Raw genomic sequence first — 57,671 nt, 5'->3', positions numbered from 1 at the left:
CTCGGTGAACTGGCGCAGCTGCTCGCAGGCCCGGGAGATGTCGCAGGTGTCCATCTCGTGGGTCAGGTCGTCGCGCAGCTCGGCGAGCTTGGCCAGGATGTAGCGGTCCAGCAGCTGCGTCGAATCGGTGCGCCAGGTACCGACTTTGGGCGCGTAGAGGGCCAGGAAGCTGTAGGCGTTCCAGAACGGCAGCAGCACCTGGCGCACGCCCTCGCGGATGCCCTGCTCGGTCACGATGAGGTTGCCGCCGCGCAGGATCGGCGAGGCCATCAGGAACCAGCGCATGGCGTCGGAGCCGTCGCGGTCGAACACCTCGGACACGTCGGGATAGTTGCGCAGCGACTTGCTCATCTTCTGGCCGTCCGAGCCCAGCACGATGCCATGTGCCACACAGGTTTTGAAGGCCGGCCGGTCGAACAGCGCGGTGGCCAGCACGTGCAGCGTGTAGAACCAGCCGCGGGTCTGCCCGATGTACTCGACGATGAAGTCACCGGGATAGTGGCCGTCGAACCATTCATCGTTCTCGAACGGGAAGTGCACCTGCGCATAGGGCATCGAACCGGAGTCGAACCACACGTCGAGCACGTCGGGGATGCGCCGCATCGTGCTGGCCCCGGTGGGGTCGTTGGGGTTGGGCCGGGTCAGCTCGTCGATGAACGGTCGGTGCAGGTTGGTGGGGCGCACCCCGAAGTCGCGTTCGAGTTCGTCGAGGCTGCCGTAGACGTCGATGCGCGGGTAGGCGGGGTCGTCGGACTTCCACACCGGAATCGGGGTGCCCCAGTAGCGGTTTCGTGAGATCGACCAGTCGCGCGCGCCCTGCAGCCACTTGCCGAACTGGCCGTCCTTGACGTGCTCGGGATACCAGGTGATCTGTTGGTTGAGTTCGACCATGCGGTCCCGGAATTCGGTGACCGCGACGAACCACGACGACACCGCCCGGTAGATCAGCGGATTGCGGCAACGCCAGCAGTGCGGGTAGGGGTGCTCGTAGGTTTCGTGGCGCAGCAACACTGCGCCGTTGGCCGCGGCCGGTCCGCTGCCGTTCTTCAGGTCGCGGATGATGTGCGGGTTGGCGTCAAAGACGTGCTGTCCCTGATAATCCGGCACCGTGGCGTCGAAGCGGCCTTTGGAGTCGACCGGCGTGACCGGGACGATGCCGACCTTGTCGGTGGTCGCCATGTCGTCCTCGCCGTAGGCCGGTGCCATGTGCACGATGCCGGTGCCGTCCTCGGTGGTGACGAACTCGCCGGGCAGCACCTGAAATGCCTTGTCAGTGTCCATGAAGTACGGGAACGGGGGCAGGTACCTCGTGCCGAGCAGGTCCGCCCCGCGATGGGTGGACAGGATCTCGGGTTCGTCGCCCAACTCGCGCGCATAGGCGGCCAGCCGTGGCTGCGCGAGCACGAAACGCCCGTTCTCGGAACGGACTTCGACGTAGGTGACCTCGGGGTTGACGGCGACGGCGAGGTTGGACGGCAGGGTCCACGGTGTCGTCGTCCAGACCAGCAGGTGGGCCCCGTCCAGCGGGCCGCCGACCACCTTGAATCCCACCGTCAGGGCGGGGTCCTGGCGGCTCTGGTACACGTCGTCGTCCATCCGCAATTCGTGGTTGGACAGCGGGGTTTCGTCACGCCAGCAGTACGGCAACACCCGGTAGCCCTCGTAGGCCAGGCCCTTGTCCCACAGTTGCTTGAACGCCCAGATGACCGACTCCATGTAGGGCAGATCCAGCGTCTTGTAGTCGTTGTCGAAGTCGACCCAGCGCGCCTGGCGGGTGACGTAGGCCTGCCACTCGTCGGTGTAGCGCAGCACCGAGGCGCGGCAGGCGTCGTTGAACGCGGCGATGCCCATGTCGTCGATCTGCGACTTGTCGGTGATGCCGAGCTGGCGCTCCACCTCGAGTTCGGCCGGCAGCCCGTGGGTGTCCCAGCCGAAGCGGCGCTCCACCTTGTAGCCGCGCATGGTGCGGTACCGCGGGACGATGTCCTTGACGTAGCCGGTGAGCAGGTGACCGTAGTGCGGCAGCCCGTTGGCGAACGGCGGCCCGTCGTAGAACACGTATTCCGGTGCGCCGTCGCGGCGGGCGATGCTGGCGCGGAAGGTGTCGTCGCGGGCCCAGTAGTCGAGCACCTCGAGCTCGAGCGCCGGGAAGTCGGGCGCTCCGCCGGCCGGCTTGGGGTAGGCCTGGACGGAGTCCACCTGCGAAGCGTCGAGGTCAGCGTTATCGGTCACGGTGCGCGTTGTCTCCTGTGCCACGGTGCAAACCGGGGACGACGACGCGCTGGCTGCGCGAGCGCCGCGGTACCACCCCGCTTGCCGCGCTTTCGCGTGGCCGCTCGATGACGGCTGTGACGGGCCTACCCGTTCGGTTCTACTGAGCCAGGACGGCCGTTCTTCCGAAGGCTCCCCGGTGATGGCCGGATCGGCGCCAGTACAACGATTCTACGAAGACCCGCAAATCGGGGTGCACTCCAAGGGGTCGCCGGGGCGCAGAGCTACCTCTGCGACCAAGCGACCCCTTGGAGCTCGAGTTGCTCGACGTCCATCGAAGTTCGGCGTTCAGGCCCGGACTTCGAGGACACCGGCGCGCCACAGCGCGGCGTACACGTGGCGCAGCGGCACGCTCAGCAGGCGGGCGGCGCCGTCCACCAGCGGGTCGCCACCGGCGCCGAACGGCGGGGTGTCGGTGCGGCGGGGGGCCTTGGCCACCGGGGCCTGCGGCAGGGCCGGGATCGCGTCGGTGTCGCGCACCACGGTCAGCGTGCGGGCGGGCGCTCCGGTTACCACTTCGTCGTAGAAAGCTGCGGTCATCATCGCCTCCTAGAGGGGAGATCCAAACGGGGATTGATTGGACTGACGTGTCCCGTCCCGTGTCGGTTCCGATCTCGAGAACGCTTGGCCGGCAGGCACTTCGCGTTGCGAAGACTCAGCCGAGAAGGTCGCGCCGGAGACCGGAGGGGGACGAAACACGGTTCGGACTTCGATCCGGACTATCGCTGGAACGCATGTGCCCCTCACCTCCTCGCGGTCACGACGCATGCGCGGGTCGCATGCGATCTATGCGCAGCAGAGGAGCAGAACCCGACGACCGTCGGAAATCCGCACCCCTCTCGTCAGAGCTTCGGCACTACACGACGTGTCCTGGCCCGGAAACCGATCCGAGCGGAAGCCACCTGGGCTCAACCCTTAAGCCGGGAGGAGCTGTCCTGACCCGGGGCGTCTTTCGACGTTCGGGGTCAGTGGCCTGTATTCGTGTAGACGCCTCACCTAACGAGGTGCATACCCGACCGATAATGCACGACGGGTATGGCGGGGTCAAATCCCCGGATAGCGTGTCGGTGATTCTCTACGGATTCATGCGGGAGGCGTACAGCATTCGGTCAGGTTCGGGGCCCTGACCTGGGCGTACGACCCCCGGGGTCACTTCTCGACGAGGCCCTCGAGCCGGCCGATCGTGTCGATGAACTCCTCGACCATGTCGAGCACCACCGAGCGCGTCGGGCGGACCCGGTCGAGCGAGCCCACCACCTGCCCGACGAAGTAGGTGGCCAGCTCGCGTGCCTTGGCGCCCTGGTGGGCGGCGGCGGAGTTGATGCGCACTTGCGGCTCGGTGATCAGCGCGGTCTGCAGCGGCATGCCCAGCGGGTCGGGGTTTTCCGGCCGCTCCCACTCGTCGGTCCATGCGGTGCGCAGCATCCGCGCGGGCTTGCCCGTCATCGACCGCGACCGCACGGTGTCCGAGGAGCTGGCGGCCAGGAACTTCTCCTTGACCACGGGCACGGTCTCGGCCTCTTCGGTGGTCAGCCACACCGAGCCGCACCACACGCCCTCGGCGCCCAGGGCCAGCGCCGCCGCGATCTGGCGACCGCGGGCGATCCCGCCGGCGGCCAGGACGGGCACCGGCGCCACGGCATCGACGACCTCGGGGACCAGGACCATGGTCGCCACCTCGCCGGTGTGGCCGCCGGCCTCGGTGCCTTGGGCGACGATCAGGTCGACGCCCGCGGCGGCGTGCCGTTGCGCGTGCCGGGTGGTCCCGGCCAGCGCCGCCACCAGCACGTCCCGGTCGTGCGCGCGCTCGACGAGATCCGCCGGGGGCGGGCCGAGCGCGCTGGCGATCAGCCGGATGTTGTGGGAGAAGGCGACGTCGAGCAGCGGCTCGTAGGTCTTGGGCGAAATGTTCAGGCCACCCAGGGAGCCCCGCGGCTCGGCGGCGGCCGCGGTGACCCCGTAGCGGGCCAGCAGGTCGTCGACGAACGCGCGGTGCTCGTCGGGCAGCAGGGTGCGCGCCTGGCTCGTGTCGATGCCGCCCTGTTCGGCACCGACGTACTTGGGCGGCAACAGCAGGTCGACCCCGTACGGCTTGCCGCCGGTCTGCTCCTCGATCCAGGCCAGCTCGCTCTGCAGGCGCTGGGGGCTGTGCGCGGTGGCGCCCAGGACCCCGAAGCCTCCGGCGTTGGTCACCGCGGCCACCACGTCGCGGCAGTGGCTGAAGGCGCAGATCGGGAATTCGACTCCGAGCATCTCGGCGACCCTGGTTCTCATCGCCCGACGCTAAAAGTTATCGATTCCGAAGTCAATCGACCACGGGGCGTGGGCAACTCAGGTGCGCATGCCGGCGCGCCGCCCGATGGGGGCGACCCGCTTCACCCGATGGGGGCGACCCGCTAAGCCCGGGGCGACCGGCCGTCCGGGGGCCAGCTCGCCACGCCCTCCTCGAGCGGCACCTCCAGGCTCTGCAGGATCGAGGCCACCATCCGCCAGGCCCCGATGACCGTGACAAGCTCGACGAGAACCGTTGTGTCACCCTGGAATTCGCGCTCACATGCGGCCCAGTTCGCGGCGCTCACCGCGCCGTCGCGCACCACGTCGTCGGTGGCCGCGAGCACGGCCCGCTCGGTGACGCCGAAGCCGGCGTGGTTGTGCCAATCCCGCACGCCGAGCAGATCTTCGGCCGGCACTCCGAGCCGGGATGCGACGCGCCAGTGCTGGGTCCATTCGTAATCGCAGCCGGTGAGCCAGCCGATCCGCATGATCACCAGCTCGCGCAGCCGCGAGTCGAGGGCGCCGTGCCAGAGCATGGTGGCGAGCAAGTCGTTGATGCCGCGCGCCAGCGGCGGGTGGTTGAGCAGCACCTGGAAGATGCTGAGCTCGGCCATGTAGTTGGGGACGGCCGCCTCGTCGGCGGCGGCCTTGGCTTCGTCGAGCGGCAATCGGGGCAGGCGCGCTGTTGTCATCGGATGGGCACTCCTCCGTGCGGGCGGGACCGTCGCGTTCTCCCGTCATGGTAGTCAGCCGGGGGCGCGGCGACGACGGGTTTGCGTCCGACAGCCAAACACGGTGCGGGCCACAGCGTTTCAGAGCAGACCGAGCAGCTCCAGGTCGGTCACGTATTTCACGATCACCGACACGTTGATCTGCGGGATGTCGTTGTCGGGACCGATTTTGGCTTCCTGCACCGCGGCCCGGAACCGGTCGGTCGGCCCCAGGCATCCGCGAGCGGGGTCCGCCGGCGGGACGTGCTGTGCGTTGCGCAACTGCAGCAGTTGCAGCACCGACTGGTGGCGCTGCCGCTCCGGCAGGGCGTGCAGGGCGGTCTCCATCCGCTGCAGCCACTCGCCGAAGTCGTCGACCCGCTCGATCGGGTAGCCCGCTTCGATCAGCCAGTCGACGTACTCGTCGAGGCCGATGCCGTCGTCGTGCGGGTTCATCACGTGGTACGTCTCGAACCCGTCCATCACCTGGGCGCCCAGCGTGGTGATCGCCTCCGCGACGAACTCGACCGGCAGCGCGTCGAAGTGCGCGCGCTGCCGGTTGCCGTGCGCGTCGAGCTGATAGAACGAGCGCGGCGCGACGCCGCCGGCCACCACGCTGTGCACCATCCGGGTGAACATGTCCGACAGGTTCAGCTGGCCGCGATAGGTGGTGTCGGCCAGGAGCATGTCGCAGCGGAACACCGAAACCGGCAGCCCGCACAGGTCGTGGGCCTCGCGCAGCAGCACCTCGCCCGCCCACTTGCTGTTGCCGTAGCCGTTGCCGTAGCCGCCGTCGATGGTGCGGATCGGGCCGGCCGTGCGGACGTCGGCCTCCTCGGTGAACGCCGACGGCTCGATCTGGTCGCCGACGTTGGCCGTCGACACGAAGGTGTACGGCTTGAGCCTGGCGGTGAGCGCCAGCCGGATCAGCTCGGCGGTGCCCGCGACGTTGGGGGCGAACAGCTCGCTGTAGGGCAGCACGCCGTTGACCACGGCCGCGCAGTCCACGATCAGGTCCACGGTGTCGGCCAGCCGCTGCCAGGTCTGCTCGTCCACACCGAGGTTCGCGCGCCCCTTGTCGCCGGCGATCACCTCCAGATGGTCGTCGGCGAGTTCGTGGAAATACCGCAACAGCGCCGGATCGCCGCTGTCGAAGGTCTTTTCGAGGCGGCGGCGCGCTTCCTCGTCGGAGGTGGCCCGCACCAGGCAGATCAGCTTGCCGTCGGCCAGCTCCAGGCGTTCCAGCCACTGCAGCACCAGGTAACGACCGAGGAAGCCGGTGGCCCCGGTCAGCAGGACCGTGCGCACGTCGCCGCGCGGGCCGGGCAGCCCCGGCGCGGTCGACAGCGTCGCGGCGTCGATGAACTTGTCCAGCGTGAGATCGCTGGCGTACACCTCGCTCGCGTCGCGGCCGTGCACGGACGCGAAGTCGGCCCGAAGTCCTTCTGCGGCATCCTGATCGCCATTCAGCTGCTGGCTCAGGGCGCGCACCGACGGCGCCTCGAAGACGGCGCGCACCGGCAGGTGGATGTCGAGGGCGTTGTAGATCGCGGCGACGAGGCGCATGGCCGACAGCGAATCGCCGCCCAGGTCGAAAAACGATTCCTGGACGCCGACCCGCTCCAGGCCGAGCACCTGGGCGTACAGCCAGGCCAAGATCTCCTCGACGGCGGTGGCCGGAGCCAGATAGTCGTCGGTGCCCTGATAGTCCGGCGCCGGCAGCGACTGGGTGTCGAGCTTGCCGCTGGGTGTCAACGGCAGGGCCGGCAACACGACCACCGCGGCGGGCACCATGTAGGCGGGCAGGCGTTCGGCCAGCAGCGTGCGCAGTTCGGCCGGGTTGGCCTCTCCGGTGATGTAGCCGACCAGCCGCTTGTCGCCGGGGCGGTCCTCGCGGGCGATCACCAGCGCCCGCTCCACGCCGTCCAGCCCGGCCAGGGCCGCCTGGATCTCGCCGAGTTCGATGCGGTAGCCGCGGATCTTGACCTGCTCGTCGGCGCGCCCGACGTAGCGCAGCTGACCGTCCGGGCCCCACCAGGCCAGGTCCCCGGTGCGGTACATGCGCGTCCCGGCCCCGCCGAACGGGCAGGCCACGAACCGCGACGCGGTCAGGCCGGCCCGGCGCAGGTAGCCGGTCGACACGCCGGCGCCGGCCACATACAACTCACCGACCACACCCGCGGGCACCGGCTGCAGGCACCCGTCGAGCACGAACAACGCGGCGCCCGCCACCGGCGAACCGATCGGAGGCGCCTCGGGCCCCGGGGTGAGCGGCGCGCTGACGGCCGCGACGATCGTGATCTCGGTGGGCCCGTAGACGTTGACCATCACGCGCCCGGCGGCCCAGCGGTCCACCACATCGAGGGGGCAGGCCTCCCCCGCGACGGCCAGCACCGTCCGTTCCAGCCCCTCGGTGGAAAGCATCCCCACCTCGGACGGTGTTTGGGTCAGCATGTCGACGCGTTCGGCAACGAGCAAGGCGTGCAGGTCTTTCGGCGAGCGCACCACCTCGTCGGGCACGACCAGCACCCGGCCGCCGTGCAGCAGCGCACCGAAGATCTCCCACACCGAGAAGTCGAAGGCCAGCGAATGGCACTGGCTCCACACCTTCGCGGGCGCCGCGGGCAGGCCGGCCGCGCCCAGCGAGGCGAACAGTTGGGTGGCGTTGTGGTGGGTCACGGCCACGCCCTTGGGGATCCCCGTGGTGCCCGACGTGTAGATCGTGTAGGCGACGCCCTGCGGCGCCGGTGCCGGCAGCGGCGTCGTCGGCTGGATCTCGATGGCCGGGTCGTCGATCTCGATGACGATCGGGACGAGAATGCTTGAACGCGAACGTAACTCGGCTACGGTGAGCACCGCCGTCGGCGCGGCATCGTCGAGCATGAAATCGATTCGGCCCGCCGGCAGGGCCGGGTCGATCGGGACGTATGCGGCGCCGGTCTTGAGCACCGCCAGGATCGCGGCGACGGCGCGGGCGGAGCGTTCCACGAGCAGTGCCACGCACTGGCCCGGCCCCACACCGTGACGAACGAGCAAGTGCGCCAACCGGTTCGCGGCCTCATCGAGTTCACGGTACGTCCATGAACACGCTCCGTCGGTGACGGCCACCGCCTCCGGGGTGCGCGCGACGTGCTCGGCGAATACCCCGGGGATCGACGCGGGTGTGTGCCCCTTGCGCGTCAGCGCCGCCCGGTTACCGATCGCGTCGAGGCGCGCATGCTCACCGGCACCCAGTACATCGATCGACGACAACCGCGCGGCCGGGTCGGCGGTGATGGCCGTCAGCACCCGGTGCAACCGGGCGACCAGCGCTTCGATGGTCGCGGTGTCGAACACGTCGGTGCGGAACTCCACCGCGCCGCCGATCCCCGCGGGCTGGCCGTCATCGGTCCAGCGTTCCGCCAACGACCACGCGAGATCCATTCGGGCGGTGCGGGTGTCGACCGGTACGGGCGTGACCCGCACGTCGCCGAGGCTCAGCTCGGCGGAATCGGTGTTCTGCCAGGCCAGCATCACCTGCACCAGCGGATGGTGCGCCAGGCTGCGGGTGGGGTTGAGCCGCTCCACGAGTACCTCGAAGGGCACATCCTGATGTTCGTAGGCGGCCAGGCTGCACGCACGCACGTGCGCCAGCACCTCGGCGACGGTGGGATCACCGGCCAGGTCGACCCGCAGCACCAGGGTGTTGACGAAGAACCCGACCACGTCGTCCAGCGCCGGGTCGCGCCGCCCGGCGATCGGGAAGCCCACCGCCACATCGGAACTCGCGGTGATCTTGGCCAGCAGCACCGCCAGGGCGGCCTGCACCACCATGAAGCTCGTGGCGTTGTGCGCAGTGGCCACCGCGCGCACCCGCTGCTGCAACTCCGCCGGCAAGTTCACCGCAATGCTGGCCCCGCCGAAGTCGGCCACCAACGGATAGGGCCGGTCGGTCGGCAGTTCCAGACGCTCGGGCATTCCGGCCAGGGTGTGTTCCCAATACCGCAACTGCCCGGCGATCAGGCTGTGCGGGTCCTGCAATTCGCCGAATTGCGCGCGCTGCCACAGCGTGTAGTCGACATACTGCACGGGCAACGGTGCCCAGTCCGGGGCCTCGCCGGCCGCGCGGCTGGCATAGGCCTCGCCCAGATCGCGCACCAGCGGCGTCAGCGACCACCCGTCGGCGGCGATGTGATGCAGCACGGCCACCAGCAGGTACTCGTTGTCGTTCAGCCGAAACAGCAACGCCCGCAACGGGAGTTCGGTGGCCAGGTCGAAGCGGTGGCCGACCACGGTGTCGATGGCGTCGCCCAGCCGGCCGGCGGGCCAGCCGCGCGCATCGCTGATCTGCCACCCGAAGTCGGCCTCGTCCGCCTCGACGACCAGCTGCTGCGGTATGCCCTCGCGCGCCGGGAACAGGGTCCGCAGGCTTTCGTGGCGGGCGACGACGTCGGCCAGCGCGGCGCCGAACGCCTCGCCGTCGAGGCGCCCGTGTAGTTGCAAGGCGATGGCCATGTTGTGCACCGGCGACGGCCCATGCAATTGGCTGATGAACCATAACCGCGACTGGGCGAACGACAGCGGCACCACCGCCGGCCGGGCAGCGGCGACCAACGGCAGGCGCCCCGCCCCGTCGGCGCCAAGGCGGCCCGCCAATCGGCGGATGGTGGGCGCCTCGAAGAGGGCCCGGACGCCGAGGTGGACATCGAGACCGGCGTTGATCTCGGCCACCAGCCGCATGGCCGACAGCGAGTCGCCACCGAGGTCGAAGAAGGAGTCATCGATTCCGACGCGGTCGACACCCAGGACGTGGGCGTAGATGTCGGCCATGGTCTGCTCGACGGCGGTGGTCGGGGCGCTGTACTGATCGCGGCTGTGATAGTCGGGTGCGGGCAGGGCGCGGGTGTCGAGTTTGCCGTTGGGCGTCAACGGCAGTGCCTCGACGGCCATCACCGCGGCGGGCACCATGTAGGCCGGCAACCGCTCGGCCAGCCGGGCGCGGGCCTCGGCCGGATCGGCGGTGCCGGTGAGATAGCCGACGAGCCGCTTGTCCCCCGGCCGGTCCTCGCGGGCGATCACCGCCGCCTGCGTTACCCCATCCAATTGGGCCAGGGCGCTGTGTATTTCACCGAGCTCGACGCGATGACCGCGGATCTTGACCTGCTCGTCGGCGCGCCCGACGTAGCGCAGCTGACCGTCCGCGCCCCAGCGCACCAGGTCCCCGGTGCGATACATGCGCGCCCCGGTCCCGCCGAACGGGCAGGCCACGAACCGCGATGCCGTCAAACCGGCCCGGCCCAGATAGCCGACGGCCACCCCGGCACCGGCCACGTACAGCTCGCCCAGCACACCGGCGGGCACCGGCCGCAGCCACGCGTCGAGCACGAAGAAGCCGAGATGCGCCAACGGCTTTCCGATGGGGCTGACGTGGGCGTCGATGTCGGCGTCGCAGATCTCCCGGAAGGAGGCGTGCACCGTCGTCTCGGTGATGCCGTACATGTTGATCAGCTGCGGGCGGCGCGGGTGGTTGTGCATCCATGTGCCCAGCCGCTGGGGAAGCAGCGCTTCGCCGCCGAAGACCACGGTCCGCGGGTCGAACTGGTCCGCCCGACGCGGCACGTCGGCGCTCTGCAGCGCAAAGAAGGCGGACGGGGTCTGGCTGAGCACGCTGACGTCTTCGGCAATCAGCAAGGCGCGCAGCTCTTCCGGTGAGCGCACCACGTCGTCGGGAACGATCAGCAGCCGTCCGCCCGAAAGCAGCGCGCCGAAGATCTCCCACACCGAGAAGTCGAAGGCCAGCGAATGGCATTGGCTCCACACGCCGGTCGGTGACGTCAGCCGGCCGGTCAGGGAGGCCAGCAGCTCGGTGACGTTGCGGTGGGTGACCGCGACGCCCTTGGGGGTTCCGGTCGTGCCGGAGGTGTAGATGATGTAGGCGAGGTGGGCGGGTTCGGGCGAGGGCAAGGCGCTGACGGGTCGGCTGTCTGCGGCGGGCTCGTCGACGTCGATGACCGCGACGCCGCAGCCGTCGAGCCGCGGCCGCAGGGCCGCGGTGGTGATGGCGGCGATGGGAGCGGCGTCGGTGAGCGTGAATCCGATCCGCTGCTGGGGCACCGCGGGGTCGATCGGCAGGTACGCCGCGCCGGTCTTGAGGACCGCCAGGATGGCGACGACGGCCCGCGCCGAGCGTTCCATCAGCAGCGCCACGCATTCACCGGGACCGGCGCCTTCGTCGATCAGCCGGTGCGCCAACCGGTTCGCGGACTCGTCGAGCTCGCGATAGGTCATCGACAGGTCGCCGGACGTCAGCGCCACCGCCAGCGGGTCGCGTGCCACCTGGTGGGCGAACAGCGCCGGAATCGAGGACGACCCGATGGCCGGTCGTGACAGCGCCGCGCGGTTACCGACGGCGTCGAGGCGCGCGTGCTCGTCGCCGTCGAGCAGATCGATCGACGACAGTCGCCGGGCGGGGTCGGCCGTCATCGCCGCCAGTACCCGCTGCAGGCGTTCGATCAGCGTCTCGACGGTGGCGGTGTCGAACACGTCGGTGCGGAATTCCACCGCGCCGGCGATCCCGGCGGGCTGGCCGTCATCGGTCCAGCGTTCGGCCAACGACCACGCCAAATCGGTTCGGGCGGTGCGGGTGTCGACGGGCAGCGGGATGACGCGCAGGTCGCCGAGGCTCAGGTCCGTCGGCTCGTGGTTTTGCCAGGCCAGCATGACCTGGACCAAGGGATGGTGTGCCAGGCTGCGGGTGGGGTTGAGCCGCTCGACCAGCGCCTCGAAGGGCACATCCTGGTGCTCGTAGGCGGCCAGGCTGCGCCGGCGAACCTGTGCGAGCAGTTCGGCGACGGTGGGGTCCGAACCGACGTCGACCCGCAGCACTAGGGTGTTGACGAAGAACCCGACCACGTCGTCGAGGGCGGGGTCGCGCCGGCCGGCGATCGGGAAGCCCACCGCCACATCGCAACTCGCGCTGACTTTGGCCAGCAGCACCGCCAGGGCGGCCTGCACCACCATGAAGCTCGTCGCGTTGTGCGCCATGGCCGTCGCGCGCACCCGCTGCTGCAGCTCGGCCGGCCACTGCACGGCCACGCTGGCCCCGCGGTAGTCGGCGACCACCGGATACGGCCGGTCGGTGGGCAACTCGAGGCGTTCGGGCAGCCCGGCCAGCGCCTGCTCCCAGTACGCCAGCTGCTTCGCGATCGGGCTGTCCGGATCTTCCAGATCGCCGAATTGGGCGCGCTGCCATAGCGTGTAGTCGGCGTATTGCACCGGCAACGGCGTCCAGTCCGGGGCGTTACCGGCCGCACGGCTGGCATAGGCCAGCGCCAAATCGCTCACCAGCGGGGCCAGCGAGCCCCCGTCCGCGGCGATGTGGTGCACCACGGCCACCAGGACGTGCCGCTCGTCGTCGAGGCGGAAAAGCCGGGCGCGCAAGGGGATTTCGGTGGCCAGGTCGAACGTGTGCCGCGCCGTGTCGCGGATGGCGTCGTCCAGGCGTGCCGGTGACCAGCCCGTGGCGTCGACCGCCTGCCATGGGACATCGGCGCGCTCCGGGGGCAGCACGACCTGGCGCGGGATGCCCTCGGCGGCGGGGAACACCGTGCGCAGGCTCTCGTGGCGCGCCACTACGTCTCGCAGTGCCGCCGCGAGCGCGCCGGCATCGAGGTGCCCGCTGAGCCGCAGGGCCGCCGCCATGTTGTACACCGGTGACGGGCCATGCAACTGGTCGATGAACCAGAGCCGCGATTGCGCGAACGACAGCGGCAGCACCGGCGGCCGCTGATGGGCCACCACGCCGTCGAGCCTGCCCCCGCCCACGTGCACGCGCGCGGCCAACCGGCCAACGGTGGGCGTCTCGAACAACATTCGCACCCCGATGCCGGCGTCGAGGGTGGTGTTGATCGTGGCGATCACCCGCATCGCCGACAGCGAGTCGCCGCCTAGATCGAAGAACGACTCGTCCACCCCGACCCGCTCGAGCCCCAAGACCCGGGCGTAGATGCCGGCCAGGATTTCCTCGACCGCGGTGGACGGGGCCCGGTATTCACCGGCCGTGTATTCGGGCGCCGGGAGCGCGCGGGTGTCGAGCTTGCCGTTGGGCGTCAGCGGCAGTGCCTCGACGGCCATCACCGCGGCGGGCACCATGTAGGCCGGCAACCGCTCGGCCAGCCGGGCGCGGACCCCGGCCGGATCGGCGGTGCCGGTGAGATAGCCGACGAGCCGCCTTTCACCGGGCCGGTCCTCGCGGGCGATCACCGCCGCCTGCGTTACCCCATCCAATTGAGCCAGGGCGCTGTGTATTTCACCGAGCTCGACGCGATGGCCGCGGATCTTGACCTGCTCGTCGGCACGCCCCACATAGCGCAGCTGACCGTCCGCGTCCCAGCGCACCAGGTCCCCGGTGCGATACATGCGCGCCCCGGACCCGCCGAACGGGCAGGCCACGAACCGCGATGCCGTCAAACCGGCCCGGCGGGCATAGCCGACGGCCACCCCGGCACCGGCCACGTACAGCTCGCCGACCACGCCGGCGGGCACCGGCCGCAGCCACGCGTCGAGCACGAACAGGGCGGCCCCGGCCACCGGTGCGCCGAGCGGCGGGCGGCCCGCGCCCGCGGCCAGCGGCGCACTGAGGGTCACGTCCACGGTGGTTTCGGTGGGACCGTAGGCGTTGATCATCACGCGTCCCGGGGCCCACCGGTCGGCGAGTGCGGCCGGGCAGGGTTCGCCGCCGATGATCAGCGCGGTGTTCAGTCCGTGCGGTGACAGCGCCGCCAGCGCCGACGGGGTTTGGCTGAGCACCGTGACGTTTTCGGCGATCAGCAAGGCGTGCAGCTCGTCCGGCGAGCGCGTCACCGGCTCGGGCACGATCACCAGTCGGCCCCCGCCGGCCAGCGCGCCCCAGATTTCCTGGATCGAGACGTCGAAGCCGTAGGAATGGCATTGCGACCACGTGCCGGCCTCGGGCAGTGCGGCGTGCAGTGACTCCAGCAGCCGCGCGACGTTGCGATGCGTGACGGCAACGCCTTTGGGAACGCCGGTGGTGCCCGAGGTGTAGATGATGTAGGCGACGTTCTCGGGCGCCGGCGCCGGTAACGCGGTGCTGGGGTGGTCTTGCGCGGCGGTGCCGTCGACGTCGATGACCGGCAGGCCGAACCCGGCAAGGCGCGAACGCAGGACGGTCGTGCTGAGCGCGATGGTCGGTGCGGCGTCGTCGATCATGAAGTGGATCCGGGATTCCGGGAGCGCCGGGTCGATGGGCAGGTACGCGGCGCCCGCTTTCAGGGTCGCCAGGATGGCCACGATCGCCTCGGCCGACCGGGGAAACAGCAGCGCGACACAGTGGCCCGGGCCGATGCCGTGGCCGACAAGCAGGTGCGCCAAGCGGTTCGACGCCTCGTCGAGCGCGCGATAGGTCATCGCGCGGCCCTCGAAGGTCACCGCGATCGTGTCAGGAGCGCGGATCACCTGTGCGGCGAACAGCGCAGGGAGCGACGCCGGTGCGTCCGCGCCCCCGGTCAACGCCGCCCGATTCCCCCACCGGGCAAGTCGCGCATGTTCCCGGCCGTCGAGGGCGTCCACCGACAGCACCGGCCGCGCCGGATCGACGGCCATAGCGACCAGCAGCCGGTGCAACCGCGCGGTCAGGCTGTCGATTTCGGCCGGGGCGAACACGTCGGTGTCGAATTCGACGCGCAGGCGCAGTTCTTCCCCGGGCGCGGCCTGCAACGACAGCGGGTAATGGTTGTATTCGTGGCTGGTGAATTCGGTAACGGTCAGGTCGTGCGTCGCCTTCAACGTCGTGGCGTCGACCGGATAGTTCTCGTACACCAGCAAGGTGTCGAACAGCTGGTCGTGCCCGGTGATGCGATGAATCTCGTTGAGCGCCAGGTGCTGGTGCTCCAGGGTGTCGTTGTGGGCCCGTTGCAGCTGACCCAGCAAGTCGGCGACGGTGGTCGCCGCCGTGACGCGGGCGCGCGCCGGCACGGTGTTGATCAGCAGACCCACCATGGATTCCGCGCCGGGCAGATCGGCCGGACGGCCCGAGACGGCGGCGCCGAAGGCGACGTCGCGTTGACCGGTCTGCCACATCAGCAGCTGCGCCCATGCGGCCTGCAGCACGGTGTTGACGGTGGTACGGCAGGAGCGGGCGAGTTCGCCTAGCGCATGGGTGGTTTCGGCCGTCAACCGCAGTGTGGCCACGGCGCGCGGCCCGAGCTCGACGCGACCCGCCGGGGCCACCAGGGTCGGGGTGTCGAAACCGTCGAGCGCATCGCGCCACGCCAGGCGCGCGGCGGCGACGTCCCGATCGGCCAGCCAGCTGACGAACCCGCGATACGGCAGCACCGTCGGCAAGCGAGAGCCGTAGTAGCAGGCGAAGATCTCTTGCAGCAGGATCGGCAGCGACCAGCCGTCCATCACGATGTGGTGGACGGTGAGGACGAACCGGTGTTCGGGGTCCGCGGTGCGGATCAGCGCGGCCCGCAACGGCGGTTCGTCACCGACGGTGCGCGCCGCGACGCGCTCGGCGGCGCACAGCCGTTGCACCTTCTCCTCGATGTCGCCGGCGCGGATCTCGACATACTGACAGGCGAGGTCCGGGGCGGCGGGGATGATCTGCACCGGATCGTCGAAGTCGGAGCAGAATCGGGCGGCCAGGTTGGGGTGGCGGCGGACGACGGCATGCAGGGCCCGATGCAGTCGGTGCGGATCGAGGGCACCGCGCAGCGTGATGGTCAGCTGGACCGCGTACACGTCGGCGTCGCCTCGGCCCGCGGTCGCATGGAACAGCAGCCCCTGCTGCAGCGGGGTCAGCGGCAGGATGTCGGCGACGTCGTATTCCCGTTCCAGTTGGTCGATCTGGGGCTGGCTGAGCCGGGCCGGGATGATGTCGGACGGGGTCAAGCCGCCGCCGCCGCGCCGCACCAGGGCGCAGATCCCCGACAGCGCCTCAAACCACAACCGGCTCAAGCGGGTTGCCTCGCCGTGGGTCAGCGCCGAGGGTGCCCACGTCCAGTTCGCCTGCAGATGGGGTCCGTCGTTGGAGTCCATGGTGCCCGCATTGAGCTCCAGCGTGTGCGGCAACGGCAGCGCCGGCGCCGCGGCCGCCGCGCTCAGCGACGGACCGTTCGGGCTCAGTCGCCACAAGTCGCCGGACAACTCCGCGGTTCCGCCGCCGAGCCGGCCCAGATAGTTGAACCCGATCACCGGATCCGGACCTTCCAGTCCCGCTTCGGGATTCAGATAGCGCAGCAGCCCGTAGGTCAGTCCGTCCGGGTGCGCGCGCAGTTGCTCCTTGGCGTCCTTGATCAGCCCGCTCAGCGCGGCGTCACCGGCCACCACACGGCCCCAGTCCAGACCGGGAACGTTCAGGGCGACCGGGTGTTTGGCGGTGAACCACCCCACGGTGCGCGACAGATCCACGGAGGGGCCCAGCTCTTCACTGCGCCCATGGCCCTCGACGTCGATCCCGAGGGGCCCCGCCGCACCCAAGAACTCGGTGATCGCCATCCCGAAGGCGATCAGCAGGATGTCTTGCACCCCAGCGTGAAACGCCGCGGGCACCTCGCCGAGCAGCAGCCGGGTCGTCTCGACGTCCAGCGACGCCGATAGCTGCCCCGCCGTCGCGAAGGTGTCCTCCGGCCGCACCGCCGGCAGCACGGCCGGCGTCTCTTCGATGCGCCGCCAGGCCCCAGCCTGGTCGAGCACCGCCGCGCTGCGGGCGTGGTCGGACAGCAGCGACGACCAGCGGGCGAACGAGGTCCCGCCCGCGGGCAGTTCGATGGGCTGGCCGCGGTGATGCTGCGCCCAGGCGATGTTGAGGTCCTCGATCAGGGTCCGCCAGGACACGGCATCGACGGCCAGATGGTGAACGATCAACGCCAATTCGTTTGTCGCGCAGGCCCATACCGCGCTAAGCAGCACACCGGCGCCGGGGTTCAGTCGGGACCGGGCCTGGCTCAGCGCGGCCTCGGAGAGCACGTCGACGGTCCGCAAACAGGCGCGGGCGTCCACCGCACCCACCTCGGGCACCTGCATGGACCAACCGCCCGCGCCGTCGTCGTCGACGCAGAGCCGCAGCATCGGATGCCGGTCCAGCAATGCCTGCAGGACCACCGCTACGTCGGCGTGGCCCACGCCCGCCGGCGCCGCCAGCACCATGGTCTGGTTGAACTGCTCGACGGGACCGTCCATATTCTGCAGCCACCGCATGATCGGGGTGGCCACCATCGGCCCGGTCCCGGCGTCGGCCGCGTCGTCCTCGGCGGAGACGAGCGTGACGACCCGGGCCAGCCGCGCCACGGTCTGTTCGACGAAAATGTCACGCGGCCGGCACATTACGCCGGCGGCGCGGGCCCGGGCAACCACCTGCATCGACAAGATGCTGTCACCGCCCAGATCGAAGAACGAATCGTCCACCCCGACCCGTTCGACCCCGAGGGCCTGGGCGTAGATGCCGGCGAGGATCTCCTCGATCGCGTCGGCCGGGGCGCGGTAGGCGTTCGAGCCGTAATCCGGGGCGGGCAGGGCGCGGGTATCGAGTTTGCCATTGACGGTCAGCGGCAGCGCGTCGAGCGTCACGACCGCGGCCGGCACCATGTAGGCCGGCAGCCGCTCGGCGAGGCGCGACCGCACTTCGGCCGGGTCCGCCGTTCCGGTGACGTATCCGACCAGCTGCACGGTCGCGGGGTGGTCTTCGCGGGCGATCACCGCCGCTTGCTCGATGCCGTCCAATTCGGTGAGCGCGGAATGTATTTCGCCGAGTTCAATGCGGTAGCCGCGGATCTTGACCTGCTCGTCGGCGCGCCCGAGGTATTCGAGTTGCTCGTCGGCGCCCCAGCGCACCAGGTCGCCGGTGCGATACATGCGCGCGCCGAACCCGCCGAACGGGCAGGCGACGAACCGCGATGACGTCAATCCGGACCGGCCCAGATAGCCTGCGGTGACCCCGCGGCCGGCGATGTACAACTCCCCCACCACCCCGGACGGCACGGGCCGCAACCAGTGATCCAGCACGAACAGCGCGGCGCCGGGCACCGGCGAACCGATCGGCACCACGTCGAGATTGGCCGTCAGCGGCGCGGTCATCGCCGCATACATCGTGGTCTCCGTCGGGCCGTATTGGTTGATCATCACCCGACCGGGCGCCCACCGATCCATCACCTCGACCGGGCACGGTTCGCCGCCGACGATCAGCGCCACCGATTCCAGCCCATCGGACGCCAGCGCCGCCACCGCCGAAGGGGTCTGGCTCAACACCTGTACACCTTCGGCAATCAGCAAGGCGCGCAGGTCTTCTGGAGACCGGACCACCGGATCGGGGACGACGACGAGGCGCCCGCCTCGCAGCAGCGACCCGAAGAGTTCCCAGACGGAGAAGTCGAAGGCCAGGGAATGGCAGTGGCTCCACACGTGGCCCAGACCGAGCTGGGCATCCAGCGACAGCAACAGTTGGGTGACGTTGTGGTGGGTGACCGCGACACCCTTGGGGGCGCCCGTGGTCCCCGAGGTGTAGATGATGTACGCGATGTTGTCCGCCGCCGGCGCCGGCAGCCCGGTGGTGGGCTGGACGCGCACGGCGGGATCGTCGATGTCGATGACCGGTACGGACCGGGGCAGGTGGGCTCGGACCTCGGCCGTGCTGATCATCGCGATCGGCGCGGCATCGGTGAGCATGAATTCGATGCGGGCCGACGGTAGCGCGGGGTCGATCGGTACGTACGCCGCGCCGGTCTTCAGCACGGCCATGATCGCCACGATCGCCTCGGCCGACCGCGGGATCGCCACCGCCACCCGCTGGCCGGGGCCCGCGCCGCGGCCAATGAGCAAGCGCGCCAATTGGTTCGCCGAGGCGTCGATCTCGTGGTAGGTGAACGACCGCTGGCCGCAGGTGATCGCTACCGCCCCGGGCGCGCGGGACACCTGTTCGTCGAAGAGCGCGGGGATGGACACCGGGCCGGTCTCCGGCTGGGTCAGCACGGCGCGGTTCCCGATCGCATCGAGGCGGGCGTGCTCCGACTCGGCGAGCAGGTCGATCGTTGACAGCGCCCGGGCGGGATCGGTGGTCATGGCCGAAAGCACCTGCCGCAGTCGCGCGATAAGTGTCTCGATGCTCGACGCGTCGTAGACGTCGGTGCGGAATTCCACCGTTCCGCCGATGCCGGCGGCCCGGCCGTCCTCGTCCCAGCTTTCGGCGAGCGAGAAGACCAGATCCATCCGGGCCACCTGGGTCTCCAGCGGCACGGGCGTGACCTGCACGTCGCCCAGGCTCAGGTCGACGGGTTCGTTGTTCTGCCAGGCCAACATCACCTGGACCAGCGGGTGGTGGGCCAGGCTGCGGGTGGGGTTGAGCCTTTCGACGAGCACTTCGAAGGGGACGTCTTGGTGTTCGTAGGCCGCCAGGCTGCGTTGCCGCACCCGGGCCAGCAGTTCGGCGACGCTGGGATCGCCGCCGAGATCGATGCGCAACACCAGGGTGTTGACGAAGAACCCGACGACGTCGTCCAGAGCCGGGTCGCGCCGGCCGGCGATCGGGAAGCCCACGGCGACATCGGAACTGGCGCTCAGGGTGGACAGCAGCACAGCCAGGGCGGCCTGCACGACCATGAAACTGGTGGCGTTGTGGGCCCGGGCTAGGTCGGCGATGTGCTGCTGAAGTTCGGCAGGCCATTGCACGGCCACACTGGCCCCGCGGTGATCGGCCACCAAGGGATACGGCCGGTCCGTGGGCAGCTCGAGATGTTCCGGTAACCCGGCAAGGCTTCGTTCCCAGTAGGCGAGCTGCGCGGCGATGGGGCTGTGCGGGTCTTCGAGGTCGCCGAATTGGGCGCGCTGCCATAGCGTGTAGTCGACGTATTGCACGGGCAGGGGTGCCCACTGGGGGGCTCGGCCGGACGACCTGCTGGCGTAGGCCGTTCCGAGATCGCGCACCAGCGGGGTCAGGGACCACCCGTCGGCGGCGATGTGATGCACCACCGCCACCAGGACGTGCTCACGGTCGCTGGTGCGGAAAAGCCATGCCCGCAAGGGTAATTCGTTGGTAAGGTCAAACGTGTAACGCGCGGCCTCGTGGGTGGCCTCGGCCAGCCAGGAGGCGGGCCACCGGCTGGCATCGATGACCTGCCAGCCGGCCTCGCTGCGTTCGGGCGGCAGGACCACCTGTTGGGGTGTGCCTTCGGGCGCGACGAACAGTGTGCGCAGGCTTTCGTGGCGGGTCACCACGTCGTCCAGGGCGGCGCCCATCGCCTCGGCATCCACCGGCCCGCTCAGCTTCAGCGCGACCGCCATGTTGTACACCGGCGACGGACCCTGGAATTGGTCGATGAACCACAGGCGGGATTGGGCGAACGACAAGGGCACCAGGGCCGGCCGTTCGGCGGCTACCAATCGGTCGGTGCGACCGACGCCGGCCTCCACGTGGGGCGCCAGTTGTGTGATGGTGGGTGCTTCGAATAGGGATCGGACGTTGAGGTCGGCGTCGAGTTCGGCGTTGAGGGCGGAGACGAGCCGCATGGCCGAGAGCGAGTCACCGCCGAGGTCGAAGAAGGAGTCCTCGACGCCGACGCGCTCGATACCCAGGATCTGGGCATAGACGCCGGCCAGGATTTCTTCGAGAGCGGTCTGCGGCGCCCGATACCCCTGACCCTGATAGTCCGGGGCGGGCAGGGCGCGGGTGTCGAGCTTGCCGTTAAGCGTCAACGGCAACGCCTCAAGGACCACCACCGCGGCGGGCACCATGTATGGAGGGAGCCGCTGACCCAACCGGGCCCGAATGTCGGCGGGGTCAGCGGCTCCAGTCACATAGCCGACGAGACGCCGCTCGCCGACACGATCTTCACGCACGACGACCGCGGCCTGCGCCACGCCGTCCAATGCAGTTAACGCGGTGCGGATTTCGCCCAACTCGATGCGATACCCACGCACCTTGACCTGCTCATCAGCACGCCCCACATACCGCAGCTGCCCATCAGCCCCCCACCGCACCAGATCCCCAGTCCGATACATCCGGGCACCCGCGACCCACGGGCAGGCCACAAACCGCGACGCCGATAACCCCGGGCGACCCCAATACCCGACGCCGACGCCGTCACCGGCAACATAGAGCTCCCCCACCACGCCGACCGGCACCGGGCGCAACCACCCATCCAGCACGAAAAACGCCGCATGGGTGACCGGTGCACCGATCGGCGGCGCACCCGGCCCGGGCGACAGTGGCACGCTCTTGCTCGCCCACATGGTGGTTTCGGTGGGCCCGTAGACGTTGACCATCACCCGCCCCGGCGCCCAACGCTCCACCAACTCCGGCGGACACGGCTCGGCCCCCACCACCAACGCCGCGCAATCCAAACCCTCGGTCGGTAGCAACCCCGCCGCTGACGGGGTCTGGGTCAACACCGTGACACCCTCACGCACCAACAGGGCGTGAAACTCCTGCGGCGAGCGGGCCACCACCTCGGGCACCACCACCAACCGCCCCCCATGCAGCAGCGCACCCCAGATCTCCCACACCGAAAAGTCAAACGCATACGAATGACACTGCGTCCACACCTGCTCAGCCGACAGGACAAAACCCAGATCCAGGCCATCGAACAGCTGCGTGACGTTACGATGCGTCACCGCAACACCTTTGGGCACACCCGTGGTCCCCGACGTATAAATCACATGCGCCACATCACCCGCCAACGGCCCCGGCGGCGCCGTGCTCGACTGCACAGCCACCACCGGATCGGCCACATCGACCACGGTCAGATCCAAGCCGTCGAGCCGCTCGACCAGATCAGCCGTGGTGACCGCGACCCGCGCCGCGGCGTCGGACAGCATGAATTCCACCCGCCCACCCGGCAACCCCGGATCGATCGGCAGATACGCCGCCCCGGACTTGAGCACCGCCAAGATCGCCACGATCGCCTCGACCGAGCGCGACAACAACACCGCGACAACCCCACCCCGACCAACACCACACCCAACCAACAAGTGCGCCAACCGATTAGCCGCCTCGTCAAGCTCCCGATACGTCAGCGACCGACCCCCACACACCACCGCCACCGCATCCGGGGTACGCCCCACCTGCGCGGCGAACAACCCCACCACCGACACCGGCACCACCGAACGACCCAACCCCGACACATTGCCCCACACACCAAGCCGCACACACTCAACCTCATCCACCACATCCAGCGCCCTCAGCCGCCGGGTGGGGTCGGCCGTCATCGCGATCAGGAGCCGCTGCAGCAGTTCCGCAAGGTCGGGGGCGTCGAGGCCGGACCAGGGTGCCCACCTGCCCGCCGTGCTGAGGAAGAGCTCGTCGCCGTCGCTGGTGAAGATGAGGCCGAAGCCGTCCGCCTGACCGGAATTCGTGTAGGACGCCGAGGCGGTGACCCCACCGAAGGGCAACGTGAACGCCGACGGGATGAAGTTGACGCTGACCCGCTCCGGCGACTTCGTCAGGCCGCGGACCTTGCGCTCGAGAGCGTGCACCGGGAATCGCTGGTGCACTACCGCCTCGTCGATGCGCGCCTCGACGTGTTTGCAGAAATCGGCGACCGTCGATTCCGGTGCGGTCGTGAACACCAGCGGCACGACGCCGGCGACCATCCCGGGCAGCGTCTTGAGTTCCGGGCGCACGCGCCGGCTGACCGGGAAATCGAGGACCACGTCGGGGCCGTCGGGGCACCACCCACGGACCAACAGGGCACAGGCCGCGGTGATGACCGATGTCTGGGATACGCCCCACACGTCGGAGAACCGGTGCACCCGGCGCATTACCGCGGCGTCCAGCGCCACCGGAGCCGACGGCCACGGGTCACGCTCCCCCGCGCCGACGGGCACGGGCTGGCCGTCGCGGTCCGGGGGCAGGTTCGCCAGCCAGTACGCCTCGTCATCCCGGTAATCGGCGGAGGCCTCGTAGTGGGATTCGCAGTCGACCAGGTCGCGCAATGAACCGAAGACGGCCGTCGGGATCGGTCCGGCGGACACGATCGCGGAGTAGATGGAGGCGATGCGATGGCCGACCAGCCCGACGCCGGTCCCGTCGATGACGATGTGATGGCAGCAGGCGAACAGGAAGTATTCGTCGCGCCGGGTCTGAAACAGGACGAACTTGAACAGCGGACCGGTCAGCGGCATGGGCGTTCGCTGGATGGTCAGCGCTCTGCGCCGGGCCTCTTCGACCGGCTCGGGCGAGTCGATGAGATTGTCGAACGTCAGCTCGACGTTCGGGTCGTCGATCGTGCGCTGGAAGACCGCGCCGTCGACCTCGAAGAAGGCGACCCTGGTCGGTTCCGCTTCTTGGACGGCTTGCCGGATCGCCCACTGCAGGGCGTCGCGCTGGACCGGGCCGTTGATCCGCACGAACAACCCCAGCTGCCACTCCGTGTTGGAGTGACCCGTCTGCTGCGCAAGCCAGAGGTCTAGCTGTCCGCGAGTGAGCGGAAGCGCCCGGCCGTCAAGCTCCATCCATCTCCCCAACCACAGGGTGTTCCTTTCAACCCCCCGGTTGAGTGGAGCCGCTCGCGCAGGCATTCGGGCCGGAAACCGGTCCGCTGCTGCTCGAGGTAGCCCCGCCTTCGGCGCGGTCAGCTTCGCGGCGCCACACCCGGCGATCGGGCGCAGCGTCGGCAAAGACCGACCGCAACCTTCGTTGCCGCTCGTCGTTGGCCGGAGCGACAGGGCTGGGCGGTGCCGACGGTGGAACGGTCGACGCTCACCCACTCCGAAGACGCCGTAGTCAACATGAGTGCAACAGTTCGAAAATTTAGTAGAGGACTACCCCGTTAGTCCAGGGTTATACAAACTTAATGTCCTGTGAATTGCCAAAATAATAGATTCCACTCAAGGCAAGGGTCTTGATACATACCTCCAGTACTGGTTAAGATGGTCGCAGCAACGTACGGTATGGCATGTTTCGGGGGGTTTCGGCGTTGGTCGCCACGCATTGCGGCATGGATCGTTATCGCCGCGTTATCCGCGGCCGGACCCCCGCCGCCTGTGCCCGACCATCACAACGAATTGCGCATCACACAAAAGCGGCGTGGCCCCGGTGGACCACGCCGCTTTCGAGCTCCCCGAAGGGATTACAGCAAACCGAGCAGTTGCAGGTCGGTGACGTACTTGACGATCACCGGCGCGCTGACATGCGGGATGTCGTTGTCGGAACCGACCTTCGCTTCTTGCACGGCGGCCCGGAAGCGGTCCGTCGACGCGAAGGCGCCCCGGGCCGGCTCGGCGGGCTGCAGGTTCTTCGGGTCGCGCAGCAGCAACATCAGCATCTGCAGCACCGAGTTCTGCCGCTGCCGTTCCGGCAGGCCGCGCAGGCCGGTCTCGAAGCGCTGCAGCCACTCGCCGAAGTCGTTGACGCGTTCGATGGGGTAGCCCGCTTCGATCAGCCAGTCGACGTACTCGTCGAGGCCGATGCCGTCGTCGTGCGGGTTCATCACGTGGTACGTCTCGAACCCGTCCATCACCTGGGCGCCCAGTTTGGCGATCGCCTCGGCGACGAACTCGACGGGCAGGCCGTCGAAGTGCGCGCTCTGCCGGTTGCCGTCGGCATCGAGCTGATAGAACGACTTGGGCGCGGTGCCGGTGGCCACGACGCTCAGGATCATCCGGGTGAAGATGTCCGCGACGTTGAGCTGACCGGCGTAGCTGGTGTCGGCCAGGATCATGTCGGAGCGGAACACCGAGACCGGCAGGCCGCACAGGTCGTGGGCCTCGCGCAGCAGGACCTCGCCCGCCCACTTGCTGTTGCCGTACCCGTTGGCGTAGCCGCCGTCGATGACGCGGGTGGCGCTGATGACCCGGATGTCGGCATCCTCGGTGAACGCCGCCGGGTCGATCTGGCGGCCCACGTCTGAAGTCGACACGTACGCGTACGGCTTCTTCTTCGTGGTGAGCGCCAACCGGATCAGCTCGGCCGTGCCCCCGACGTTGGGGGTGAACAGTTCGTTGTAGGGCAGGACGCCGTTGACCACGGCCGCGGAGTCGACGATCAGGTCGACGGTGTCGGCCAGCCGCTGCCAGGTCTGTTCGTCCAGGCCCAGGTTGGCCTGGCCCTTGTCGCCGGCGACGACCTCGAGGTGCTCTTCGGCCAATTCCTGGAAGTGCTGCAGCAATTCCGGGTCTCCGCTGTTGAAGGTCTTCTCCAACCGCAGCCACGCGTCCTCGTCGGACTTGGCCCGCACCAGGCAGATCAGCTTGCCGCCCACGACTTCCAGCTGCTCGAGCCATTCCAGCACCAGGTAGCGACCCAGGAAACCGGTCGCCCCGGTCAGCAGGACCGTCCGGACCTCGGCGCTCGGGCCGGGCAGCGTCGGCGCGGTCGACAACGTCGTCGCGTCGATGAACTTGTCGAGGGTGAGGTCGCGGGCGTGGACCTCCTTCGCGTCGGCGCCGTGCACCGCGGCAAAGCCGGGTCCGGCGGCGCCCTCGGTGTCGGCCCCGCTGGTGATCCGCTGGCTCAGGCTGCGGACCGACTGCGAGTCGAACAGGGTGCGCACCGACAGCGCGCCATCGACGGCGGTGTTGATCTCGGCGATCACCCGCATCGCGGACAGCGAGTCCCCGCCCAGCTCGAAGAAGGAGTCCTCGACCGACACCCGTTCCATCCCGAGGACGCGGGCGAAGATGTCGGCGACGATCTCTTCGGTGGGGTCGGACGGCGCGACGTACTCGCCGCCGCGCTTCTGGTACTCCGGTGCGGGCAGAGCGCGCCGGTCCAGCTTGCCGTTGACCGTCAATGGCAGCGCGTCCAGCACCACCACCGCGGCCGGCACCATGTACGCCGGCAGCCGGTCGGCCAGCTGGATGCGGATGCCGACCGGGTCGGCGGTTCCGGTGATGTAGCCGACCAGGCGCTTGTCGCCGGGGCGGTCCTCGCGGGCGATCACCGCGGCCTGCTCGACGCCGTCCAGCGCGGCCAGAGCCGCCTGGACCTCACCGAGCTCGATGCGGTAGCCGCGCAGCTTGACCTGCTCGTCGGCGCGGCCCAGGTACTCGAGCTGACCGTCGCGGCCCCACCGGACCAGGTCGCCGGTGCGGTACATCCGCGAACCCGGACCGCCGAACGGGCAGGCGACGAAGCGTCCCGCCGTAAGGCCGGGCCGGCGCGAATACCCGGTCGCCACACCATGACCGGCGATGTACAGCTCGCCGACGACGCCCTCGGGCGCGGGGCGCAGCCACCGGTCCAGCACGAACAGCGCGGCGCGGGGCACGGGCGAACCGATGGGTGCCGATCCGGTTCCGCTCTTCAGCGGCGCGCTCATGGCCGCGTAGACCGTGGCCTCGGTCGGGCCGTAGGCGTTAATCATCACGCGTCCCGGCGCCCACCGGTCGACGACCTCGACCGGGCAGGCCTCACCGGCCACCACCAGCGCCGTCGACTCCAGGCCCTCCGGCGAGAGCATGCCCACCGCCGACGGGGTCTGGCTCAGCACGGTGACCTGTTCGGAGACCAGCAGCGCGTGCAGCTCGTCGGGCGCGGCCGCGACCGACTCGGGCACCACGACCAGGCGTCCGCCGTGCAGCAGCGCGCCCCAGATCTCGTGCACCGAGACGTCGAACACCAGTGAGTGCCACTGCGCCCACACCCCGCCCTCCGGGAGGTCGGCGTGCAGCGTCTCGACCAGCTGGGCGACGTTGGCGTGCGTGACTGCCACACCCTTCGGGACGCCGGTGGTTCCGGACGTGTAGATGACGTAGGCGATGTTGTCCGACGCCGGTATCGGCAGCGCCGTCGCGGGCTGGGTGGCCAGCGCCGGGTCGTCGACGTCGATCACCGTCGGGCCGCAGCCCGCCACCCGCTCCCGCAGAGCCGCGGTGGTCACCACGGCGACCGGCTCGGCGTCGGTGAGCAGGAATTCGATCCGGGCGGCCGGCAGCGCCGGGTCGATCGGCAGGTAGGCCGCCCCGGTCTTCAGCACCGCGAGGATGGCGACGATCGCGTCGGCGGATCGCGAGAACAGCAGCGCGACCCGCTCGCCCGGGCCGGCGCCCTCTTCGGTCAGCAGGTGCGCCATCCGGTTGGCGGCCTCGTCGAGCTCCCGGTACGTCATCGTGCTGCCATCGAAGGTCAGCGCCGGCGCGTCCGGGGCGCTGGCCACCTGGGCGGCGAACATCGCCGGGATCGACTTCGCGGTCGCCGGCTGGCTCAACACCGCGCGGTTGCCGCGCTCGTCGAGCCAGGCGTGCTCGTGCTCGTCGACGACGTCCAGCGACATGAGCCGTCGGGTCGGGTCGGCCGTCATCTCCGACAGCACCCGCTGGAACCTCTCGGTCAGCTTTTCGATGCCGGCGGCGTCGAACACGTCGGTGTCGAATTCGACGCGCAGGCCCAGTTCCCGGCCCGGCAGCGCCATCACCGACAGCGGGTAGTGGTTGTACTCGCGGTTGGTGACATCGGTGATGGCCAACTCGTGGAAGCCCAACGGCACGCTGGTGTCGATCGGGTAGTTCTCGTACAAGAACAAGGTGTCGAACAGCGCGTCGTGGCCGGTGACGTGGTGGATGTCGCTCAGCGCCAGGTGCTCGTGTTCGAGGGTGTCGTTGTGGTGCTGCTGCAGCTGGTCCAGCACGTCGGCGACGGTGGTCTCCGAGGTGATGCTGGCCCGGACCGGAACGGTGTTGATCAGCAGGCCCACCATGGACTCGGCGCCGACCAGGTCGGCCGGCCGGCCCGACACCGCGGTGCCGAACGCGACGTCATGCTGGCCGGTCAGCCGCATCAGCAACTGTGCCCACGCGGCCTGCAGCACGGTGTTGACGGTGGTGTGGCAGGTGCGGGCCAGCTCGCCCAGGGCGCGCGTGGTCTCCGCGGACAGCCGGTAGGACTCCACGGCCCGCCGGCCGAGCCGCATCCGGCCGGCCGGTCCCACCAGGGTGGGGGTGTCGAACCCGTCGAGCACCTGGCGCCACGCCGCCTGCGCGGCGGCACGGTCCTGGCTGGCCAGCCAGGTCAGGTAGCTGCGGTAGGTCGCCGGCGCGGGCAGCTGGTCGCCGTAGTAGCTGGCGAGGATCTCGCGGAGCAGGATGGGCAGCGACCAGCCGTCCATCACGATGTGGTGGTTGGTCAGCACGAACCGGTACCTGTTGTCCGCGGTCCGGATCAGCGCGGCGCGGAACGCCGGCCGGTTGGCCAGATCGCTCACCGCGGCGCGTTCGGCGGCGCACAGCTCGTCGACCCGTTGCTCGGGGTCCAGGTCCTCGGCGCCCAGCTGGATGTACCGCCACGCCATGACCGGGTCGGCCGGGATGACCTGGACGGGCTCGCCGAACTGCGGGCAGAACCGGGCCGCCAGGTTGGGGTGGCGGTTGACCACGGTGTGCACGGCGTCGTGCAGGCGGTGCGAGTCCAGCTCGCCGGTCACGGTGATGCCGAGCTGCACCGCGTAGACGTCATCACCGGGGTCCTGCGCGAAGCTGGCGTGGAACAGCAGCCCCTGCTGCAGCGGGGTCAGCGGCAGGATGTCGGCGACCTGGTGCTGCTTGCTCAGCTCGTCGATCTGGCGCTGGTTCAGCCGCGCGGGCGCGATGTCGGACGGGGTCAACCCGCCGCCACCGCCCTGCACGTGGGCGCAGATGCCGGTCAGGGCCTCGAACCACAGCTGGCTGAGCCGGCTGATCTGCTCGCGGTCCATCGCCGAGGCCGCCCACGTCCAGTTGGCGTGCAGGTGCGGGCCTTCCTCGGTGTCCATGGTGCCGGCGTTGAGGTCGACGGTGTGCATCAGCGGCATCGCGACGGCCGCGGCGGCGCCGCTCAGCGACAGGCTGTCGGGGCTGAGCCGCCACAACTCGCCGGGCAGGTCGGCGGCCGCGCCCAGCCGTCCCAGGTAGTTGAACCCGATCACCGGGTCGGATCCGCCCAGGTCGATGTCGGGGTTCAGGTAGCGCAGCAGGCCGTAGGTCAGCCCGTCGGGCAGGGCGCGCAGCTGCTCCTTGGTGGCCTTGACCGCCGCGCCCAGCGCGTCGTCGCCGGCCACCACCTTCGCCCAGTCCAGGCCGTCGACCGTCAGCGACACCGGGTACTTGGTGGTGAACCAGCCCACGGTGCGCGACAGGTCGACGCGCGGGCCCAGCTCTTCCTGCCGGCCGTGGCCCTCGACGTCGATGCCGATCGGCGTGCTGTCGCCGAGGAACTGCGTCCAGGCCATCCCGAACGCGATCAACAGGATGTCCTGCACCCCGGCGTGGAACGCCGCGGGCACCTCACCCAGCAGCAGGCGGGTCGTTTCGACGTCCAGCGACACCGACAGCTGCTCGGCCGTCTGGTAGGTGTCCTCCTCGGGGCGCACCGCCGGCAGCACGGCCGGGGTGGCGACGACCTCGCGCCAGACGTCGGCCTGCGCGACGACCTCGGGGCTGAGTGCGTGCTCGGCGAGCAGCGAGGACCAGCGGGCGAACGAGGTCCCGCCGGCGGGCAGCGCCACCGGCTGGCCGCTGTGGTGCTGCGCCCAGGCGATGTTCAGGTCCTCGATCAGCGTCCGCCACGACACGCCGTCGACGGCCACGTGGTGGATGATCAGCGCCAACTGGCTTGTCTTGCTTGCCCAGACGGCGCTCACCATGATTCCCGCGCCCGGGTTCAGCCGGGACCGGGCCGCCACCAGGGTGGCGTCGGACAGTTCGTCGACCGACTGCAGGCAGTCGGCGGCCTGCACGGTGCCCGGTTCGGGCGCCTGCAGCGACCAGCCGCCCTCGCCGTCGTCCTCGACGCGCAGCCGCAGCATCGGGTGCCGGTCCAGCAGGGCCTGCAGCACGACGACGACGTCGTCGGAGGTGACGCCCGCGGGCGCGGCCAGCACCATGGTCTGGTTGAAGTCGTCGATCGGACCTTCGACGGTTTGCAGCCAGTGCATGATCGGGGTGGCCAGCACCGGCCCGATCCCCTCGTCGACCACGTCGTCCTCGTCGGCGCCGTCGGTGGCCACGCGGGCCAGCCGGGCGACGGTCTGCTCGACGAACACGTCGCGCGGGCGGCACATCACGCCGGCCGCCCGGGCCCGGGCCACCACCTGCATCGACAGGATGCTGTCCCCGCCGAGGTCGAAGAAGGAGTCGTCCACGCCGACCCGCTCCACACCCAGCACCTGGGCATAGATGCCGGCCAGGATCTCCTCGGTGTGGTTGCTCGGGGCGCGGTACTGGCCGCCGCGCTTGTGGTACTCGGGGGCGGGCAGGGCGCGCTTGTCCAGCTTGCCGTTGACCGTCAGGGGCAGGCTTTCCAGCACGACGACCGCGGCCGGCACCATGTAGGCCGGCAGCCGCTGGCCCAGCTGGGTGCGCAGCTCGGTCGGGTCGGCGGTCCCAGTGATGTAGCCGACCAGGCGCTTGTCGCCGGGGCGGTCCTCGCGGGCGATCACCGCCGCCTGCTCGACGCCGTCCAGCGCGGCCAGGGCCGACTGGATTTCGCCGAGTTCGATGCGGTAGCCGCGGATCTTGACCTGCTCGTCGGCGCGGCCCAGGTACTGCAGCTGGCCGTCGGCGCCCCAGCGGACCAGGTCACCGGTGCGGTACATGCGCGAGCCCGGCCCGCCGAAGGGGCAGGCGACGAAGCGCGAGGCCGTCAATCCGGACCGGCGGGCATAGCCGGTGGCGACGCCGCGCCCGGCCACGTACAACTCACCGACCACGCCTTCCGGCGCGGGCCGCAGCCACTTGTCCAGCACGAACAGCGCCGCCCCGGGAACCGGGGAGCCGATCGGCGGTGCCCCGGAGTCGCCCGCGAGCGGCGTGCTCATCGCGGCGTACACGGTGGCCTCGGTCGGGCCGTAGGCGTTGATCATGACGCGTCCCGGCGCCCAGCGGTCGACCACCTCGGCCGGGCAGGCCTCACCGGCCACCACCAGCGCCGTCGACTCCAGGCCCTCCGGCGAGAGCATGCCCACCGCCGACGGCGTCTGGCTCAGGACGTTGACCTTCTCGGCGACGAGCAGCGCGTGCAGCTCATCGGGCGAGCCGGCGACCGACTCGGGCACCACCACCAGGCGTCCGCCGTGCAGCAGCGCACCCCAGATCTCCCAGACGGAGACGTCGAAGACGAGCGAGTGCCACTGCGACCAGACCTTCCCTGGTCCGGTCGGCAGGTCGGCGTGCAGCGTCCGCAGGAACTCGGTCACGTTGCGGTGCGTGACGGCGACGCCCTTGGGGGTTCCCGTCGTGCCCGAGGTGTAGATCATGTACGCGATGTCGTCGGGCGCCGGGCCCGGCAGCTCGCTGCTGGGCTGGTCGTCGGCCGCGGCTTCGTCGACGTCGACGACGGGCAGGTCGAACCCGTCCAGCCGGCTGCGCACGCTGGCCGTCGTCACCACCGCGATCGGCGTGGCGTCGCCGAGCATGAACTCCATGCGCGCCGACGGCAACGCCGGGTCGATCGGCAGGTAGGCGGCCCCGGTCTTGAGCACCGCGAGAATGGAGATGATCGCTTCGGCGGAACGGGAGAACAGCAGCGCGACGCACTCACCCGGGCGCGCGCCCTGCTCGGCCAGCAGGTGCGCCAGCCGGTTCGCGGCCTCATCGAGCTCGCGGTAGGTCAACGAGCGCTCACCGAAGGTCAGCGCCACGGCCTGGGGGTCGCGCGCCACCTGGGTCGCGAACACCTCGGGAATCGACGCCGGAGATTTGACCGGCTTCGTCAAGACCGCGCGGTTACCCCACTCATCGAGTCGGTCGTGCTCTCCGCCATCCAGCAGATCGATCGACAACAATCGCCGTCCCGCACCGACGGTCATGACTGCTCCTCCAAGTCCACGGTCATGGCTTCCAGCACCCGCCGAAATCGCTCAACAAGCTTTTCGATCCTCGCCTCGCCAAACACGTCTGTATCGAACTCGACGCGAAGACCTATTTCGTGGCCTGGCACGGCTTGCACCGAAAGCGGGTAGTGGTTGTATTCCCGATTCGTGAATCCACTAATAGTTAACTCGTCCACGGCCGATAGCGCGGCAGTATCGATGGGATAGTTCTCATACACGAACATTGTGTCGAAAATTTGGTCGTGTCCCGTTACACGATGGATTTCATTCAGTGCTAAATGCTGGTGGTCCAAGGTGTTGGTGTAGGCGCGTTGTAGCTGGTCAAGTAGGTCGGCGATGGTGGTGTCGGCGCCGATGGTGGCCCGCACCGGCACGGTGTTGATCAAAAGGCCCACCATCGCGTCGGAGCCGGCCAATTCCGGCCGACGGCCCGAAACCGCTGTGCCGAACACCACATCGTGCTGTCCCGTGAGCCACATCAGCAGCTGCGCCCACGCCGCCTGCAGCACCGTGCTGACCGTCGTACGGCACGAGCGGGCCAATTCGCCCAGCAGTCGACTGGTCTCCGCGGACACTCCGAACTCGGCGACGCCGCGCGGTCCGAGCCCCGTGCGGCCCGACGGCCCGACCAGCGTCGGGGTCTCGAAACCCTCGAGCACCTCGCGCCACGCCGCCTGTGCGGCGGCCCGATCCTGCTCCGACAGCCAGGTGATGAAGCTGCGATACGGCACCGGCGCCGGTAGCCGCACGCCGAAATAGCTGGCAAAGATCTCTTGCAGCAGGAGCGGCTTCGACCAGCCGTCGAGCACGATGTGGTGGTTGGTGAGCACGAATCGGTAGGTGTTCTCCGCGGTGCGGATCAGGGCGCCCCGGAACGGCGGCTGCCCGGCCAGGTCGCAGACGGCGACGCGTTCGGCCGTGGACAACCGCTCCACCTGCTCGTCGATGTCGCCGCCGGCGTCCAGCTCGACGTATTGCCAGGCCAGCTCCGGGTCGGCCGAGAGGACCTGCACCGGCTCCCCGAAGTCCTCCGAGAAGCTGGCCACCACGTTGGGATGGCGGGTGATGACGGTGTGCACCGCCTGGCGTAGCCGTTCCGGGTCGATGGCGCCGGCGACCGAGATGTCGAGCTGCACCGCGTAGAGGTCTTCGGATTCTTCGCCGCCCTGGGCGGTGCCGGTGTGGAACAGCAGCCCCTGCTGCAGCGGTGTCAGTGGCAACACGTCGGCGATCCGGTACCGCTGCTGCAGTTCGTCGAGGTCGCGCTGGCTCAGCCGGGCGGGCGCGATGTCGGACGGGGTCAGCCCGCCGCCACCGTTGCGCACGTGCGCGCAGATGCCGGCGAGGGCGTCGAACCACAGCTCGCTGAGCCGGCTGATCTGCTTCTCGTCCAGCGCCGAGAGGGCCCACGTCCAGTTGGCCTGTAGGTGCGGGCCGTCCGCGGTGTCCATGGTGCCGGCGTTGAGCTCCACCGTGTGCGGCAACGGCAGCGCGACCGCGCCCGCCGCGCCGGCCAGCGCGAAGCTGTCCGGGTCCAGCTGCCACAGATCGGCGGACAGTTCGGCGGCCCCGCCGCCGAGCCGACCCAGGTAGTTGAACCCGATGACCGGATCCGGATCATCCAGTCCCGCTTCGGGATTCAGGTAGCGCAGCAGTCCGTAGGTCAAGCCGTCCGGCAGGGCGCGCAGTTGTTCCTTGGCGTCCTTGACCAGCCCGCCCAGCGCCGCGTCGCCGCCGACCACCTGGCCCCAGGACAGTCCCCCGACCCGCAACGACACCGGGTACTTCGCGGTGAACCAGCCGACGGTGCGGGACAGGTCCACCTGCGGGCCCAGCTCCTCGTTGCGTCCGTGGCCTTCCACGTCGATGGCGATCGGCGCGCCTGTGCCCACGAACTGGGTCCAGGCCAGACCGAACGCGATCAACAGAATGTCTTGCACGCCCGCGTGGAACGCCGCGGGCACCTCGCCCAGCAGCAGCCGCGTCGTCTCGACGTCCAGCGACGCCGAGAACTGCCCGGCCGTCACGTAGGTGTCCTCGGGCTGGGCCTGCGGCAACACCGCCGGGACGGCGGCCACCTGCCGCCACTCCTCCAGCCGTTCGACCACCTCGGGGCGCCGCGCGTAGTCATCCAGCAGTGACGACCACCGTGCGAACGAGGTGCCGCCCACCGGCAGCGCCACCGGCTGCCCGCTGTGGTGCTGCGCCCAGGCGATGTTGAGGTCCTCGATCAGGGTCCGCCAGGACACGCCGTCCACGGCCAGGTGGTGGATGATCAACGCCAATTGGTTTGTCGCACTTGCCCATACGGCACGCAGCAGCACGCCGTCGGCCAGATTCAGCCGCGTCCGGGCGTCGACCAGCACCGCTTCGGAGAGCACGTCCACCGACTCGACGCAGTCGCCGGCCTGGATCGAACCCGCCTCGGGCACCTCGAGCGACCAGCCGCCGACGCCGTCGTCCTCGACGCGCAGCCGCAGCATCGCGTGCCGATCGAGCAGCGCCTGCACCACCACCGGCACGTCGTCGGCGGTGACCTCCGCGGGCGCCGCGAGCACCATGGTCTGGTTGAACTGCTCGACGGGGCCGTCCATGGCCTGCAGCCACCGCATGATCGGGGTGGCCACCACCGGCCCGAGCCCCTCGTCGATCACGTCGTCGTCGCCGCTGGCCACCGTGGCGACGCGCGCCAGCTTGGCGACCGTCTGCTCGACGAAGACGTCGCGCGGGCGGCACACCACCCCGGCCGCGCGGGCGCGGGCCACCACCTGCATCGACAGGATGCTGTCGCCGCCGAGGTCGAAGAAGGAGTCGTCGACGCCGACGCGTTCCACACCCAGCACCTGGGCGTAGATGCCGGCCAGGATCTCCTCGATGGCGCTCACCGGCGCGCGGTAGCGGTCGGCGTCCTGATACTCCGGCGCCGGCAGCGCGCGGGTGTCCAGCTTGCCGTTGACCGTCAGCGGCAGCGCCTCGAGCACCACCACGGCCGAGGGCACCATGTAGCTCGGCAACCGCTCGCCGAGCTGGGCGCGAACCTCGGCCGGGTCGGCCGTCCCGGTCACGTAGCCCACCAGCCGCTTGTCGCCGGGGCGGTCCTCACGGGCGATCACCGCCGCGTGCTCGACCCCGGACAGCGAGGCGAGGGCGGCCTGGATTTCGCCGAGTTCGATGCGGTAGCCGCGGATCTTGACCTGCTCGTCGGCTCGGCCCATGTACACCAGCTGCCCGTCGGCACCCCAGCGCACCAAGTCACCCGTGCGATACATCCGCCCGCCGGGCGCCCCATACGGACACGCCACGAACCGCGTGGCAGACAGGCCCGGGCGGCCGACATAGCCGGTGGCCAAGCCGCCGCCGGCGACGTAGAGCTCACCGACCACGCCCACGGGAACCTGCCGCAACCAGCCGTCGAGCACGAAGAAGGCGAGGTTGGCCAGCGGCACCCCGATGGGGCTGACGTTGCTGTCGACATCCCCGTCGACGATCTCCCGAAACGACGCGTGCACCGTGGTCTCGGTGATGCCATACATATTGATCATCCGCGGCAGACCCGGATGGCGATGCAGCCATGTCGACAACCGATGCGGCTCCAGCGCCTCACCACCGAAGACCACCGTCTGCAACTTCAACTGCTCACCCAACTCCGGCGCCAACGCATCAGCACTCTGCAACGCATAAAACGCCGACGGGGTCTGGCTCAACACACTGACCTGCTCACGCACCAACAACGCATGCAAATCTTCGGCCGAGCGCACCACCGCATCCGGCACGATCACCAAACGCCCGCCATACAGCAACGACCCAAAGACCTCCCACACCGAGAAGTCAAACGCCAGCGAATGACACTGCGTCCACACCTGGCCCAACCCGAGCTGAGCATCCAGTGTCTCAAGCAACAACGTCACGTTGTGGTGTGGAATCGCCACGCCCTTGGGGGTTCCGGTGGTTCCCGAGGTGTAGATGATGTAGGCGATATTCTCCGGGGCCGGCACCGGCAGCTCGGTGCTGGGCTGGGTGCGCACGGCGGGGTCGTCGATGTCGACGATCACCCCGTCGAAGCCGTCCAGTTGTGGCCGCACCTCGGCGGTGGTCACCGCCGCGACCGGCGCGGCATCACCGAGCACGAACTCCAACCGCGCCGCCGGCACGCTCGGGTCGATCGGCACATACGCCGCACCCGTCTTGAGCACCGCGAAGATCGCCATCACCGCTTCGGCCGACCGCGGGATCACCACCGCAACCCGCTCACCCGGCCCCGCGCCACGCTCGGAAAGCAAGTGCGCCAACCGGTTTGCCGACTCTTCGACCTCGCGGTAGGTGAACGACCGCTCGCCGCAGGTGATCGCCACGGCGTCGGCGGCGCGGGCCACCTGCGCGGCGAACAACGCCGGAATGGACGCCTGTGCGCGCCGGCGCTGCGCCAGCATCGCCCGGTTGCCCCAGGCGTCGAGCCGCTCGTGCTCGGCGGCGTCGAGCAGGTCGATCGACGACAGGCGTTGCGCGGGATCGGCGGCCATCGAGGCCATCACCTGACGTAACCGTTCGATCAGCGTCTCGACGCCGGACGCATCGAACACCTCGGTGTCGTATTCGACGCGCAGGCTCAGCTCGTGGCCCGGGGTGGCCACCACCGATAGCGGGTAGTGGTTGAACTCGCGGCTGCTGAACTCGGTGACGGCCAGCTCGTTGACACCCAGCAGCGCCCCGGCATCGATCGGGTAGTTCTCGTAGAGGAACAGCGTGTCGAACAGTTGGTCGTGCCCGGTGACGCGGTGAATCTCGTTGAGCGCCAAGTGTTCATGCTCGAGAGTCTCGGCGTGGACGCGCTGCAGCTGCTCCAGCAGATCGGCGACGGTGGTCGCGGCGGCGATGTTGGCCCGCACCGGCACGGTGTTGATCAACAGGCCGACCATGGCGTCCGCGCCGGCCAGCTCGGTGGGCCGGCCCGAGACCGCGGTGCCGAAGGCCACGTCGTGCTGGCCGGTCAGCCAGGTCAACAGTTGCGCCCAGGCGCCCTGCAGCACGGTGCTGACGGTGGTGCGGCTGGAGCGGGCCAGTTCGGTCAGCGCGCGGGTGGTGTCCGCCGAAATCGTATAAGTGGCAACGGCGCGCCGGCCGATCTTGCCGGGCGGCGCCACCAGCGTGGGCGCTTCGAATCCGGCGAGCGCCTCGCCCCAGGCCGCTTGGGCGCCGGGACGATCCTGGGCGGCCAGCCACATCAGGTAGCTGCGGTACGACGGCGGCGCGGGCAGCCGCTCGCCGTAGTAGCCCGCGAACACTTCGCGCATCAGGACCGGCAGTGACCAGCCGTCGATGACGATGTGGTGGATGGTCAGCACGAACCGGTGCCGGTCGGGTGCGATGCGGATCAACGCCGCCCGGAACGGCGATTCGCCGGTCAGGTCGCAGACGGCGGTGCGTTCGGCGGCGGCCAGCGCCTCGACCTGTTCGTCCCGCGGGGCCGAGCCTCCGCCGTCCAGCTCGACGTAGTTCCATGCCATCACCGGCTTGGCCGGGATGATCTGCACCGGCTCACCGAATTCGTCGATGAAGCGGGCCGCCAGGTTGGGGTGGCGGTTGACGACGGTCTGCACCGCCTCCCGAAGTCGTTGCGCGTCAAGGGAACCGCTCACGGTGATGCCGAGCTGCACCGCGTAGAGGTCCTCCAGTTCCTGCGCGAAGCTGGTGTGGAAGAGCAACCCCTGCTGAACGGGGCTGAGCGGCAGCACGTCGGCGATCTGGTGCTGACGGCAGAGCTCGTCGATCTGCTGCTGGTCCAGGCGGGCGGGGGCGATGTCGGACGGGGTCAACCCGCCACCACCATTGCGCACGTGCTCGCAGATGCCGGTCAGCGCGTCGAACCACAACTGGCTCAACCGGTTCACCTGCTCGTCGGTCAGCGCCGACGGCGCCCACCGCCAGTTGGCGTGCAGGTGCGGGCCGGCCTCGGTGTCCATGGTGCCGGCGTTGAGTTCTACGGTGTGCGCCAACGGCATTGCCACCGCGGTGGCCACGGCCGCCGACGACAGGCTGTCCTCGCTGACGCGCCACAGGTCCTCGGAAAGGTCGGCCCCCGCGGCCAAGCGGCCCAGGTAGTTGAACCCGATCACCGGGTCTGCGCCCTGCAGGTCGACGTCGTCGTTCAGGTAGCGCAGCAGTCCGTAGGTCAGGCCATCGGGCAGGGCGCGCAGTTGCTCCTTGGCGTCCTTGATCACCGCACCCAGCGCGGCCGCACCGGCGGCCACCTGCGACCAGCTCAGCGTGCCGTTGATCTGTAGGGCCGCAGGGTATTTGGTGGTGAACCAGCCCACCGTGCGGGACAGGTCCACGCGCGACGCCACCTCTTCATGGCGTCCGTGTCCTTCGATGTCGATACCGATCGGCGCGGCCTCACCCAGGAATTCGGTGAACGCGAGCGCGAAGGCGATCAACAGAATGTCTTGCACCCCAGCGTGGAACGCCGCGGGCACCTCGCCCAACAGCAGCCGGGTGGTGTCGGCGTCCAGCGACGCCGTCAACTGCCCGGCCGTCGCGTAGGTGTCGCCGGGCTGCACGGCCGGCAATGCCGCCGGCGTGGCGGCCACCTGCCGCCACGCGTCGGCCTGCCCGGCCACCGCCGGGCTCTGCGCGTAGTCGGCCAGCAGCGAAGACCAACGGGCAAACGACGTTCCGAGCACCGGCAGTTCCACCGGTTGGCCGTTGTGATGCTGGGCCCACGCGATGTTGAGGTCTTCGATCAGGGTCCGCCACGACACGCCGTCGACGGCAAGGTGGTGGATGACCAACGCCAATTGGCTTGTGCCGCTTGCCCATACCGCGCTCATCAGCGCGCCGTCGGCGACGTTCAGCCGGCCGCGGGCCTCGATCAGCGCCGCGTCGGACAGCGCGTCGACCGCACGCAGGCAGTCGCGAGCCTGTACCGAACCCGCCTCGGGCGCCTCGAGGGACCAGCCGCCGGCGCCGTCGTCCTGCACCCGCAGCCGCAACATGGGGTGGCGGTCCAGCAGCGCCTGCAGCACCGCCGTCACGTCGTCTTCGGTCACGCCCGCCGGAGCCGCCAGCACCATGGTCTGGTTGAACTCGTCGATCGGCCCGTCGATGGTCTGCAGCCAGCGCATGATCGGGGTGGCCACCACCGGCCCGATCCCCTCGTCGGCCGCGCCGAGCTCGCCGTCGCCGGCGACCTCGGACACCCGCGCCAGGCGGGCCACCGTCTGCTCCACGAAGATGTCGCGCGGTCGGCAGATCACGCCGGCCGCGCGGGCCCGCGACACCACCTGCATCGACAGGATGCTGTCCCCGCCGAGGTCGAAGAAGGAGTCGTCGACGCCGACGCGTTCCACGCCCAGCACCTGGGCGTAGATGTCGGCCAGGATCTCCTCGATGGCGTCGGCCGGGGCTCGATACTCGCTCGCGGCGTACTCGGGCGAGGGCAGGGCGCGCTTGTCGAGCTTGCCGTTGCCGGTCAGCGGCAGTGTGTCCAGCACCATGATGGCGGTCGGGACCATGTAGGGCGGCAGCTTGTCGGCCAGCTGGGCGCGCAGCGACGCCGGGTCGGCGGTGCCGGTGATGTAACCGACCAGCCGCTTGTCGCCGGGGCGGTCCTCGCGGGCGATCACCGCGGCCTGGTCCACGCCGTCGAGGCCGGCCAGCACGGCCTGGATCTCACCGAGTTCGATGCGGTAGCCGCGGATCTTGACCTGCTCGTCGGCGCGGCCGAGGTACTGTAGCTGCCCATCCGGGCCCCAGCACACCAGGTCGCCGGTGCGGTACATCCGCGCGCCCGGGCCGCCAAAGGGATTGGCTACGAACCGCGATGCGGTGAGCCCGGCCCGGCGCACATAGCCGTGTCCGACGCCGCGACCGGCCAGGTACAGTTCGCCGACCACGCCGGCGGGCACCGGCTGCAGCCATTTGTCGAGCACGAACATCGCCGCGCCGGCGATCGGGGAACCGATCGGCACCACCAGGGAGCCGGGCGTCAGCGGCGTGCTGATCGACGCGCACACCGTGGTCTCGGTCGGGCCATAGGCATCGAGCATCACCCGGCCGGGCGCCGCCCACCGATCGACCACGTCGGTCGGGCAGGCCTCGCCGGCCACCACCAACGCCGTGGACTCCAGGTCGTCGGCCGGCAGCATCGCCACGGCCGACGGGGTCTGGGTCAGCACGCTGACCTTCTCCGCGACCAGCAGCGCGTGCAGATCCTGCGGGGAGGACGCCACCGATTCGGGCACGATCAGCAGCCGCCTGCCACGCAGCAGCGCGCCGAAGATCTCCCACACCGAGAAGTCGAAGGCCGCCGAGTGGCATTGGGTCCACACGTTGCCCTTGGGCAGGCCGGCGTCGAGCGACTCGATCAGCCACGTGACGTTGAGATGAGGAATCGCAACGCCTTTGGGGGTCCCGGTGGTTCCCGACGTGTAGATGATGTACGCGGTGTTCTCCGGCGCCGGCAGCGGCAGCGCGGTGGTGGGCTGGCTGTCGACGGCCGGGTCGTGCACGTCGACGACGAGGACGTCGTGGTCGTCGAGCCGCGAGCGCAGGTCCGCCGTGGTGATCACCGCGCGGGGTCCCGCGTCGGCGAGCACGAAATCCATCCGGGACGACGCGTGCGCCGGGTCGATCGGCACGTACGCCGCCCCGGTCTTGAGCACCCCCAGCATCGAGACGATGGCGTCGGCGCAGCGGGGGAACATCACCGCCACGCAGTCCCCCGGTCCGATGCCATGACCGGCGAGCAGATGGCCCAACCGGGTCGAGGCCTCGTCGAGTTCCGCGAAGGTCAGGGCGCGGTCACCGAAGGTCACCGCCACCGCGTCGGGCGCGTTCTGCACGTGCTCGGCGAAAGCCTGGGGAATCGAAATGGGATCGGGCACGGGCTCGTGCAGCGCCGGCCGGTTACTCCACTGGTCGATGAGGGCGGGCTCGTCGGGGGTCAGCAGATCGATCGACGACAGTGGCCGGTCCGGGTCGGCGGTCATCTCCTCGAGGATCTGCTGCAGCCGGCCCGCCAGGTCGGCGACGCCGAAGCTCGCGAACGGCTGGCCCGGGCCGGCGGTGCTGAGGAACAACTGGTCGCCGGCGCCGAGGAAGAAGAGCCCGAAGTGCCCGACCGGGCCGTGGTTGGTGTACGACGCGGTCGCCGGGGAACCGGCGAGGTCCAGCGTCAGCCGGGACGGGATGAAGTTGATGCCAACCCGGTTCGGCGCTTGCCGCAGCCCGTCGCCCTCCAGGGTGTGGACGGGGAAGCGCTGATGCTGCAGGAGCTCGCGGATCCGCTTGTCGACGTGCTTGCAGAAGTCGGCGACGCTCGACTGCGGCTCGGTCGTCAGGACCAGCGGCACCACGCCGGCGAGCATCGCGGGCAGCGTCTTCGATTCGGGACGCACCCGCCGGCTGACCGGAAAGTCGAGCGCCACCTCCGAACCGCTGCCGGACCACCCACGTACCAGCAGGGCGCAGGCGGCGGTGGTCACCGAAAACCGGCGGATGGCCAGCTTCTTCGACAACTCTTTGATCCGGTTGGCGACCGCGGGGGCCAGCTGCACCGACGCCGACGGCGAGTAGTGGTCTTGCTCCCCCGCGGCGGTGGGCAGCCGGTCGACGGGCCCGCTCTCCGGCGGCAGGTGCTCGCTCCAGTAGGCCTTGTCTTCGGCGTAGTCGTCGGAGGCTTCGTAGCCCGACTCGAGGTCGACCAGGTCTTGGACCGACCCGAAGTAGGCGTCGGGGATTGGCTTCCCGGCCACCATTGCCGAATAAATGGTTGCCACCCGGCGGCACACGAGGGCCATGCCCAGACCGTCGATGGCTATGTGGTGGCAGCAACCAAACAAATAGAATTCCTCGTGCCCTGTTTGAAAGAGCACGAATTTGAACAGCTGACCGTTCAGCGCCATTGGCGTGCGCTGGATCGAGGAAGCCTTTTCGCGGGCTTCCTGTACCGGGTCGGGCGCTCCCCTCAGGTCGTCGAGCGTCAGCTCCACGTGCGGGTAGTCGACCGGTTTCTGCACCACCTGGCCGTCGACCTCGAAGAAGGAGACCCGGCCGGGCTCGGCCTCGGCGACCGCTTGGGTGATTGACTTTTCGAGGGCATCGTGGTGCACGACGCCGTCGATCTTGACCAGGAGACCGAGCTGCCACTGCGTGCCGGCGAATCCGGCTTCTTGGGACAGCCAGATGTCAAGCTGACCGCGCGTTAGCGGAAGTGCACGATCTTCCCGCTCCATCGACTCCCCCAAGTCTCCGCCACCCGCCCCATACCCCGACTGCTTACTGGTCAAAACCCCGGCCCGTTGCGAGCTTGTCGCGCAGGCTCTTCGGCCGAATATCAGGCCAATGCTGCTCGATGTACTCCAAACACGCAGCTCGGTCGGCTTCCCCGTGGACCACTCGCCAGCCAGCTGGAACATCGGCGAAGGCCGGCCACAAGCTGTGTTGCTCCTCGTCGTTCACCAAGACGAAAAAGCTGCCGTTGTCGTCGTCGAATGGATTGATGCTCACAATTCTCCAGGATGCATAGTGGACATGAGTGGAACAGGTCCAAACCATAGTTGAGCCCTAGAGCGCTCGTCCGTGGTTTGGACAAAGTTCCTGGTGTCGCCTAGGAGGCGTTGCACGCCATCGAGTGTTGATGTGCGGCGGGGCCCCGATGCCCCGGATTTCGCTGCAATGACCTGCATCAATGGCGTTGATTGCGAGATTTCGCTATTGGGGCAGGCGGGTCCTTGAGGCCGATGAAGTTTTTGTGCTCGTCGCCACACACCTTAGCCGAAGCGGCGGTGGCCCGGAAAATCACCACGAGGCGGGCGGGCCCAGCTCCGTGAGAGATCTTGAACCAGGGGAACCTTGAACCATCTGTGCCCGTGACACGTACGGTGTGTTGTGCTTAGGTGGCGGTGCGACGTAGCGGAGTCCTCGGGCGGATTGGTGATCAGCGAATGTCGTTACGCACGCGACACGCAATTACGATCCCGCATCGCGTTGGCAAAGCACTGATACGGAAGCGACTGCCGTGGTTTACTCATCAAGACTTGGTCGCGCTCCCCGGGGCGGGGCCTGCCAAGAGGTGACAGAGAAACGACTGGTCGGCGGCGGTTCTGGCTTTCGGAGCGCCGTCGCCCGGCGCTATTGCGGCCGGTGGGTAGTTGCATGGTCGGGGGCGAACACCGCGCGGGCGCGACGGCGCGGCTAGAGGGGGTCCAATGGTCGAATCGGAGGTACGGGCCCGGCCCGACAACACCACCGCGGAAGGACGAGACATTAGCCAACGCGGTTTCCTGGGCTTTGGTCGTCGATCGTCAAAAGAACCCGAGGGGCATAGCGGCGCTTCCAAGACCCGTCCGAACACCAAAAAGGGCCCCGGGCTTTTCGGTTTCCTGGGCCGGCTGTGGATCCCGCTGGTCATCGTGGCCGTCGTCGTCGCCGGAGGCATGACCGTCTCGCGGCTGCATGGGGTTTTCGGCTCCGAGAAGCGCCCGACGTACGCCGAATCCAGGCAGCAGGACACCAAGCCGTTCAATCCCAAGCACGTGAAGTACGAGGTTTTCGGACCCGCTGGCTCGATGGCCGACATCAGCTACTTCGACGCCAACGGCGAGCCGAACCACATCAACGGCATACCGTTGCCGTGGACGTTCGACATCTCGACGACGCTGCCGTCGATCGTGGGCAATGTGGTCGCCCAGGGCAATAGCGATAGTCTCGGCTGCCGCATCGTGGTCGACGGTGTCGTCAAGGCCGAGAGGATCTCGCACGAATTGAATGCCTTCACCTACTGCGTGTTGACGGCCACATGAGCGCGCCCCCAGTGGAGACCCAGCCAGCCGCGCGTCCACGGATCGCGCGGCTCATCCATCGCCTGTCGGTTCCGATCATCTTGGGCTGGTTGGCGATCGCCGTCCTCATCAGCATCAGCGTGCCATCGCTGGAGCAGGTCGAGGCCGAGAACGCGGTCTCGCTGAGCCCGTTGGGCGCACCGTCTTTCAAGGCCATGGAGCGCCTAGGCCAGGACTTCAAGGAGACTAACTCCGGCGCGTTGGCGATGATCCTGCTCGAGGGTCAGCAGCAACTCGGCGACGACGCGCACAAGTATTACGACCGCCTGGTCAAGCTTCTGGAAGCCGATACCAAGCACGTGCAGCACGTGCAGAACTTCTGGGGCGATCCGCTGACCCGCGGTGCCGCCCAGAGCCAGGACGGTAAGGCCGCATATGTCCAGGTGAACCTGAACGGTAACCAGGGTGCGGCCGCGGGTGACGAATCCGTGGCGGTCATTCGAAAGATCGTGCAGGACGCTTCGCCCCCACCAGGCTTGAAGGTCTACGTGACCGGGCCCGCGCCCATCGTCGCGGACATGAATATCGCGGGTCAAAAGACCGTCATGCTGGTTACGCTGGCCAGCCTTGCGGTGATCTTCTTGACCCTGTTGCTCGTCTATCGATCAATCGTCACGGTCATTCTTTTGTTGCTGATCGTCGGCCTGGAATTGCAGATTGCGCGTGGAATGGTCGCGCTGCTTGGGCACCTCGGATTGGTCGGCCTGACGACTTTTGCCGTGAACCTGTTGGTCGCCGCCGTTATCGCAACGGGCACGGACTATGGCATTTTCTTCGTCGGCCGATATCAAGAGGCGCGGCAGGCGGGCGAAAGCCGAGAAGAGGCTTTCTATACGACGTTCGCCGGTGTCGCCAAGGTCGTGTTGGCCTCCGGTTTGACCATCGCCGGCGCGGTGCTTTGCCTCAGCTTCACCCGACTGCCCTATTTCCAACCGCTGGGAATCCCCTGTGCCGTCGGTATCTCCATCGCGGTCCTCGTCGCGATAACCCTGGGGCCCGCTCTTATTGCCGCGGGGGCGCGGTTCGGCCTGTTCGAGCCACGGCGGGCGCTCTCGGCCCGTAGGTGGCGACGGATCGGTACGGCCATCGTGCGGTGGCCGGCACCCATCCTCATCGCCTCGTTGGCCGTCTCGCTGATCGGCCTGCTGACCCTCCCGAACTACAAGCCCAGCTACGACGACCAGAAATTCATTCCCGCCAGCATTCCCGCGAACGTGGGATATGCGGCCGCAGCCCGCCACTTCCCCGGTCAGCGCATGTCGATGCCCGAAATCCTGTTGGTCGAGACCGATCACGATTTGCGCAATCCGACGGACATGTTGGTCATCAACAAACTCGCCAAGGGCGTGCTGGCCGTCCCCGGAATTGCGACGGTGCAGACCGTGACCCGCCCCGAGGGAACGCCGTTGCAGCACACCACGATTCCCTGGATCATCAGCATGGGTCAGGCGAGTCAGATGCAGAATATGGCGTTCCAAAAAGACCGCATGGACGACATGCTCACCCAGGCCAATGAGCTGGGGAAGATGATCGGCATCATGCAGCACATGCTGGACCTGATGCGTGAACTGGTCGCCACCACGCACCACATGGTCAAGACGACGCATGAAATGCAGGACATCACTTCGGATTTGCGCGATCGCGTTTCGGATTTCGAGGACTTCTGGCGTCCGCTTCGCAGCTACTTCTACTGGGAAAAGCACTGCTACGACATCCCGATCTGCTTCTCCCTGCGATCGATCTTCGACGCGATCGACGGCGTCGACGAGATCAGCGACAAGCTGGGCGACCTGGTGAAGAACCTCGACGAGCTGGATGCGCTGCTGCCGCAGTTGGTTATGCAGATTCCGCCGATGATCGAAACCATGTCGAGCATGCGCACCATGATGCTGACCATGCACAGCACCATGTCCGGCGTCATGGGCCAAATGGATTCCAGCGCAAAGGATCCCAGCGTCATGGGGCAGGCGTTTGACGCCTCCAAGAACGACGATTCCTTCTACCTGCCGCCCGGCATCATCAACGGCTCCGAGTCCTTCAAGCGGATCGAGAAGGTGTTCATGTCGCCGGACGGCAAGGACGTCCGCCTGCTCATCTCGCAGCGGGGTGACCCGGCGACACCCGAGGGCCTCTCGCGGGTCGAACAGATCAAGACGGCGGCCGAGGAATCGCTCAAGGGCACTCCCCTGGAGAACGCCAAGATCTATCTGACCGGTACGGCGGCGATTACCAAAGATCTGGTGGACGGATCCAAGTTCGACCTCTTGATCGCCGGCGTAAGCGCGCTCTGCCTGATTTTCATCATCATGCTGATCATGACCCGAAGCTTCATCGCCGCCATGGTGATCGTCGGCACGGTGCTGCTTTCGCTCGGCGCGTCCTTCGGGTTGTCGGTACTGGTATGGCAGTACTTGCTGCACATGCAGCTGCACTGGACTGTGCTGTCCACCTCCGTGATCGTGCTATTGGCGGTGGGCTCTGACTACAACCTGCTATTGGTCTCCCGCATGAAGGAGGAACTGGCTGCCGGCATCCACACGGGCATCATCCGCGCGATGGGCGGCACCGGAAAGGTCGTGACCAACGCCGGCCTGGTGTTCGCGTTCACCATGGCCTCGATGGTGGTCAGCGATCTGCGCAGCATCGGCCAGGTGGGCACGACGATCGGGCTGGGCCTGCTCTTCGACACGCTGATCGTGCGGGCGTTCATGACGCCGTCCGTCGCCGCGCTGCTGGGACGCTGGTTCTGGTGGCCACAGCTGGTCCGCCCCCGCCCGGCCAGCACCATGCTGCGACCCACCGGCTCCCGTCCGTTGGTGCGTTCACTGCTCCTGAAGCAGCCGCAATAGGTGGCGGCTTTCCACTTCAGGATGGGAACAGCAACGTGGGGAACACTGTGACACAGGGCAATAGCGTCATTCGCCTGCCGAGGGCGTTATGACCACGCAACTACCCCGGCCTTCGCGCTTCGCGCGGTCCATCCGCCACCTCGCGGTGTTCATCATCATCGGGTGGGTGGCGCTGACCCTGCTGGTGACGTTCGGCGTGCCTCGGCTCGAGATTGTGGGCCAACAGCATTCGGTTCCGCTCGCCCCCCAGGACGCGCCGGCGGTGCAGGCCATGCAGCGCATGGGCCGGGACTTCAAAGAATCCGACTCGGACAGCTTCGCGATGCTGGTCCTGGAGGGCCAGCAGCCGCTTGGCGACCAGGCGCACGCCTACTACAACAAACTGGTCAGCGAATTAAAAAGCGACACAAAGCATATCGAGCATGTGCAGGACCTCTGGGGCGATCGCCTCACCGCGGCGGGCGCCCAGAGCCCGGACGGCAAGGCCGTCTATGTGCAGTTGAATCTGGCGGGCAACCAGGGCACCACCCTGGGCCAGGAATCCGTCGCCGCCATCCGCGACGTCATCGCGCGCACCCCACCGCCCCCCGGGGTCAAAGCTTATGTCACCGGTCCCTCGGCCCTGTTCTCCGATATGCAGCTCGCCGGTGACCGATCGATCCTGAAGATGACCATGATCGGCGCCTTGATCATCTTCATCGTGCTGCTCATGGTGTACCGCTCGATCACGATCGTCATTCTGCTGTTGCTCACCGTCGGGGTCGAGGTCTTCGCCGCCCGGGGTGTCATCGCCTTCATCGCCAATAACAACTGGATGGCGCTCTCCACGTTTGCCGTCAACCTGCTGGTGGCCCTGGCCATGGCCGCCGGCACGGACTACGCGATCTTCTTCTTCGGCCGCTACCAAGAGGCGCGCCAGGCGGGCGAAGACCGGCAGACGGCGTATTTCACCACCTATCGCAGCGTCGCCCCCGTCGTCTTGGGTTCCGGTCTGACGATCGCCGGGGCCATGCTGTGCCTGAGCTTCACCCGCATGCCCATCTTCCAGACCATGGGCCTGCCCTGCTCGGTGGGCATGCTGATTTCGGTGCTGATCGCTCTGACGCTGGTGCCTGCGGTGCTGACGGTCGGCAGTAGGTTCGGGTTGTTCGATCCGAAGCGCACCATCGGGTTCGGCCGGTGGCGGCGGATCGGCACGGCGATCGTCCGCTGGCCCGCGCCAATCCTGTGCGCGACGATCGCGGTGGCCCTGGTGGGCCTGGTGACGTTGCCCGGCTACCAGACCAGCTACAACAACCGGCTCTACATGCCCGACAACGTTCCCGCCAACGTCGGTTACGCGGCCGCCGACCGTCACTTCAATCAGTCGCGCATGATGCCCGAAATTTTGATGATCGAATCCGATCACGACATGCGGAACTCGGCAGACTTCCTATTGCTGCACCGACTTGCGAAGGCAATCTTCGCCGTTCACGGGATTTCTCGCGTGCAGGGCATAACCCGGCCCGAGGGAACGCCGATCCAGCACACCTCGATCCCGTTCCTGCTCAGCATGCAGCAGGCGACGATGGGTGAAGACATCAAGTACATGCGGGCGCGCATGGACGACATGCTCGTCCAGGCGGACATGATGGCCAAGCAGATCGAGATCATGAAGCGCATCTACGCATTGCAGAAGCGCATGACCGCCATCACGCACTCATCGATCGAGAAGACCAAAGAAATGGCCGCCATTCTTTGGGAGCTTCGCGACAAGATGTCGGACTTCGAGGATTTCTTCCGGCCGCTGCGTAGCTATTTCTACTGGGAGAAGCACTGCTACGACATCCCGATCTGCTGGTCGCTGCGGCAGATCTTCGAGATTCTCGACGGCGTCGACACGCTCAGCGACAAGATGGTGGGCCTGCTGCAAGACCTCGACCACATGGACAGGCTGATGCCCCAGCTGCTCGAGCAGTATCCGCCGATGATCGCGATGTCCGAGGACATGCGCAACATGATGCTGACGAACCACAGCACCATGTCCGGCATCCTCGGCCAGATGGACAGCAACGGCAAGGACGCCGTCGCCATGGGGCAAGCGTTCGACGATTCGAAGAACGACGATTCGTTTTACCTGCCGCCCGAGATCTTCGAGAATGCGGACTTCAAGCGCGCGATGACCCAATTCCTGTCGCCGGACGGAAAGACCGCCCGCTTCATCATTTCGCACCGAGGCGATCCGGCCACCTCTGAAAGCGTGAACCGCATCGACAAGATCAGGCTGGCCGCAGAGGAAGCGCTCAAGAACACCCCGCTGGAAAACGCCAAGATCTACATCGCGGGCACCGCGTCGACGTTCAAGGACTTCCGGGACGGGTCTACCTACGACCTCTTTATCGCGGGCATCGGTGCGCTCTGTCTGATCTTCATCATCATGCTCATCCTCACTCGAAGTTTCGTGGCAGCCCTGGTCATCGTGGGCACGGTGACGCTCTCACTGGGTGCATCGTTCGGGCTGTCGGTGCTGATCTGGCAGTACATCTTCGGCATCAAGCTGTACTGGATGGTGCTGCCCATGTCGGTCATCGTGTTGCTCGCGGTCGGGTCGGACTACAACCTGCTCCTGGTGTCCCGCATGAAGGAGGAGCTTGCCGGCGGCATCAATACGGGCATCATTCGCGCGATGGGCGGTACCGGCAAGGTCGTGACGAACGCGGGTCTGGTGTTCGCGTTCACCATGGCTTCGATGGTGGTCAGCGACTTGCGCATCATCGGTCAGGTGGGTACCACCATCGGCCTGGGCCTGATGTTCGACACCTTGATCGTGCGGTCGTTCATGACGCCTACCATCGCGGCACTGCTCGGGCGCTGGTTCTGGTGGCCGCAATTGGTCCGGCCGCGGCCGGCCAGCCTGTTGCTCCGTTCCGTGGGCACCCGTCCTGCGGTGCGCACCCTGCTCCACCACGACGACGACGCGGACGCTCGCACGGCCGAGATCCCGATCGCCAGGCCGACCGTCTAGGTGCTCCTTGTCGTTTCGTTGCCCGGATAGCGAGGCGGTCGATGCCCTCCGCGCAATTGCGCGGCGAGAAAGATTGGACGCCAATGACTTTGCTTCGAGCCCGTCCCCTCCCCCACATCGTTATCTGTCGATACCGTCAGCACGCCGTTACGCACCGTGAAATACTCCTATCGTGAGTCCACTTGCTATTGAGGTTGTAGGCCTCACAAAGACATTCGGGCGCAACACGGTCGCGCTGAACGGCATCGACTTCTCCGTTCCGGCCGGGACGGTGTGCGGGGTGCTCGGCCATAACGGTGCCGGCAAGACCACCACGATCAATATCCTTTCCACGCTGATCCGCCCCAGCTCGGGCCGCGCCAGCGTCGCCGGGTATGACATCATCCGCCAGCCGTCGGAGGTACGCGCCAGCATCGGAATGGCCGGGCAGTTCACCGGAATGGATCCCATGCTGACGGGCCGGGAGAACCTGGTGTTGTTCGGCAGGCTGCGCGGCTTGAACCGCAAGCGGGCCAAGGCCCGGGCCGATGAACTGCTCGAACAGTTCGATCTCGTTGCTGCCGCCGACCGCCGGCTGTCGACCTACTCGGGAGGCATGTTCCGGCGCGTGGATTTGGCCAGCGCCCTGGTGGTGCCGCCCCAGGTGCTCTTTCTCGACGAGCCGACCACCGGGCTCGACCCGCGCAGCCGACGCGACGTATGGGCCCTGGTGAGCTCGCTGGCCGTGCAGGGCATCACCGTGCTGCTGACCACGCAGTACCTGGAAGAGGCCGACGTGCTCAGCGACTCGATCGTGGTCATCGATCATGGGCAGGTGATCGCCAGCGGCACCGCCGAGGAGCTCAAGCGCGCGGTGGGCACCAGCTACTGCCAGGTGACGCCCGCCAACCCCGCGGAGCTGACTCGGGTCGCGTCGGCGCTAACCGGGCTGGCGGGGGTCGATATCGACAGCGACACGGGTTCGGTGTCGGTGTTCGCCCCCGATGGGGTGGCCACCCTGGTCGAGGTGTTTCGCCGGGTCGACGCGCTGGGGCTGGAACTCGCCGACATCTCGCTGCGCAAGCCGTCGCTCGATGAAGCTTTCTTGCACATCACCGAGCGGACCACCGCCCGGTCATGAGCGCCCTGACCGCCCTCACCGAACGTTCGCTGATGTCGGCGGCACGCGATGGCGAGATGATTTTCGAGGTCTTCGCACCGGCCGTGTATCTAGCCGGCTTCAGCGTCGCGCTACACGGGCTGATCGATACGGGGCCCGTCAGTTATTCGCAGTATCTGCTGCCCGCCGTGGTGGTGCAGTCGATGACCTTCGTCGGCATGCTCACTGCGGATCGCGCGGTCCGCGACCATATTTTCGGGTTCGGCGAGCGGATCCGGACACTTCCGGTTCCGGCCGCGGCCACCGTGACGGCCCGAACGGCTGCCACCCTGCTGCGGGGTGTCCTGTCCCTGATAGTGGCGATGATCGCCGGTTTTGCCTTTGGTTTTCGGATGACCGGTGGCCCCGGCAACGCCATCGCTTTCGTGGCTGTCGCGCTGCTGCTGTGCCTGGCGGTGACGCTTGGCTCCGACGCACTGGGATCTAGCGCAAAAACTGTCCAAGGGGCCAGCCACCTTCTGTTTGTGCCTCAGCTCCTGTTGTTCATGCTGTCCACCGGAATCGCCCCAGAGAAGACGTTTCCCACCTGGTTGCGCCCGTACGTCCGTAACCAGCCTTTCTCGCAGTTCGCCGAAACACTGCGCGGCCTGGCCACCGGGCATCTGTTGCGCGCCAACCTCGCGACCACCCTGGCCTGGGCTCTGGGCATGGTGGTGGTGTTCGGTGGGATCTCGTTGCGGATGCAGAGGCGCGGCTAGTGACCCACCGACTCAAGACGCAAAATTCCCTGTTGACCGAGAGCTGGGTGCAAGCCGGGCGCCTACTCATCCGTTGGCGACGTGACTTCGCGGTGCTGATGGGGTCGCTGCTGCTGCCGGTCTTCCTCTTGTTCTGCTACCAGGTCGTGCTGGGTGAGCAGGTGCACAGGGCCACAGGCGTCGAAAGTGTTTACGGCATCGTGCCCATGTGCGCGGTGATATCCGCGCTGTTCGGTTCCCTTGGCGGTTCTGTCGGCATCATGATGGACCGTCAGTCGCGCGTCCTCAGCCGGATGTGGACCCTGCCGATACACCGGGCGAGCGCGCTCACCGGGTGGTTAACCGCCGAGTTTGTGCGCGCTCTGTTCGGCACGACCTTGATCACCGCGATCGGGGTGGCGATGGGGCTGCGCTTCATCCACGGCTGGCCCACAATATTGCTGTACCTCCTGATTCCGTCGATCGTGGTGACCGGGTTCACCGCACTGGTGATGACGCTGGCAATCCGCGGCAAGGGCCGAGTCGCGATGAATTGGCTGGTGGCCCTCACGTTTTCGATGGCGTTCGTCAATCCGGGTGCTACGCCGATCGGGCAGTTTCCCGAATGGGTTCGACCGTTGATCCGCATGCAGCCGATATCGCCGCCTATCGAGGCGATGCGGTCGCTGGCCCACGGCGGTCCGCTGGCGCAACCGCTGACCATAACCGCGGCCTGGGCGGTCGTGCTGCTCGCACTGTCCATCCCGGTAGCCGTGCGCGGCTATCGGCTGGCCGCCGAAGCCAGCGCTTAAACGTCCGGGACACACGATCGCCGCCCGACGAACGGGCGGGCGCTACTGCTGTGCCCGCGCCTTCGATGCGGCTCTGGATCTGATCAGCAAGGCGCGCAACGCCAGTCGACGATTCTCTTTTTTTCGGAAGAACGCCAGCATCCGGCCGCAAGTCTCCCATGCGGCCACCCAGAAGTACATCGGCAGCCGCTTTCTGAATTCCCTGTCGGTGCTCTGTCGCATACTGAGCCCGGTCATGTCGTTGTATTCCGCGATGACGAGGTCCATGTATCGGGTCACCAGGGCCGGGTTGGAGAAGCAGCGGATGTTGAAATCCCAATCAGCCCAGATCGGATAGCGCAAGTTATAGGGACCGATGCCATCAAAGAGCTTGCGGCGGTAAAAGATTGATTGATGGCACAGGTTCGTCTCAAACAGCAGACGATCGAGATCGAAGGCGCCGGCATGGCGGGCCCCCGTTGAGCTCATGACGACATCGCCATAGACCAGGTCGCTGGACTCATGGCTGCCGATGAAGGCGGCCACGCGCTCCAGGGTGGCCGGCTCAAGCAGAGTGTCGTCAGATCCCAGGAAGAGCACCCATTCCCCGGTGGCCATTCCGACGCCACGATTCATGGCGTCGTAGGGGCCTTGGTCTGGGCCGCTGTAGATGACCAGGCGTTCACCAAGGTCAGCGCCAAAACCATTCGCGATGTCGAGGGTTCCATCTGTCGAAGCGCCGTCTACGAGTACCAGTTCGTAGTCGGTGTACGTCTGGCGGGCAATGCTTTCGATGCACGCCTGTAGAGTCGCGGCCGAGTTGAACGTGGGGACGATGATCGAAAACGTTGGTGCACTCATGACGCTACTTCACGGCTTTCGAATTGGCTGTCGGTCGGAGCCATAGGCACTTTATCTGGATTCGATTCAGGCGACAGAACAAATGCATTGTCAAGTCAATCCTTCTCACGCAAGAATACACCGTCTGCCTGCAGCGTCCGGCCGTCCCCCGGATCGATAAACACGGTAGTAATCCGGTTACCTTCATACAAGGGCAGAAAAGAAAGTTCGAGTTGCATGCCCACACAACTGTTGGCGAGCGTCGTTTCACTACCGGCGAGCACTTGCTTCTCGAAACCTTGGACGTCGATCTCAGGAAAGTCACATCGGTTGGCCGCAAAAATTTCTGACGCCACAGAGTCAAGCCGATACACGGCGACGTCTTCGACGCCAACGTAATTCGCTGGCGGAAAGGCATCTTGATGGCTTTTCAGCATCGGCAACACGGAACTACTCTGAGCAGCATTGCCTGCGATATTCACCGACACCGTGCCGTGGGCGTCCCCCAGCGCGTGCCTCCGGCAACCCCAAAGTGGATCCTTTGACGCCCTTCTTTCCAACGTCGCAAATGGCTGTGAGAGGGGTTCGAACGAGATCATGCGACCCTGGTAGCCCGCTTTGCGGAGGCCGGCAGCGTATTGTCCCGTGTTTGAGCCTATGTCGAAAACTACATTCACATTAAGTGATTCGAGTTGTTTGACGAACTTGCGTTTCCAATTGCGCTCGAAGAAGTAGCGCAACAATTCGGAAGGCGCGGCTCGCGCGATCAAACGAACCTGATCCAGCAATTGCATCGCATAACACTAACATGCGAATGGCCGAAGAGAATGCCCCTTCGGGGAAACCGACGTCCAGATACGCGTCTAGTACGCGCGCTGCTCTATTGCCGGGCCGCAGCTGCGTTCGCACGGTACCACGCCACCGTTGCCTCAATACCGTCGCGTAGGGAGATTTTGGGCTGCCATCCCAGGCCTCGTAACGCTGAGACGTCCAGCAGCTTGCGCGGCGTTCCGTCCGGTTTCGTTTGGTCCCAGCGCGTTTCGCCCGCATAGCCAACCGCGGTGGCAACCATCTCGGCAATCTCGCTGATGCTGTGATCGACACCGGTGCCCACGTTGACCTGATCTGGGCCGTCAAAATGTTCGAGAAGGTACAGGCACGCGTTGGCTAAGTCATCGACATGCAACAACTCTCGCTGTGGGGTGCCGGTGCCCCAGTTCGTCACGCTTGGGGCTCCGCTTGCCTTCGCCTCCTCGTATCTGCGGATGAGCGCCGGCAGCAGGTGCGAACCCGAAGGAGAAAAATTGTCGTCGGGTCCGTAGAGATTGGTTGGCATCGCCGAAATCCACGACAAGCCATATTGACGCCGAACCGCTTGCACCTGAAGGATTCCCGCGATCTTTGCAATCGCATAGGCGTCGTTTGTCGGCTCCAGCGGGCCGGTGAGCAGCGCGCTCTCCTGGATCGGCTGAGGAGCGAATTTCGGGTAGATGCAGGAGGACCCGAGGAACAGCAGCCGTGGCACCCTCGCCGCCACCGCGGCATCGAGCAGGTTGACCTGGATCTGCAGGTTTTCGGACAGGAAATCGGCGGGATAGGTGTCATTGGCCATGATGCCACCGACCTTGGCCGCGGCATCGATGACGATCTGCGGTCTTGACTCGAGAACGAAGTCAAATGTTGCGGCCCGGTCCATCAAGTCGAGCTCGCTGTGCGACCGCACAAGAAGATTCGTGAACCCTTCGGACTGAAACCTGCGCACCAGGGCGGAGCCGACCAAACCGCGGTGCCCTGCGATGTATACCGGCGAAGTGCGGTCAAGGACGCCGACTGCAGAGTTCATACTCGGGTCATTTCCAGCCGGCGAGGACCGGCTTGTCGATCCATGGCTTTCCGTCGCATTCCAAAGCGGCGATGTCCGCCTCGACCATGATCCGCGCCAATTCGCCACTGTGCACGGAAGCCTTCCATCCGAGCGACTGGGCGGCTTTGGTGGCATCGCCGATCAGTGAATCGACTTCGGTGGGACGCAGATAGCGGTCGTCAAATTTCACATACTTTTGCCAGTCGAGGCCGGCATGGTCGAATGCGGTCTGGGCAAACTCGCGCACGCTGTAACCACGACCTGTCGCCAGGACGAAGTCATCGGGCTCAGGAGCCTGCAGCATCCGCCACATACCCTCGACATATTCTGGCGCGTACCCCCAGTCACGAACGGCATCGAGGTTGCCTAGATAGACATCAGACTGGTCGCCGGCTTTGATGCGCGCAACTGCTCGCGTGATCTTTCGGGTCACGAATGTTTCGCCGCGCCTGGGCGATTCGTGGTTGAACAAGATGCCGTTCACCGCGAACAAACCGTACGCTTCTCGGTAGTTGCGTGTCGCCCAGTAAGAGAAGACTTTTGCCGCGCCGTATGGTGAGCGCGGATAAAATGGTGTCTGCTCGTTCTGCGGCGGTGGCGACGCACCGAACATCTCCGACGAGGATGCCTGGTAAAAGCGGCAGTCGATTCGAGAGAGGCGAACGGCCTCGAGCAGTCGGATCGATCCCATGCCCGTGGTATCGCCGGTGTGCACCGGTTCGTCAAAGCTGACACGCACGTGCGACTGCGCAGCAAGGTTGTAAACCTCGTCGGGATCGATGGTGCTGAGCAAAGTGACCAATCGGGTGCCGTCGGTGAGGTCGCCGTAGTGCAAAAGCAGTCGCGCACCCGATTCATGTGGATCGATGTAGAGATGATCGATCCGGGAGGTATTGAACGTCGAAGCTCGACGGATGAGCCCGTGGACCTCGTATCCCTTACCTAGCAGCAGCTCGGCAAGATACGAGCCGTCCTGTCCGGTGATTCCGGTTATGAGCGCTCGCTTCATAAGGTCCTTACTTCTGTCGGTGCATGCTCGTCACCCAAACGTCTGGCATCCCATCATCGAAGTCGTCCCTGCTACGTCAAGAGGTCATGGTACGAGCCCCAGCTTGAATGCACGATTCTCTTAGGTGAGTCACGTCCCTGCCTCCGTCGCATAGGCTCCCTTCACGCTTCTGTTCCAGGCTGTTTACCGGTTGCGCAGGTAGAACCTTCTGGGTCGTAATCGCCCAGCACAGTCACTGAGCCTGTCGCTCAATATGTGCGTGCGTTCAGCATCTACTATGAAGCGACGGCGACGCGTGCAGTTGTAACACGGCGAGGGGTCGATCAACACTCAGAGCTCCTCTTCGGCGCCCGTCCGGGTATTGACCACGGGCAATCCCTTTAGGGAAGCCAGTCGCCGCTCGCCGCGCAGATAAGTCAGCCGGCCCTTGCTGTCCCTGGACTCGGCGAACTTGGATGTCACGTAGCCCTCCGCAGCGGTCAGGACCTTAAGTCCGTGCTGCAGGTCGGAGCGAACAAAATAAGCGTTGTTCCCTGCACTGTTGCTACCGACAAAGTCATATCCCTTGGAAGTAGCGAGGTCGCACATCGCCGGCAGCGAGGCGCCGAAGTACAGATTGTTGATGCGCGCTCTACTGAAATTCGGGTCGTAGGGGATCGTGATCGCGCGTTCGGCGCCGAACACGCTGTTGTACTCCATGATCGCGATCGCGGGTCGTACGGCGGTGAGGCCACGCCAGATCCAGTAGTCGTTGCCGTCAATGTCGATATGAAGAAGTCCGATCTCCCCTTCGAACCCATGATCCAGCATCAACTGGTTGATATTTTCTACCGTCACGAAGGCGCACGCGCTCTGGAGATCATGACGCCACGAAATCTCGTCGCGCTTGATGACGGCGACGTTTCGATCGGAGCTATCCATCACCAGTCCGCGCCAGTTGTCGTTCAGCAGCAGGAACCGGGTGTTGGACTCTCGGTAGTCCCCGACGCCGAATTCTACGAAGGTCTCGCTCAATCCCGAAAGCCGATGGATGAGCCACTGAATGATGCCGTCGTCGCCGAATTGACTGAACACCGAGAATTCCACGTCGGCTAGGCCGTTGACGACTTCCCGTTCACGTACCTGCCACGCGAGCCCGCGGCCAACCAGAGTGCGCTGCCTAGCTTCGCCCCCCGTCAGGGCTTGCGCGAGGAGGGCCAGCGGATTGAGATTGAGTTCCACGTGAGTCCTATTCCCGCTGTCCACACCCGTCGCGGACCGATCCGCGATCTCTCGGTCAGCAACTTTATTCTTAGCAAAGCGTCGGCCCAAGGGGGCGCGCCGCGCCCGCACACTGGATCTAGGTAATCAGTCAGATGTCTCGTGGCACAGTGGGCCTGGTGCGGCGCGTTAGATCCGGAAGTAGCCGACGGAGCTGTCGAAAGGGATACCGATGAAAGCCGTATTGTTGGCCGGCGGGTTTGGTACTCGCCTGAGCGAAGAAACCACGATCCGCCCCAAACCCATGGTGGAGATCGGCGGACGACCAATCCTGTGGCACATCATGAAGCTCTACTCCCACCACGGTATCCACGATTTTGTGGTGTGTTGCGGTTACAAGGGGTACGTGATCAAGGAATATTTCGCCAATTATTTCCTCCACATGTCAGAC

General features: G+C 67.4%; 20 protein-coding genes and 1 riboswitch (1 of these 21 running past the window's edge). Of the genes, 7 read left to right on the top strand and 13 right to left on the bottom strand.

Annotated features, from left to right (window positions below):
* From ileS to DQP57_RS14425, 8 genes are all read right to left on the bottom strand, one after another.
* Window positions 1-2,199 carry the 5' portion of an isoleucine--tRNA ligase gene (gene ileS / locus DQP57_RS14460; protein ID WP_112633598.1) on the bottom strand. 918 nt of this gene lie to the left of the window's left edge, so the window shows 2,199 of its 3,117 coding nt (coding positions 1-2,199); it begins with the start codon at window positions 2,197-2,199; the stop codon falls past the left edge of the window.
* A gap of 360 nt (window positions 2,200-2,559) precedes the next feature.
* Window positions 2,560-2,811, bottom strand: coding sequence for an Rv1535 family protein (locus DQP57_RS14455; RefSeq protein WP_112633597.1), 252 nt, complete (start codon window positions 2,809-2,811; stop codon window positions 2,560-2,562).
* A 287-nt stretch (window positions 2,812-3,098) separates the two neighbouring features.
* Window positions 3,099-3,282, bottom strand: a riboswitch (M-box (ykoK) riboswitch).
* 138 nt (window positions 3,283-3,420) lie between these two features.
* Complete coding sequence (locus DQP57_RS14450; RefSeq protein WP_112633594.1) at window positions 3,421-4,545, bottom strand: NAD(P)H-dependent flavin oxidoreductase; 1,125 nt, start codon at window positions 4,543-4,545, stop codon at window positions 3,421-3,423.
* Between the two features lie 122 nt (window positions 4,546-4,667).
* Entirely contained in the window at window positions 4,668-5,237 is a 570-nt protein-coding gene (locus DQP57_RS14445; protein WP_112633593.1) for a carboxymuconolactone decarboxylase family protein, read from the bottom strand.
* Between the two features lie 120 nt (window positions 5,238-5,357).
* Window positions 5,358-23,696, bottom strand: coding sequence for a non-ribosomal peptide synthetase (locus DQP57_RS14440; RefSeq protein ID WP_240631760.1), 18,339 nt, complete (start codon window positions 23,694-23,696; stop codon window positions 5,358-5,360).
* Window positions 23,697-24,313: 617 nt separating this feature from the next.
* On the bottom strand, window positions 24,314-31,963 hold the full coding sequence (locus DQP57_RS14435) for a non-ribosomal peptide synthetase (RefSeq protein ID WP_112633592.1): 7,650 nt from the start codon (window positions 31,961-31,963) through the stop codon (window positions 24,314-24,316).
* Complete coding sequence (locus tag DQP57_RS14430) at window positions 31,960-42,219, bottom strand: non-ribosomal peptide synthetase (RefSeq protein ID WP_112633591.1); 10,260 nt, start codon at window positions 42,217-42,219, stop codon at window positions 31,960-31,962. Before DQP57_RS14430 ends, DQP57_RS14435 begins: the two co-directional genes overlap by 4 nt.
* A 43-nt stretch (window positions 42,220-42,262) precedes the next feature.
* Window positions 42,263-42,493, bottom strand: a complete 231-nt coding sequence (locus DQP57_RS14425) for an MbtH family protein (protein WP_003877688.1) — start codon at window positions 42,491-42,493, stop codon at window positions 42,263-42,265.
* A gap of 875 nt (window positions 42,494-43,368) precedes the next feature.
* On the opposite strand from DQP57_RS14425, the gene DQP57_RS14420 reads away from it, so the two are divergent.
* From DQP57_RS14420 to DQP57_RS14395, 6 genes are all read left to right on the top strand, one after another.
* Window positions 43,369-43,788 carry an MmpS family protein gene (locus DQP57_RS14420; protein ID WP_112633596.1) on the top strand — a complete coding sequence of 140 codons (420 nt, stop codon included), beginning with the start codon at window positions 43,369-43,371 and terminating at the stop codon, window positions 43,786-43,788.
* The gene (locus tag DQP57_RS14415; RefSeq protein ID WP_112633590.1) at window positions 43,785-46,676 is read left to right on the top strand and encodes an RND family transporter; all 2,892 of its coding nucleotides are present in this window, start codon (window positions 43,785-43,787) and stop codon (window positions 46,674-46,676) included. Before DQP57_RS14420 ends, DQP57_RS14415 begins: the two co-directional genes overlap by 4 nt.
* A gap of 88 nt (window positions 46,677-46,764) precedes the next feature.
* The gene (locus DQP57_RS14410; RefSeq protein ID WP_112633589.1) at window positions 46,765-49,680 is read left to right on the top strand and encodes an RND family transporter; all 2,916 of its coding nucleotides are present in this window, start codon (window positions 46,765-46,767) and stop codon (window positions 49,678-49,680) included.
* Between the two features lie 172 nt (window positions 49,681-49,852).
* A complete protein-coding gene (locus DQP57_RS14405; protein WP_112633588.1) occupies window positions 49,853-50,800 on the top strand; it encodes an ATP-binding cassette domain-containing protein in 948 nt (315 codons plus the stop codon).
* Window positions 50,797-51,537 carry an ABC transporter permease gene (locus tag DQP57_RS14400; RefSeq protein WP_112633587.1) on the top strand — a complete coding sequence of 247 codons (741 nt, stop codon included), beginning with the start codon at window positions 50,797-50,799 and terminating at the stop codon, window positions 51,535-51,537. The genes DQP57_RS14405 and DQP57_RS14400 overlap by 4 nt, the downstream gene beginning before the upstream one ends.
* Window positions 51,538-51,569: 32 nt before the next feature.
* Window positions 51,570-52,328 (top strand): ABC transporter permease, encoded by a 759-nt coding sequence (locus DQP57_RS14395; protein ID WP_276310831.1) that lies wholly within the window; start codon window positions 51,570-51,572, stop codon window positions 52,326-52,328.
* 42 nt (window positions 52,329-52,370) lie between these two features.
* On the opposite strand, the gene DQP57_RS14390 is transcribed toward DQP57_RS14395, so the two are convergent.
* The 5 genes from DQP57_RS14390 to DQP57_RS14370 all read right to left on the bottom strand — a co-directional run bounded on the left by DQP57_RS14390 (window position 52,371) and on the right by DQP57_RS14370 (window position 57,241).
* Window positions 52,371-53,168: a glycosyltransferase family 2 protein gene (locus DQP57_RS14390; RefSeq protein WP_112633585.1), complete on the bottom strand. Its 798-nt coding sequence runs from the start codon at window positions 53,166-53,168 to the stop codon at window positions 52,371-52,373.
* A gap of 95 nt (window positions 53,169-53,263) precedes the next feature.
* Window positions 53,264-53,941, bottom strand: coding sequence for an FkbM family methyltransferase (locus DQP57_RS14385; RefSeq protein WP_112633584.1), 678 nt, complete (start codon window positions 53,939-53,941; stop codon window positions 53,264-53,266).
* Window positions 53,942-54,027: 86 nt separating this feature from the next.
* A complete protein-coding gene (locus DQP57_RS14380) occupies window positions 54,028-54,990 on the bottom strand; it encodes a GDP-L-fucose synthase family protein (RefSeq protein WP_112633583.1) in 963 nt (320 codons plus the stop codon).
* Window positions 54,991-54,997: 7 nt separating this feature from the next.
* Window positions 54,998-56,020 carry a GDP-mannose 4,6-dehydratase gene (gmd, locus tag DQP57_RS14375; protein WP_044485268.1) on the bottom strand — a complete coding sequence of 341 codons (1,023 nt, stop codon included), beginning with the start codon at window positions 56,018-56,020 and terminating at the stop codon, window positions 54,998-55,000.
* A gap of 330 nt (window positions 56,021-56,350) precedes the next feature.
* Complete coding sequence (locus tag DQP57_RS14370) at window positions 56,351-57,241, bottom strand: hypothetical protein (RefSeq protein WP_112633582.1); 891 nt, start codon at window positions 57,239-57,241, stop codon at window positions 56,351-56,353.
* A 211-nt stretch (window positions 57,242-57,452) separates the two neighbouring features.
* Here DQP57_RS14370 and DQP57_RS14365 point away from each other — a divergent pair.
* Window positions 57,453-57,671, top strand: a 219-nt coding sequence (locus DQP57_RS14365; protein ID WP_165821810.1) for a sugar phosphate nucleotidyltransferase, incomplete at its 3' end; no start/stop codon positions are given.

The sequence above is a fragment of the Mycobacterium colombiense genome, from assembly GCF_003284935.1.
In the GTDB taxonomy this organism is placed as follows: domain Bacteria; phylum Actinomycetota; class Actinomycetes; order Mycobacteriales; family Mycobacteriaceae; genus Mycobacterium; species Mycobacterium arosiense_A.
Note: the sequence above shows the minus strand (reverse complement) of the source record. Positions and strands in the feature narration are given on the sequence as shown.

What these genes read in the sequence shown, in the direction of transcription:
- DQP57_RS14455 (WP_112633597.1), bottom strand. Translation starts at nt 2,811, where the DNA reads ATGACCGCAGCTTTCTACGACGAAGTGGTAACCGGAGCGCCCGCCCGC.
- DQP57_RS14450 (WP_112633594.1), bottom strand. Translation starts at nt 4,545, where the DNA reads ATGAGAACCAGGGTCGCCGAGATGCTCGGAGTCGAATTCCCGATCTGC.
- DQP57_RS14445 (WP_112633593.1), bottom strand. Translation starts at nt 5,237, where the DNA reads ATGACAACAGCGCGCCTGCCCCGATTGCCGCTCGACGAAGCCAAGGCC.
- DQP57_RS14440 (WP_240631760.1), bottom strand. Translation starts at nt 23,696, where the DNA reads ATGGAGCTTGACGGCCGGGCGCTTCCGCTCACTCGCGGACAGCTAGAC.
- DQP57_RS14435 (WP_112633592.1), bottom strand. Translation starts at nt 31,963, where the DNA reads ATGACCGTCGGTGCGGGACGGCGATTGTTGTCGATCGATCTGCTGGAT.
- DQP57_RS14430 (WP_112633591.1), bottom strand. Translation starts at nt 42,219, where the DNA reads ATGGAGCGGGAAGATCGTGCACTTCCGCTAACGCGCGGTCAGCTTGAC.
- DQP57_RS14415 (WP_112633590.1), top strand. Translation starts at nt 43,785, where the DNA reads ATGAGCGCGCCCCCAGTGGAGACCCAGCCAGCCGCGCGTCCACGGATC.
- DQP57_RS14410 (WP_112633589.1), top strand. Translation starts at nt 46,765, where the DNA reads ATGACCACGCAACTACCCCGGCCTTCGCGCTTCGCGCGGTCCATCCGC.
- DQP57_RS14400 (WP_112633587.1), top strand. Translation starts at nt 50,797, where the DNA reads ATGAGCGCCCTGACCGCCCTCACCGAACGTTCGCTGATGTCGGCGGCA.
- DQP57_RS14390 (WP_112633585.1), bottom strand. Translation starts at nt 53,168, where the DNA reads ATGAGTGCACCAACGTTTTCGATCATCGTCCCCACGTTCAACTCGGCC.
- DQP57_RS14385 (WP_112633584.1), bottom strand. Translation starts at nt 53,941, where the DNA reads ATGCAATTGCTGGATCAGGTTCGTTTGATCGCGCGAGCCGCGCCTTCC.
- DQP57_RS14380 (WP_112633583.1), bottom strand. Translation starts at nt 54,990, where the DNA reads ATGAACTCTGCAGTCGGCGTCCTTGACCGCACTTCGCCGGTATACATC.
- gmd (WP_044485268.1), bottom strand. Translation starts at nt 56,020, where the DNA reads ATGAAGCGAGCGCTCATAACCGGAATCACCGGACAGGACGGCTCGTAT.